Source organism: Devosia sp. GW821-FHT12F11 (assembly GCF_058806655.1).
Genome location: NZ_JBXAPX010000009.1, coordinates 1 through 50,436, shown reverse-complemented (window position 1 = coordinate 50,436; position 50,436 = coordinate 1). Strand labels below are relative to the sequence as shown.

Annotated in this window: 67 protein-coding genes and 2 tRNA genes (1 of these 69 only partly in view); 32 read left to right on the top strand and 37 right to left on the bottom strand. The window is 64.0% G+C overall.

Going from position 1 to position 50,436, the window contains the following annotated elements:
- Positions 1-362, bottom strand: the 5' portion of a protein-coding gene (locus AC1ROK_RS23485; RefSeq protein ID WP_492851460.1) for a DnaT-like ssDNA-binding protein. It extends 112 nt beyond the left edge of the window; 362 of the gene's 474 nt are visible here — the first part of the coding sequence; the start codon lies at positions 360-362; its stop codon lies off the left edge, out of view.
- A gap of 87 nt (positions 363-449) precedes the next feature.
- On the opposite strand from AC1ROK_RS23485, the gene AC1ROK_RS23480 reads away from it, so the two are divergent.
- The gene (locus AC1ROK_RS23480; protein ID WP_492851458.1) at positions 450-602 is read left to right on the top strand and encodes a hypothetical protein; all 153 of its coding nucleotides are present in this window, start codon (positions 450-452) and stop codon (positions 600-602) included.
- Here AC1ROK_RS23480 and AC1ROK_RS23475 read toward each other — a convergent pair whose 3' ends face one another.
- From AC1ROK_RS23475 to AC1ROK_RS23460, 4 genes are all read right to left on the bottom strand, one after another.
- The gene (locus AC1ROK_RS23475; RefSeq protein WP_492851456.1) at positions 603-1,073 is read right to left on the bottom strand and encodes a hypothetical protein; all 471 of its coding nucleotides are present in this window, start codon (positions 1,071-1,073) and stop codon (positions 603-605) included. It lies immediately after the preceding gene.
- A gap of 130 nt (positions 1,074-1,203) precedes the next feature.
- Positions 1,204-2,157: a DUF2184 domain-containing protein gene (locus tag AC1ROK_RS23470; protein ID WP_492851454.1), complete on the bottom strand. Its 954-nt coding sequence runs from the start codon at positions 2,155-2,157 to the stop codon at positions 1,204-1,206.
- A gap of 10 nt (positions 2,158-2,167) precedes the next feature.
- Positions 2,168-2,611 carry a DUF2190 family protein gene (locus tag AC1ROK_RS23465; RefSeq protein ID WP_492851452.1) on the bottom strand — a complete coding sequence of 148 codons (444 nt, stop codon included), beginning with the start codon at positions 2,609-2,611 and terminating at the stop codon, positions 2,168-2,170.
- Between the two features lies 1 nt (position 2,612).
- Positions 2,613-3,752, bottom strand: a complete 1,140-nt coding sequence (locus tag AC1ROK_RS23460; protein WP_492851450.1) for a DUF2213 domain-containing protein — start codon at positions 3,750-3,752, stop codon at positions 2,613-2,615.
- A 74-nt stretch (positions 3,753-3,826) separates the two neighbouring features.
- Here AC1ROK_RS23460 and AC1ROK_RS23455 point away from each other — a divergent pair, with 74 nt between their 5' ends.
- Positions 3,827-4,381 carry a hypothetical protein gene (locus AC1ROK_RS23455; protein ID WP_492851448.1) on the top strand — a complete coding sequence of 185 codons (555 nt, stop codon included), beginning with the start codon at positions 3,827-3,829 and terminating at the stop codon, positions 4,379-4,381.
- A gap of 643 nt (positions 4,382-5,024) precedes the next feature.
- Here the strand turns inward: AC1ROK_RS23455 and AC1ROK_RS23450 are convergent.
- Positions 5,025-6,422, bottom strand: a complete 1,398-nt coding sequence (locus tag AC1ROK_RS23450) for a DUF1073 domain-containing protein (protein WP_492851446.1) — start codon at positions 6,420-6,422, stop codon at positions 5,025-5,027.
- A 41-nt stretch (positions 6,423-6,463) separates the two neighbouring features.
- Between AC1ROK_RS23450 and AC1ROK_RS23445 the strand changes: the two genes are divergently transcribed.
- Positions 6,464-6,961, top strand: coding sequence for a hypothetical protein (locus tag AC1ROK_RS23445; RefSeq protein WP_492851444.1), 498 nt, complete (start codon positions 6,464-6,466; stop codon positions 6,959-6,961).
- Positions 6,962-6,971: 10 nt separating this feature from the next.
- On the opposite strand, the gene terL is transcribed toward AC1ROK_RS23445, so the two are convergent.
- Together terL and AC1ROK_RS23435 are read right to left on the bottom strand one after the other, a co-directional pair.
- Positions 6,972-8,510, bottom strand: a complete 1,539-nt coding sequence (terL, locus tag AC1ROK_RS23440; protein ID WP_492851442.1) for a phage terminase large subunit — start codon at positions 8,508-8,510, stop codon at positions 6,972-6,974.
- A complete protein-coding gene (locus tag AC1ROK_RS23435) occupies positions 8,410-8,658 on the bottom strand; it encodes a hypothetical protein (RefSeq protein ID WP_492851440.1) in 249 nt (82 codons plus the stop codon). Before AC1ROK_RS23435 ends, terL begins: the two co-directional genes overlap by 101 nt.
- Before the next feature lie 173 nt (positions 8,659-8,831).
- Between AC1ROK_RS23435 and AC1ROK_RS23430 the strand changes: the two genes are divergently transcribed.
- The 7 genes from AC1ROK_RS23430 to AC1ROK_RS23400 all read left to right on the top strand — a co-directional run bounded on the left by AC1ROK_RS23430 (position 8,832) and on the right by AC1ROK_RS23400 (position 12,821).
- On the top strand, positions 8,832-9,446 hold the full coding sequence (locus AC1ROK_RS23430; RefSeq protein WP_492851438.1) for a hypothetical protein: 615 nt from the start codon (positions 8,832-8,834) through the stop codon (positions 9,444-9,446).
- 85 nt (positions 9,447-9,531) lie between these two features.
- A complete protein-coding gene (locus AC1ROK_RS23425; protein WP_492851436.1) occupies positions 9,532-10,170 on the top strand; it encodes a DUF4145 domain-containing protein in 639 nt (212 codons plus the stop codon).
- A gap of 17 nt (positions 10,171-10,187) precedes the next feature.
- Positions 10,188-10,523 (top strand): hypothetical protein, encoded by a 336-nt coding sequence (locus tag AC1ROK_RS23420; protein WP_492851434.1) that lies wholly within the window; start codon positions 10,188-10,190, stop codon positions 10,521-10,523.
- Positions 10,524-10,538: 15 nt separating this feature from the next.
- A complete protein-coding gene (locus AC1ROK_RS23415; protein WP_492851432.1) occupies positions 10,539-10,760 on the top strand; it encodes a hypothetical protein in 222 nt (73 codons plus the stop codon).
- Between the two features lie 161 nt (positions 10,761-10,921).
- Positions 10,922-11,461, top strand: a complete 540-nt coding sequence (locus AC1ROK_RS23410) for a hypothetical protein (RefSeq protein WP_492851430.1) — start codon at positions 10,922-10,924, stop codon at positions 11,459-11,461.
- Between the two features lie 485 nt (positions 11,462-11,946).
- Positions 11,947-12,240, top strand: a complete 294-nt coding sequence (locus AC1ROK_RS23405; protein WP_492851428.1) for a DUF3892 domain-containing protein — start codon at positions 11,947-11,949, stop codon at positions 12,238-12,240.
- Between the two features lie 83 nt (positions 12,241-12,323).
- Entirely contained in the window at positions 12,324-12,821 is a 498-nt protein-coding gene (locus tag AC1ROK_RS23400) for a hypothetical protein (RefSeq protein ID WP_492851426.1), read from the top strand.
- Positions 12,822-12,825: 4 nt separating this feature from the next.
- On the opposite strand, the gene AC1ROK_RS23395 is transcribed toward AC1ROK_RS23400, so the two are convergent.
- The 4 genes from AC1ROK_RS23395 to AC1ROK_RS23380 are packed head-to-tail and all read right to left on the bottom strand — an operon-like array spanning position 12,826 to position 16,875.
- Complete coding sequence (locus AC1ROK_RS23395) at positions 12,826-13,350, bottom strand: hypothetical protein (protein WP_492851424.1); 525 nt, start codon at positions 13,348-13,350, stop codon at positions 12,826-12,828.
- A complete protein-coding gene (locus AC1ROK_RS23390; protein ID WP_492851422.1) occupies positions 13,347-13,691 on the bottom strand; it encodes a hypothetical protein in 345 nt (114 codons plus the stop codon). Before AC1ROK_RS23390 ends, AC1ROK_RS23395 begins: the two co-directional genes overlap by 4 nt.
- On the bottom strand, positions 13,688-15,988 hold the full coding sequence (locus AC1ROK_RS23385) for an AAA family ATPase (protein WP_492851420.1): 2,301 nt from the start codon (positions 15,986-15,988) through the stop codon (positions 13,688-13,690). Before AC1ROK_RS23385 ends, AC1ROK_RS23390 begins: the two co-directional genes overlap by 4 nt.
- Entirely contained in the window at positions 15,985-16,875 is an 891-nt protein-coding gene (locus AC1ROK_RS23380; RefSeq protein WP_492851418.1) for a DNA adenine methylase, read from the bottom strand. The genes AC1ROK_RS23385 and AC1ROK_RS23380 overlap by 4 nt, the downstream gene beginning before the upstream one ends.
- Before the next feature lie 104 nt (positions 16,876-16,979).
- On the opposite strand from AC1ROK_RS23380, the gene AC1ROK_RS23375 reads away from it, so the two are divergent.
- A complete protein-coding gene (locus AC1ROK_RS23375; protein ID WP_492851416.1) occupies positions 16,980-17,900 on the top strand; it encodes a pentapeptide repeat-containing protein in 921 nt (306 codons plus the stop codon).
- Here the strand turns inward: AC1ROK_RS23375 and AC1ROK_RS23370 are convergent.
- The 4 genes from AC1ROK_RS23370 to AC1ROK_RS23355 are packed head-to-tail and all read right to left on the bottom strand — an operon-like array spanning position 17,857 to position 19,470.
- Positions 17,857-18,240, bottom strand: coding sequence for a hypothetical protein (locus tag AC1ROK_RS23370; RefSeq protein WP_492851414.1), 384 nt, complete (start codon positions 18,238-18,240; stop codon positions 17,857-17,859). The two genes, AC1ROK_RS23375 and AC1ROK_RS23370, sit on opposite strands and share 44 nt — an antisense overlap.
- Before the next feature lie 9 nt (positions 18,241-18,249).
- Entirely contained in the window at positions 18,250-18,726 is a 477-nt protein-coding gene (locus AC1ROK_RS23365; RefSeq protein ID WP_492851412.1) for a GcrA family cell cycle regulator, read from the bottom strand.
- On the bottom strand, positions 18,723-18,905 hold the full coding sequence (locus tag AC1ROK_RS23360; RefSeq protein WP_492851410.1) for a hypothetical protein: 183 nt from the start codon (positions 18,903-18,905) through the stop codon (positions 18,723-18,725). The genes AC1ROK_RS23365 and AC1ROK_RS23360 overlap by 4 nt, the downstream gene beginning before the upstream one ends.
- Complete coding sequence (locus AC1ROK_RS23355) at positions 18,898-19,470, bottom strand: MT-A70 family methyltransferase (protein ID WP_492851408.1); 573 nt, start codon at positions 19,468-19,470, stop codon at positions 18,898-18,900. Before AC1ROK_RS23355 ends, AC1ROK_RS23360 begins: the two co-directional genes overlap by 8 nt.
- Positions 19,471-19,526: 56 nt before the next feature.
- On the opposite strand from AC1ROK_RS23355, the gene AC1ROK_RS23350 reads away from it, so the two are divergent.
- The gene (locus tag AC1ROK_RS23350; protein ID WP_492851406.1) at positions 19,527-20,366 is read left to right on the top strand and encodes an HNH endonuclease; all 840 of its coding nucleotides are present in this window, start codon (positions 19,527-19,529) and stop codon (positions 20,364-20,366) included.
- Between the two features lie 14 nt (positions 20,367-20,380).
- On the opposite strand, the gene AC1ROK_RS23345 is transcribed toward AC1ROK_RS23350, so the two are convergent.
- The 7 genes from AC1ROK_RS23345 to AC1ROK_RS23315 form a co-directional block, all read right to left on the bottom strand.
- Positions 20,381-21,166, bottom strand: coding sequence for a hypothetical protein (locus tag AC1ROK_RS23345; protein ID WP_492851404.1), 786 nt, complete (start codon positions 21,164-21,166; stop codon positions 20,381-20,383).
- Complete coding sequence (locus tag AC1ROK_RS23340; RefSeq protein WP_492851402.1) at positions 21,163-21,660, bottom strand: hypothetical protein; 498 nt, start codon at positions 21,658-21,660, stop codon at positions 21,163-21,165. The genes AC1ROK_RS23345 and AC1ROK_RS23340 overlap by 4 nt, the downstream gene beginning before the upstream one ends.
- A complete protein-coding gene (locus tag AC1ROK_RS23335; RefSeq protein ID WP_492851400.1) occupies positions 21,660-22,250 on the bottom strand; it encodes a hypothetical protein in 591 nt (196 codons plus the stop codon). The genes AC1ROK_RS23340 and AC1ROK_RS23335 overlap by 1 nt, the downstream gene beginning before the upstream one ends.
- Positions 22,250-22,693, bottom strand: coding sequence for a hypothetical protein (locus AC1ROK_RS23330; protein ID WP_492851398.1), 444 nt, complete (start codon positions 22,691-22,693; stop codon positions 22,250-22,252). Before AC1ROK_RS23330 ends, AC1ROK_RS23335 begins: the two co-directional genes overlap by 1 nt.
- Positions 22,694-22,739: 46 nt before the next feature.
- A complete protein-coding gene (locus AC1ROK_RS23325; RefSeq protein ID WP_492851396.1) occupies positions 22,740-22,979 on the bottom strand; it encodes a hypothetical protein in 240 nt (79 codons plus the stop codon).
- A complete protein-coding gene (locus AC1ROK_RS23320) occupies positions 22,979-23,419 on the bottom strand; it encodes a hypothetical protein (RefSeq protein WP_492851394.1) in 441 nt (146 codons plus the stop codon). The genes AC1ROK_RS23325 and AC1ROK_RS23320 overlap by 1 nt, the downstream gene beginning before the upstream one ends.
- A gap of 330 nt (positions 23,420-23,749) precedes the next feature.
- On the bottom strand, positions 23,750-23,944 hold the full coding sequence (locus AC1ROK_RS23315) for a helix-turn-helix domain-containing protein (protein WP_055881799.1): 195 nt from the start codon (positions 23,942-23,944) through the stop codon (positions 23,750-23,752).
- A 74-nt stretch (positions 23,945-24,018) separates the two neighbouring features.
- Between AC1ROK_RS23315 and AC1ROK_RS23310 the strand changes: the two genes are divergently transcribed.
- From AC1ROK_RS23310 to AC1ROK_RS23250, 13 genes are all read left to right on the top strand, one after another.
- Positions 24,019-24,648: an XRE family transcriptional regulator gene (locus AC1ROK_RS23310; RefSeq protein WP_492851392.1), complete on the top strand. Its 630-nt coding sequence runs from the start codon at positions 24,019-24,021 to the stop codon at positions 24,646-24,648.
- A gap of 283 nt (positions 24,649-24,931) precedes the next feature.
- Entirely contained in the window at positions 24,932-25,117 is a 186-nt protein-coding gene (locus tag AC1ROK_RS23305; RefSeq protein WP_492851390.1) for a hypothetical protein, read from the top strand.
- A 44-nt stretch (positions 25,118-25,161) separates the two neighbouring features.
- Positions 25,162-25,407, top strand: a complete 246-nt coding sequence (locus AC1ROK_RS23300) for a hypothetical protein (RefSeq protein ID WP_492851388.1) — start codon at positions 25,162-25,164, stop codon at positions 25,405-25,407.
- Positions 25,404-25,739, top strand: coding sequence for an XkdD/Y8K6 family phage-associated protein (locus AC1ROK_RS23295; protein WP_492851386.1), 336 nt, complete (start codon positions 25,404-25,406; stop codon positions 25,737-25,739). Before AC1ROK_RS23300 ends, AC1ROK_RS23295 begins: the two co-directional genes overlap by 4 nt.
- A 105-nt stretch (positions 25,740-25,844) precedes the next feature.
- The gene (locus AC1ROK_RS23290) at positions 25,845-26,198 is read left to right on the top strand and encodes a hypothetical protein (RefSeq protein ID WP_492851384.1); all 354 of its coding nucleotides are present in this window, start codon (positions 25,845-25,847) and stop codon (positions 26,196-26,198) included.
- Entirely contained in the window at positions 26,195-26,320 is a 126-nt protein-coding gene (locus AC1ROK_RS23285) for a hypothetical protein (protein ID WP_492851382.1), read from the top strand. Before AC1ROK_RS23290 ends, AC1ROK_RS23285 begins: the two co-directional genes overlap by 4 nt.
- Positions 26,317-28,110 (top strand): recombinase RecT, encoded by a 1,794-nt coding sequence (locus tag AC1ROK_RS23280; protein ID WP_492851380.1) that lies wholly within the window; start codon positions 26,317-26,319, stop codon positions 28,108-28,110. The genes AC1ROK_RS23285 and AC1ROK_RS23280 overlap by 4 nt, the downstream gene beginning before the upstream one ends.
- Entirely contained in the window at positions 28,110-28,301 is a 192-nt protein-coding gene (locus AC1ROK_RS23275; protein WP_492851378.1) for a hypothetical protein, read from the top strand. Before AC1ROK_RS23280 ends, AC1ROK_RS23275 begins: the two co-directional genes overlap by 1 nt.
- The gene (locus tag AC1ROK_RS23270) at positions 28,301-28,747 is read left to right on the top strand and encodes a hypothetical protein (RefSeq protein WP_492851376.1); all 447 of its coding nucleotides are present in this window, start codon (positions 28,301-28,303) and stop codon (positions 28,745-28,747) included. Before AC1ROK_RS23275 ends, AC1ROK_RS23270 begins: the two co-directional genes overlap by 1 nt.
- A complete protein-coding gene (locus AC1ROK_RS23265) occupies positions 28,747-29,109 on the top strand; it encodes a hypothetical protein (RefSeq protein ID WP_492851374.1) in 363 nt (120 codons plus the stop codon). Before AC1ROK_RS23270 ends, AC1ROK_RS23265 begins: the two co-directional genes overlap by 1 nt.
- Positions 29,106-29,693, top strand: a complete 588-nt coding sequence (locus AC1ROK_RS23260; RefSeq protein ID WP_492851372.1) for a J domain-containing protein — start codon at positions 29,106-29,108, stop codon at positions 29,691-29,693. Before AC1ROK_RS23265 ends, AC1ROK_RS23260 begins: the two co-directional genes overlap by 4 nt.
- A complete protein-coding gene (locus AC1ROK_RS23255) occupies positions 29,686-30,078 on the top strand; it encodes an ASCH domain-containing protein (protein ID WP_492851370.1) in 393 nt (130 codons plus the stop codon). The genes AC1ROK_RS23260 and AC1ROK_RS23255 overlap by 8 nt, the downstream gene beginning before the upstream one ends.
- A 32-nt stretch (positions 30,079-30,110) precedes the next feature.
- Complete coding sequence (locus tag AC1ROK_RS23250) at positions 30,111-30,374, top strand: hypothetical protein (RefSeq protein WP_492851368.1); 264 nt, start codon at positions 30,111-30,113, stop codon at positions 30,372-30,374.
- A gap of 5 nt (positions 30,375-30,379) precedes the next feature.
- On the opposite strand, the gene AC1ROK_RS23245 is transcribed toward AC1ROK_RS23250, so the two are convergent.
- Complete coding sequence (locus tag AC1ROK_RS23245) at positions 30,380-30,598, bottom strand: hypothetical protein (protein ID WP_492851366.1); 219 nt, start codon at positions 30,596-30,598, stop codon at positions 30,380-30,382.
- 48 nt (positions 30,599-30,646) lie between these two features.
- On the opposite strand from AC1ROK_RS23245, the gene AC1ROK_RS23240 reads away from it, so the two are divergent.
- From AC1ROK_RS23240 to AC1ROK_RS23230, 3 genes are read left to right on the top strand one after another with little or no spacing between them, the layout of a single operon-like run.
- Positions 30,647-30,865 (top strand): hypothetical protein, encoded by a 219-nt coding sequence (locus AC1ROK_RS23240; protein ID WP_492851364.1) that lies wholly within the window; start codon positions 30,647-30,649, stop codon positions 30,863-30,865.
- A 2-nt stretch (positions 30,866-30,867) separates the two neighbouring features.
- Positions 30,868-31,146, top strand: coding sequence for a hypothetical protein (locus AC1ROK_RS23235; protein WP_055881839.1), 279 nt, complete (start codon positions 30,868-30,870; stop codon positions 31,144-31,146).
- Positions 31,139-32,296: a site-specific integrase gene (locus AC1ROK_RS23230; protein WP_492851363.1), complete on the top strand. Its 1,158-nt coding sequence runs from the start codon at positions 31,139-31,141 to the stop codon at positions 32,294-32,296. The genes AC1ROK_RS23235 and AC1ROK_RS23230 overlap by 8 nt, the downstream gene beginning before the upstream one ends.
- 108 nt (positions 32,297-32,404) lie before the next feature.
- Here AC1ROK_RS23230 and AC1ROK_RS23225 read toward each other — a convergent pair.
- Positions 32,405-32,481: transfer RNA gene (locus AC1ROK_RS23225), tRNA-Asp, on the bottom strand.
- A 157-nt stretch (positions 32,482-32,638) separates the two neighbouring features.
- The gene (locus AC1ROK_RS23220) at positions 32,639-34,027 is read right to left on the bottom strand and encodes an FAD-binding oxidoreductase (protein WP_492851361.1); all 1,389 of its coding nucleotides are present in this window, start codon (positions 34,025-34,027) and stop codon (positions 32,639-32,641) included.
- Positions 34,028-34,209: 182 nt separating this feature from the next.
- Between AC1ROK_RS23220 and AC1ROK_RS23215 the strand changes: the two genes are divergently transcribed.
- Positions 34,210-34,285 (top strand) — tRNA-Val (locus AC1ROK_RS23215).
- A gap of 131 nt (positions 34,286-34,416) precedes the next feature.
- On the opposite strand, the gene AC1ROK_RS23210 is transcribed toward AC1ROK_RS23215, so the two are convergent.
- From AC1ROK_RS23210 to AC1ROK_RS23195, 4 genes are all read right to left on the bottom strand, one after another.
- Positions 34,417-34,692 (bottom strand): HU family DNA-binding protein, encoded by a 276-nt coding sequence (locus AC1ROK_RS23210; RefSeq protein WP_055881846.1) that lies wholly within the window; start codon positions 34,690-34,692, stop codon positions 34,417-34,419.
- Positions 34,693-34,847: 155 nt separating this feature from the next.
- A complete protein-coding gene (gene tet / locus AC1ROK_RS23205; RefSeq protein ID WP_492851359.1) occupies positions 34,848-36,047 on the bottom strand; it encodes a Tet(A)/Tet(B)/Tet(C) family tetracycline efflux MFS transporter in 1,200 nt (399 codons plus the stop codon).
- A gap of 315 nt (positions 36,048-36,362) precedes the next feature.
- On the bottom strand, positions 36,363-38,804 hold the full coding sequence (gene lon, locus AC1ROK_RS23200) for an endopeptidase La (RefSeq protein ID WP_492851357.1): 2,442 nt from the start codon (positions 38,802-38,804) through the stop codon (positions 36,363-36,365).
- A 200-nt stretch (positions 38,805-39,004) separates the two neighbouring features.
- Positions 39,005-40,144, bottom strand: coding sequence for a citrate synthase (locus AC1ROK_RS23195; RefSeq protein ID WP_492851355.1), 1,140 nt, complete (start codon positions 40,142-40,144; stop codon positions 39,005-39,007).
- A gap of 88 nt (positions 40,145-40,232) precedes the next feature.
- Between AC1ROK_RS23195 and AC1ROK_RS23190 the strand changes: the two genes are divergently transcribed.
- On the top strand, positions 40,233-41,318 hold the full coding sequence (locus AC1ROK_RS23190) for a citrate synthase (protein WP_492851353.1): 1,086 nt from the start codon (positions 40,233-40,235) through the stop codon (positions 41,316-41,318).
- A gap of 170 nt (positions 41,319-41,488) precedes the next feature.
- Here the strand turns inward: AC1ROK_RS23190 and cysK are convergent, their stop codons facing one another.
- The 6 genes from cysK to AC1ROK_RS23160 form a co-directional block, all read right to left on the bottom strand.
- Positions 41,489-42,544 (bottom strand): cysteine synthase A, encoded by a 1,056-nt coding sequence (gene cysK, locus AC1ROK_RS23185; RefSeq protein ID WP_492851351.1) that lies wholly within the window; start codon positions 42,542-42,544, stop codon positions 41,489-41,491.
- Between the two features lie 97 nt (positions 42,545-42,641).
- Positions 42,642-43,598 carry a small ribosomal subunit Rsm22 family protein gene (locus AC1ROK_RS23180; protein ID WP_492851349.1) on the bottom strand — a complete coding sequence of 319 codons (957 nt, stop codon included), beginning with the start codon at positions 43,596-43,598 and terminating at the stop codon, positions 42,642-42,644.
- Positions 43,595-44,440, bottom strand: a complete 846-nt coding sequence (locus AC1ROK_RS23175) for a patatin-like phospholipase family protein (RefSeq protein WP_492851347.1) — start codon at positions 44,438-44,440, stop codon at positions 43,595-43,597. Before AC1ROK_RS23175 ends, AC1ROK_RS23180 begins: the two co-directional genes overlap by 4 nt.
- Before the next feature lie 95 nt (positions 44,441-44,535).
- A complete protein-coding gene (clpX, locus tag AC1ROK_RS23170) occupies positions 44,536-45,816 on the bottom strand; it encodes an ATP-dependent Clp protease ATP-binding subunit ClpX (protein ID WP_492851345.1) in 1,281 nt (426 codons plus the stop codon).
- Positions 45,817-45,987: 171 nt separating this feature from the next.
- Positions 45,988-46,614 carry an ATP-dependent Clp protease proteolytic subunit gene (locus AC1ROK_RS23165; RefSeq protein WP_055881872.1) on the bottom strand — a complete coding sequence of 209 codons (627 nt, stop codon included), beginning with the start codon at positions 46,612-46,614 and terminating at the stop codon, positions 45,988-45,990.
- 178 nt (positions 46,615-46,792) lie between these two features.
- Positions 46,793-47,023 (bottom strand): hypothetical protein, encoded by a 231-nt coding sequence (locus tag AC1ROK_RS23160; protein WP_492851343.1) that lies wholly within the window; start codon positions 47,021-47,023, stop codon positions 46,793-46,795.
- Positions 47,024-47,168: 145 nt separating this feature from the next.
- Here AC1ROK_RS23160 and AC1ROK_RS23155 point away from each other — a divergent pair, with 145 nt between their 5' ends.
- Positions 47,169-48,410, top strand: coding sequence for a cytochrome P450 (locus AC1ROK_RS23155; protein ID WP_492851341.1), 1,242 nt, complete (start codon positions 47,169-47,171; stop codon positions 48,408-48,410).
- A 229-nt stretch (positions 48,411-48,639) separates the two neighbouring features.
- Positions 48,640-48,774 carry a hypothetical protein gene (locus AC1ROK_RS23150; RefSeq protein ID WP_492851339.1) on the top strand — a complete coding sequence of 45 codons (135 nt, stop codon included), beginning with the start codon at positions 48,640-48,642 and terminating at the stop codon, positions 48,772-48,774.
- Here the strand turns inward: AC1ROK_RS23150 and AC1ROK_RS23145 are convergent.
- A complete protein-coding gene (locus AC1ROK_RS23145; protein WP_492851337.1) occupies positions 48,771-50,246 on the bottom strand; it encodes an NAD(P)H-hydrate dehydratase in 1,476 nt (491 codons plus the stop codon). The genes AC1ROK_RS23150 and AC1ROK_RS23145 overlap by 4 nt on opposite strands.
- Positions 50,247-50,436 lie beyond the last annotated feature (190 nt).

The following is a 50,436-nucleotide window of genomic DNA, read 5'->3' as shown; positions in this document are numbered from 1 at the left end:
TCCCACTTGATGCCCTTGACCTCGGTCAGGACCTTGGCGGTGCCTGGCGTGTAGGTGGCGGACAAGCTGCCGGGGCTCATTGCCTCGGCGTAGGCGGCGAAGTAGCTGGCTTGCTCCACCATGGATGGGATCACGGCCGGGCCAATCTCCACGCCATAGGCGCAGCCGCCCGTCCGCGGCCAAGCTCGCTCCTGCGCAATACCTCCCGTGGGCACCCCGCTGAAGCGCGGGCCGTAGAGCCCGTCGATATAGGTCGAGCCGTGCTGGCGGAGCACGGCAGCCGTCGGCGCACCGGCGGGCAGTGCGTAACCATTGGCCGTCAGCCAGGCCGCGAAGGCGCTATCGTCGCCATAGCCAGCCATATCCCTCTCCGCTTTTCGGGAGCAATCCGCAGCATCCCAGCCGACGGAACGCTATAATGGAAGCGTCAACTAAATAGGGAGACCCGAGTGGTCAGTCAGAAGGAATACGACGCCTTTATTCGCGGCCAGGATGCCGCCCGTGAAGGGAAGCCTCGCCAGAACCCCTATCACCATCGGTCGAGGTACTATGACCTTTGGGAACAGGGGTATCAGGCGGAACTCGACATCGTCTGGAAGTGACTAGGCCGCCGCCTTCAGTGCTTCGTCCACGGCAGTCTGTTTGCCGGCATCGTCGAGGGCATTGAAGGCGGTCGCCTCGACCTCACGGAACGACTTGCCCACCGGGTTGCCGGCGGCATCGAAGATCGAGAACCAGCCCGGCGACTTCTCCTTGGCCACGAACGGGCCCTTCGGGGCGGCCGGAACCAGCTTCTCGAGCTCGGCAATGCGCCTGTCCTTCGCGGCAAGCTGCTTCTTCAGGTCTGCGATCTCAGCCTTGCTGGAACCGTCGTCATTCATCGGCCGACGTTCGGTGCCAGTCTCAGGGTCAGCCTCATAGCTGCCCTCGACCGTGAACCAGCCAGCCGCCTCGATGTGGGCCTGCTCGCGTGCGTAGACCTTCACATCTACGGTCTGCTTCGGATCGACGAGGACCGGGCCGTTCACGGTGTTGATGCCGCGCGGGCCCGCCTGGGTGTTGGTGATCTTCATTGGGTCAGCTCCACTGACAATCAAATGTGAATTTCAAGCAGGCTCGACCGGTGCACAGTCCGTGCTTCGCCGGTCGCCGCCGGTGACTGTTGAGCCGGGAGCTTCGGGAGGAACGCTACCGGCTCATTTTTTAGATGCCGTCGAGGTACCGCACGGCCTTCGGGCGCTTGATGTCGACCCCGCCGAGGCGGAAGACGCCCGGCACATCGAAGCGCATCGGGCCGGTCTGCCAGGCCGGGAAGAACCGGAACGGCATCGGCACGTGCATCTTCAGCACGTCCGGCGAGCGGCGGTACGCCACCATGCGCTTGGTCGAGGAGGCGCCGGCGGTGTCGAGGTACCCGAAGAGACCGCGAATGGTCAGCGATTGCCCGGTGGTGCGGGTGTAGATGTTGTTCCGCTCGATCCACTCGAGGATCGTGGTCTGGTTGACCGCGTCGATCCGGCGAGTGGAAAGGTCGAGCAGCACCGAGTACGGCAGCAGCAGAGTATCCGCGATCTCGGCGCCCAGGGTGCCGGTGAAAATGCCGGTGAGCTGGCCGTTGATGTCGCGGAGGATCTGATCCGGCGTCTTCGATGCGAAGGTCGTCGCCGAACCAGTGCCGTCAGCCGGCGCCGTGGTCGCCGTGGGCGTAGTGGCGTTCACCAGCCCGGTGAAGCCCTTGGTGGTGTCACCACCGAAGGCCACCTGGTCGATCTTCTCCTCGGACACACGGCGGGCCAGCGAGGCCTTATCGCTGGTCAGGTTCATCCCGAGCAGCTGGGCCTTGCCGAGCTCCTCGAGGTCGTAGCCATAGCCGATGCCGGCCATGTGCACGCCGGTCTCGAACTTCTCGCGGCTCAGATCGACATTGGGCATGTCGTGGGCCTTGCCCGAGAACCACTGGGCCTGGCCGACGCCATCCATCGAGAAGTAGGTGACGGAGTTGATCCATTCGGGCGCAGTGGTGTCGACCGGGATCAGGTTGGGGTACTGAATCTCCTGGTAGCGCATCTGGTAGACAGTCGGCTCGATGATCGACTGCTGCGAGATGAGGAAATTCATCGAACGCTGCTGAGCGTCCTGGGTCATCATGAAGTTCATGGGACGCTCCTTACGGGGTGTTCAGGCGGAGCGCCGCGAGGCCGGCACCGGAAGTGCTGGTCTCCCAGATCGCGCCAGCGATGAGGGTGTTGGAGGTCGGCGTCTTGCTCAGGACGCCGGTGGCCGGGGTGAAATAGACGGGATCACCGACAGCCACGGCTTCGGAGGCCGAGACCACGATGACGCCCTTCTTCATCACGGCGACATTGGCATACTGGGCATAGATGTCGGCCGGCTGGCCCGGATCCGCGACGGCGATGCCGACGAACTTCGCCGTGGCTTCGGAGTCGACGACCTGGTTGTCGAGCGTGCCCTGCACGCAGACCTTGCCGAAGCCGACACCCTCCGCATCTTCGGCAATGCGGGTGACGATATCGGCCGGTTCCTGGGTGAGGACCATGCCCTCGAACCAGCGGGCGTGAGTGGCGCTATAGGTGCTCTGGATCGTGGGCATGTTACGCCGCCTTTCCGTTGGGGTTCTGCCACGCACTGGTCAGCCCGTCGGCCATGGCCTGGTAGGCCTTGCCGCTGGCGTCCGTGGTGGGGGTGAGGCCGCTCTGCACCGCCGCGCGGAACGGATCGGCGGTGATGCCCTTCTTGGCGTCCTCGGCCAGGATGTCGAAGCGGGCATCGATATAGGCCTGCGTCTTGTCCTTGACCGCTTCGTCACCGAGCTTGGCGGTGACCACGGCCTTGCGGATGTCGGCGTCCGAGAGGCCGGCCGTCTTCACATCCTTGGCGATGGCGCCGGCGATGCCGACGAGGTTCGCACGATCGGCGACCAGCTTGTCGAGAGCGGCAGCGTCGAGCACCTGGCCATTCAGCTTTTCGATCTCGGCGTCCTTGGCGGCGATGGCCTTGTCCTTATCGGCCAGCGCGGCGGCATGGTCGGTCAGAACCTTGGTGGAGGCTGCGGTCGCGTCGTCGAGGCGCTTTTGCAGGGTGGCGATGACGATGGCGCCCTGATCGGTCACTTCGACCGGGATGCCATCGACAGTTACCGTCTTCAGGGTCATTGGAGGGTCCTTTTCAGGGGTTGCGTCGTCAATGGGCATGGCGCCCCACGCACCGTCACCGATGCGAGCCTTGGAACCGGCCCGGGCCCGATCAACGAGCGCCAGGTGGTTGATCTTGATGTCGGTCTGGATGGCGTCGTAGGCCTCGCCAGCGGGCGTAGTGCCGGGCGTCCAGTCGAGGGTGCACACGTAGCCAGCGGAGAGTTCCCGCTTGCCGCCCTCGACCGACTGAATCGCCGCCGCATCCTTGAGGATGAGCGGGAGCATGACCCACTCGCCGTCCCGTTTGGCGGCCGTGCTGACCTCGCCAACGGCAAGGTCTTTCCAGTTGTCGGCCGTCACCATGTCCTTGGGGTGATCGACCGTCACCGGGGCGTGCGTGAAGCTCTGAAGCGCCGCATCGGCGAAGACCTCGGACTCCGGCCGGTACACCCGAACGGTCGGGGCGCTCGGCTTGCCTACTTCGTCCCCGGCGTACAGTTGGATGCCAGTGCGGACACAGCGAGCTTCAGCTACAAGGTAGCCGTCAGCGGTCCGGCGCGGCTTACCCTCGACGGCGACAGTGTCGGTGAATTGCATTGGTGTTTGCTTCTCTTACAATTGACTTCGACACACCACACGAAGGACAGTGCGTCCATCATCCGGGGGTGCAAATGATCCGTACATTTTCAGTAATGAGCTTCGCAGTTGCCTTCGCACTTGGCTCAGGCGCGACGGCGCAGGACAGTGCCTCGTCGAGTGCTCTAATTGCCCCTGCAAGTGAGGGTGCATGGGCCAAGATGATCAGTGAACTTCCTGATCACGGATTCGTCCTTTACAACCAAGACGGCGTGCCCGTTAAGGCATTCGGGCCGAATACTCCTGTCTTTACAGAGAACGGGCTCGTCAAGATCCCAGGCATTGTCGTGCCGCAGGGCGGAGAGCTTAAGACCGAGGACGGACCCACCTACTTCCAAGCCCTTGAAACCGTAACGGCAGCCAAATATCCCCCGCCGGACTCCGACTACAGCCGGGGCATCAGACAGGTTGTAGACGCCATAGACAGTGGAGCGGCATATGTGCAGGCCAACCTTTGCAAGCACCCCGCGCGTCCGTCCAAAATTCAGGTGGAGCTGCTGGGCGGCTTTAGCTTCGGTGTCTACGGAAGCATAAAGAGCACGGTTGACTGGGACCTGGAGAAAGTGTGCGCCGACACTACGCCTCAGTAACGCCCTGCCTCCAGTCTTCCCTGACTTCGGCGAACAGCTCCGGCCCCAGCACGATCGGGCCTTGGTAGGGCTCGACCTTGCGACGCAGGCCAAAAGTGCTTATCTTCGGGGCTGGTTCGCGAGCGTTTAGGACGTAAGCTGAAGGACGCGAAAGCGGGCACGAAGCAGCGAACCGTTACCTCACAATCGGTATAGCGTGATCGCGTCCAACCTGCGTTGGCGTCGCCTCACCTCTGCCACGTACTCGTAGCGCACTCCGTCCACTGTGCCTCGATAGACGAGCCTGGGCACCCCATTGATCCCTCTGGTCTGACCGAGCCGCGGCAAGCCCGTCCTGACGATGTCAGGAAGGCGGCCGAAATCTGCCGGCGTTAGATTGGGGTGCTCCCTGCGCATGTGCGCAATGGCCTGGTTGCTGACTGCGTGACGGAAACCACGGACATCAACACCTGCGATCCCCGAGACTGCCGCCGCTCTGCGCACTGCCCCGAAAACCACATGCACGGCGACATTCTCGCCCGCGAGGCTGGCGACTTCCTTGATGCGGTGGCCGGTAGGGATCCATCGACCGTCACCGCCGCGCGGCTGGTTTGGGTCGAAACCCTTGCGAGGGGCACCGCCACCATGTCGGCGGCGTCGAGCATCAGCGAAAGGTGCCTTCCTCGCGGGAAGCACCTGCCTTTCCGCCCTGCCCTGTGGCGGCGTCTAGGTCGTCCTGGTCCTCTTCCTGCTCGGAGAGCTTTCCATATTCGTCGATCGCCGCCTCGAGGCCGGATAGAGAGCCGTCCTCGATGAACTCATTCACCAGGGCATCCGACAACGCCTCGATCGGCATCAGCGGCGGGCTGGTACCCGTTCCGGCAATCGCTCGGGCGCCATCCGCCTTGGTCTTGAAGACGTCGGCCTTTTCCTTCTCGGACATGCCCCACAGAGGCGCCCAGTTGTAGTGGATGTCCTTGTCGCGGCTGCCCAGCGCCGAGCGGATCAGGCACTCGTCGAGCACCTGCATCGCCGGCGTCATCTCCAGCTCCTGCATGGCGCTGAGACGGTCGTAGTAGTTCCTGAGGTCGCTCTCGCCCGTGGCGTTCATGCCCGCAGGTGACTGCCCGAGAAGTCGGGTAGCCGGAATGTCGGCGGCGCCGGCGACGATCTGCAGGAAGCGATCGAGCACGTCGGGCAACGTGGCGAAGCTCGCCGACTTGCTCTCGTATTCCTCCTCCTTATCGAGGAGCAGCGTGCCGTTGATGCCCTTGGCCAACGCAGCGAGCGTGGCGCGCTCAACGATCTTGTCCCGGTACCTCGCGTCGCCCAGGTTGGCCATGAAGTTCGGCACCCGGATGATATCGACCTTGGCCTCGAACACCAGGCTGGCGATGTTCGCCGCGGTGCCGTCGGACTGCTTGATCGCATCGAGGGTCGACTGCAGCACGCTGTCGCCCCACCCGCGGTGCACGTTCGGCAGATCCTCCTCGTCCTCGAGGTGGCCCTCGCCGGTGAAGAGCACCAGGCGGGACGGGTGGATCTGCGTCTGAACCCCGTTGCGCGACTTCAGCATGTAGGTCTTGGGCAGACCGTACCAGGGCGACTCCGTGTCGAGCTCGGTCTCGTCGCCGGCAGACAACTGGCGCCGGCTGAGCACGGTGAGGTACCGCAGACCCTGCTTGCCGACCTTCTCGGCGTTCAGCGGCTGGTCGACCGCAGCGTCGCCGGTGCCGATCATCACGGCGGCGCCGCCCCACAGCCGGGCCTTGATGCGGGCGCGGTAGATCTTCGCCTGCAGCCCGAGGCGTTTCTCCTCAGCTTCGATGGTCTCGATCTGGGTGGCCTCTGCCTGCCAGTCACGCCATGCCCGCACGCTGTCGAAGGCCGGGATGTTGACGATCTTCCGCGGCAGCCAGGCGGTCTTGTAGGCGGCGTAGATCTGGTCGTCCGCCAGCAGCGAGAGGACGTAAGTGGTGGAAGCTGATTTGTCCCGGTCGGTGCCCAGTCGGCTGACGAGATTGGTCAGGCTATCGCGAGCCCAGGTAACAATGTTGCCCATCTGCTCGCCCTGCAATAGCCTCCTCAAAGGGAGATAAATTCATGAAATCAGTCGTTGCCGCCGCGGCATTTTCGGTTGTTGCCGTGGGACACGCCTGCGCCGCGCCTTCGTTCATCCTCTGTCAGGCACCTGAGAAGAGCGACATCATCCTCGAGCTCGATTCGATGACGTTCGAGGACAAGATCCTCAGCTGCCTGTCAGGCGGGGGCTTTGTCGCCGACATGACGCCGTGCGCGCCGGACGGCGGCTATGGGTTGTCAGCCCCCACGGGTTCAGCCGCCTTGGTCAGAACGGTCGATCGCTGGCAGGACTACGGTGATCACCTTGGCGGCGTCGTCAGCTTCTCGAGTTCCCCGACAAACTATTGGTTCGAAGGAGGCTTCATGGGACCGGAGTCCTACGACTCCATGTGGACGTTCGACGTAAGTAGGCTCACCGGCAAGGGCGAGCTCTCGATCGTTCAGGAGGTCGAGGAAGGTGGCGAGGTCGGCACGTCTTTGGACATTTACGACTGCGCGCCCGTTACGCGAAAGTTCTGACCAACTCCCGTCAGACGTGCTCCAACGTATAGGTCGAGCCGAGAGCCAGCTCGTTCAGAGCATCAGCGAAGGCATCGACCTGGTCATCGAATTGCGCATTCGGGAACGAGCACACCTCATCGAGGAAGGTCTCGTTCCATGGTCCCCTCACCAGCTTGACGTTTCCGGCTTCAGCCTGAGCTGATGCCGGCTTCGCACGGGTAGCCTTGTCACCCGTCGGCCGTTCGGTCTTCACGTCGTACCCAGCGAGCAGTTTGACCTTGGTCGCAGCGTCGGACTTACCGGCGGCGCCCGGGTCTTCTGGCACGCGGATGCGGACCTCGAGGCCGTCCTGCGTCGCCGTATTCTTGAGGTTCTTCTCGACATCGCCGGGCGACCAGCGATCGCGCCTCACGTCGCGGACATAGAAGATCCCGTCGACGTACTTCATCCTCAGACCAACGGTCCAATCTGGCTGCCTGCCCGGCTCCGGCACCGAGGCCGCGAAGTCCCAGGCCCGGCACTCCTGCCCACCCGCTGGGACAGCGTCGACGATCTCGAAGTCGCCGCGTTGGAACATGCCACCGGAACGAGGCGCCGGCCGCTGCTGGTATTGCCCCGAGTAGGCGTAGGAGCCCTTGGCCTTCTTCAGGCGCTCGATCTCGGTTTCGGGGAACCGCTCCGGGAAGAGCAGCTCACCCTCGATCGTGCGCGGATCCTCGAAGAACAGTTCGCCGTCGACAAAGGTCTGGCACTTCCGATCCGGCTCGAACTCCATCGGCAGGTTCAGGTGCACGAACCCGATATCGAGCTGCATCGCCACCGCAGCGATGTCCTGCTCGTGCAGGCGCTGCATGATGATGACGATCGCCGACGTCGTGACGTCGTTAAGTCGGTCGGAGATACCCTCCCGGAAGATGCGGACCGCGGTATCGCGCTCGGTGTCGCTCTCTGCCGTCTCGGTCGAATGCGGATCGTCGATCTTCACCCGGTCGCCGCGGCCGCCGGTCATCGAGCTGAACGGGCGAGCCTCGCTGAACCCGTTGCCGGTGTTCTCAAACTTCCCCTTCGCGTTCTGATCGTCGCGCAGCTTCAGCGGCCAGAGCGCCTGGAACTTCTCGCTCTCGATCAGGCGCCGGAGCTTGACGTTGTCCCTGAGGACGTTGGGTTGGCTGTACGAGGTGGCCAGCACCTGAATGTCGGGGCGGCCTTGCGGCCCCCACTCCCACGCAGTCCAGAAGACAAGCAGCAGGGACTTCATCATGCCCGGGGGCACGGTGATCAGCAGGAACTGGATCAACCCCTCGGTGACTGCCGTCAGGTGCCGGCACATCGCCAGCAGGGCCCACCCGAACCTGAGTTCTCGCTTCGGCTCAAGGATGGGCCAGAACTCTTCGATGAAGCCCTCGAGCGTCTGACACCTAGCCCGGATACGCTCGGCATCATTTGCTATACGCTGACGTTCGGCCTCAGTCGCCCGCCTCGCCTTCTCCTGCCGGATCATCCTCAGCATTGTCGCCGGCGGCACCGGCAAGCGGACCGAAGAGAGCTTCGAGGCGGTCGAGGTCATCGGGACTCATGTTCGTCAGGTCGACTGTCTGGATGGGGCCGCCGTTCTTGCCCTGGTGGGTGGTGGTGGCGAGACGTGGATGAACATAAGGCGCCGCCGCTTTTGCCATGTCGTCTCGTCGAGACGCATCGGCCTGCTTGTCGCGCATGACCTCGAGCATGTAGTCGAGCGGTGTAATGCCAGAGATTTCGACTCGCTTTTGTCGAGCGATTGACGCTTTATTTGGAACACCGGGCTTTCGACCGGCCCCAACTCTACTTCCTCCGCGTCCCATGTCTTTGTACCAGCCTTATCAATTCTCGCCGACCTGGAGATGGCATAATGAAAACTCTCAGAGTGACCCTTGCGTGTTTCCTGACGACGTTCTTCGTCGGGTTGTTCTCAACTGGAGTGTCTGCACAAACCGATGCTGACGCTGTTGCGAAGGTGAAAGACAGCCTTGCTTCAGTATGCAGTGGTAACGAGGAAGCTTGCCGAGACGCATTCGGTGAGATGTTCGGCACCGAGCGCGGCAATGTAGGTGGTTTCACAAGCCTCGCCGGCTGCTATCCGAATCCATGTGCTCCCGGCTGCCCAATTGGCCCGCTGGCAAAGTGCATCCCGATCGATTCAATCCCGCCAGACATCATTCCTTGCCTCACCGACGGGACGAACTGTTTCCTGACAGCCGGCGATGAGGTGCTCCCGTGGCCATGGTTGTCGACCAGACAGGTACTTGCGGATCGACCGCGCATTCGGCCGTGGACGTCGACAAACGCCGAGTATCTCCTCGGATCGATATGCGACTCGGTCGCTCGAAACATCCCGGGGCCGGATATTCCGTGGCCATTCATTGGGGTGTTGGCGAATGCCCCGGGCGGATCAGAGGTTCCGTGGCCAAAGAACAACGTCTTTCTTTTGGATTACGGCACCATCTGCCAAGGTCCAACCCGATGATTCAGAGCCCGGCAGAACACGGCCGGGCTCTTTGATTGTTTTTCAGTGGGCGAAGGCTTCGTGACGGGGATTGGGGAGGACGGGCATGAGTGTCCACGCAGAGATCGAGCAAACGAACGGCGGTTTCTTACCAGCCGCGAAACTGCTTGGTCTTTCGCGCTGCCCTCACTGCGGCATCGCGAGCCCGAACATGAATCGTGTCTGGCAGGATGTGTGGAGAGAATATGCCCAAACCGGTTGGGCGGCCTATCGGTGCAACACCTGCGTTGGCGTCGTCGCTTGCCTGATCATCTGGAACGAGAATGGGTTCGAAGTTAAGTCGCTCTGGCCGTCGGAGAAAGTGGCCCACGTCGACATCCCCGATCCTGCCCGGACATTCTTAAGACAGGCGTTTGAAACCCTCCACGCACCGGACGCTGCCGCGGTAATGGCCGGCAGTGCTGTTGACGCCATGCTCAAGGCAAAGGGCTTGGAGAATGGATCGCTTTATGAGCGCATCGATCTTGCGCTTAAGCAGAACATCCTCACTGACGGGATGGCGAACTGGGCTCACTCTGTAAGACTAGGCTCCAATCGACCACGTCATGCCGACAAGGATAAGCCGCATGTCGCGCCGGATGAAGCCAAGCAATCTGTCGAGTTCGCTGAAGCCCTGGGGCAGTTCCTATTCGTGCTCACAGCTCGCATCGAGCGCGGGATCGCGGCCGCAGAGGCGGCAACCTGACACTCCGGAGGACGGGCATGGCCGACAGTGACCTCGATGAGTGGATGACTTACGGCGATCACCGGATCGCCTTTCACAAGCGCACGAAGCAGATGTACGTCAACGGCGAGCCCGTCGTGACAGAGAAGCGCTTCACTGCCTTCGAACGCGGCCTTGCGGTCGCGGGCTTGATCATCGCGGGCATCGGAGTGGCTGCGACCGTAGTACAAGCATGGGCGGCGATCAGCCCGCCACAGACCACAACCAATTTTCAGCGCTGCATGGACCAGCACCAGTTCATTCTTGGTGACGCGTTCAATGACAGGGCAAACCGGGCGAAGGCCCTTGATACCTGCCTACAGCACTCGGCTTGACCTGAGAGGACCGGCATGTCGGCATCTAAGGACGACTTCGTCGCCATAACTGGAGGCTTCAGCGCGTTCGAGACTGTGCCTCAGCGAGCCCAGCGCCTGACACGCATTGCCGAAATCCAACGACAGCTGAAGGCTGGTGAGATCAAGGGGATGGCGAACCTCGATCATGCGATGGCCGAACTCGCTGGGCTCCAGGATCGCCCGCCGTCCGAGTGGGATTACGATCCCCCCGACTGATGCAATTTAGTGCGGGCCGGCGTCCGCCCCATCGGCCGGCCCTCTCTCAGGGTGTAACTGGTAGCGGCGACCGGACTTGAACACCTTTGGCGGAAAGTTCGATTGTCTTTCCCAAAGACCTGACCTACGCTTCGCTTCATCGATACTTGGGGGGCGTAACTATGAAGCGATACGGAACTGTCAACGCGACGGGACCCTTCTTTTCGCTCACATCGTTAGTGGGTGGCGTAGCAGACTTTCATATAACGCGATTGATCGTTGTGGCGATCGATCAGGTGACTGACCTGAATAATCCAAGGAGCGGACGGATTGAGCTCCACAACATCAAATTACAGTTTCGGAAGGTCGACGACATCCATACGACGCTACTGGTGCATGGCGGTACCGTGGTTTGCGAGAGCAGCAACTGGGCTTGGTCCGGCGCCGACACGGTAACCTTCACGACGCGCGGCCCGCCACACAGCTCTCCAGTTCTCGGTCCCCCAATCGTGGTGCCGTGGGAGGCATGGGGCAAGGGCGGAAATGGCCGCCCTGTTCCGTCTGGAGCTGTGAAGGTTGGAGGTTTCGCAGCGGACGGCAAGACGCCCATACCTCACTTGTTCGGCGTTTCCGCTCGCATAGAAGATTTCTTCCAGCTTGGTGTGGAGAGGACTCGGTGCGGCTGGATCACCCTCGACGAGGGTAACGACCACTTCCCCTAAGCCCGTCGACATACAGCTTCCCACGGTATCGATTTGCCTCATCAAAATCGGGGGAAATGGCTCACGGTGTCAAAGGCGCGCAGGAGTCAGGTGGGATAAGCGCTCATCTGATTCGCAGCATGCGCCCGCAAAACCGAGAACAGGACTGCAACTTCTGCAAAAACATTCTCAATGGCTGTGGATATCCACCGTGAGACCCACAGCTTTTGGTCACACATCAACCTTTTGAAATCGCTGAGCTTCCGGCGTCCGAACGCACAGATTTCTATGCATGACCGGGACTTGCCGCTGCTTGTCTCTGGAAAATCGACCCGAGACGCGGCTACATTTTGATTCTCGGCTACGGCCGGGGCGTCGGAGAGCAGGGATTTCCTTGGCCGGAACCTGCTCCCCGTCGCTGTCTCCACCGCCAGAAGGCGGCAGCGAGTTAGGCTAAGGATGCCGACTCGCTGCGTCAAGCCGCTGGCTCTTCATAGGAGCCCATTGTGGCAAACACAGCGCAGATTTCCTGCATCAACAAGAACCCTCGCCTCGACCCGTACCACGCGATCACCCACGTCGGCGGCGTTGGCGGGGGCCAGCGATGGAAGCTGACCCTCGATGACGCGATCGGCAAGATCAAGCGTGGCGAGTGGCAGTTCTATGTGAAGCCGCCGAACGCCGACGCCGTTTGGGTCGAAGTTGCGGTGAGCAGGTATGGCAACGAGTACCTGAAGACCAAGACGGATGGCGAGGAGCCGAATAACCTGCTCTCCCTTCCTGAGTGTCCGCCCATCTGAGACGGACACCCACGTAACCGCCGGCACGTGCTCCTATGGGCGACGTGCCGGCGCCACGCCTTGCGCACCTCAGTGAGGGATTCATGGTCGATATTTCCGTTATTGCAGGCGCCGTGTCGTCACTCCGACTGGCGTCAGACATCGCGAGGGGTCTGATCGACATTCGCGACCACGCGATGATGCAGTCGAAGGTCATTGAACTGCAGCGGGTCATCGTCGATGCTTTGGGAAGCGCAGCCGGCGCTCAATCAGAGCAGCTCGCCCTGATCGATGAACTGCGTGTCCTGCAGAAGAAGCTGAGCGACTTGGAGCAGTGGGCAGCCGAGCGAGCGCGGTATCAGCTCGAAATGGTGCCCCCTGGTGTGGCTATGTACGGACTTCGGCAGGGTCAAGAGAACGGCGAGCCGGACCACAAGCTGTGCTCGAAGTGCTTCAACGACGGGCGCAAAACCATCCTGCACTCGCATCCTGCCTCAAATGCTGGTCAGACAATTTGGCACTGCCCGCGTTGCGGGACCGACCACTACACCGGACAACGAGCGTCGGTTTCAATCAACCGCTACCGGCCTTCCAACTGGTGATACGTCACCAGACCTCGACGCCGGCTCGACTCATCGATTGCGCGATGAGTCCCGCCGCCCTATCCCGGTGCCGCTTGAACGTCGCCAGCGCCCATCCCTTCCGGATACACAGATCGGTCGTCGCATCCCCACGCAGCTCGGCGAACACCCAGGCTTCCAGCTTTTCCCGCAGGTCTGCATCCGGGATCCCCACCAGCCAAGCGGGGTGCTCTGTCCCGTCCTCATCCCTCCATCCGCAGAGGACCATCTCCATCCGGGTGACGTTCATCCGGGTGCGGTAGGTCGGGCCCGTCGATGAGCGATCCCTGAGTGTGCCAGCGATCGTCTGCTCGACGAAGTCGGCCTGATCCATCTGGTAGGCCGGCCAAGCGGCGCGAACGGCAGCAGGCCCAACCCTGCCCCCGGTGCGCCGGAGCATGCGGAAGGCATCCACGAGGGCATCCTTGACCAGCTTGGGCGTCCAGAGCTCCTGGTCGCCCTTCGCATACTCGGGAATGTCCATCAGGATTACTCGGGCCTTGGCCTTCATGGGTCCACCACTGCGTCATAGATATCGTTGGGAATGCCGGCGTTCACGCACACGTCGCGGAGCCATTGCTCGAGCGGGATGCCGCGGGCCTGGGCGAGGCGGCCGAGCACCTTGCGCTCGTAGGCCGTGAGCCTCACCGGGACGTAAACGATGTTGCGGTCCTTGCCGATCTTCTCGAGTTCGGCCCGCTGCAGCTGGGTGCGGATGGTTTCCGCGGTCGTGCCGTCGGCGAGGAACCGGGCGATATCGGTGGACTGGTTCCCGCGGCCGGCGAGCCATCCGACCTTGATGGCCTTCAGGTTCGGCCAGCGGGGTTCGAAGACTGGGGCGCCCTTCTTCAAAACGGTACCCCCTCGACGAGCGCCTGGCGGACATCCGCCGGCAGTGGTGGTGGTGGAGCCTCGACCTTCTTCTCGCGCTTCGGGCGGTCTTCCTTCCCGGTGTGCCAGACGATCTTCAGGTCGTTGTCCCGACCGATGTACTCACCGGCCAGCAGCACCTTGCCGGCGTGGGTCATGACTCGCTCCAGCTCCTTGTTGCGTTTCTCGGGCTCGTTCTCGGGTGCCTGGAACACCCAGACCTTCCGAACCCGATCGACCCAGTGCTGGTACTTCACCACCACCTTCAGTGCGGACCCTGCCCTGATGCCTGCCGGCGCCGGCTCGCCATGGTCCTCAAGCGCATCCTTCAGCGCCTTGAGGATCAGGAACTGGTTCAGGCTGAGCTTGCCCTGCCGCGCCGCCTCCTCCTCGTCGCCATCCGGCCGATCGACCACGCATGTCGTGACGATCTTCCCGTCGGGTTCTGGATCGAGGACAACCTGGCGGAGCACGAAGCGCATGGGCCGGCCCTTCTCGCCGTCCTTGTTCTTGTCGAGGGTCACGGTCCGGATGATCCGCTGGTTGCGGTCCTTCATCTCGAGCTCGGTGACGTTGATGACGTTCGAGACGTCGCCCGTGAGCGAGGTGTGGCCGCGCATCTTGCCCTCGGCGGACTTGTGGATAGGGACGACGACCGCGCAATCGAGCGTCACCGAGATCCGCTCGAGGCGGGAGAGAACCTTGGTCATGTCCTGGCCGGCATTCTCGTTGGCGCCGGTGATCGCCTTGTTGAAGGTGTCGATCACCACCATCCGAACCGGTACGCCGTAGTATTCCGACCACGCCCTGCCCTCAGCGATGATGTCGTCGGTATCCTTGTCGTCGTTGAAGAGGTTGATCCGGCGGGTCAGCATCTGGAAGGGGATCTCGTCGGATGGAGAGATGCCTCGATCGAGCATCCAGCCATCGAGGCGCTTGGTGACGCCCTGCTTGCCCTCGCCGGCTTGGTAAAGCACCAGCCCGGGCTTCACCTTCATCCCCCAGAAGTCGAGATTGAGCGCGGTGCACATCGACATTTCGAGGATAAGGAAGGTCTTTCCCGATCCTGATGCCCCCGGCATCATCGCGACGCCCTGCCGATCGAGGAAACCGTCGATCAGGAAGTCGTGCTTCAGCGATGGGTGGTGGAGCTGGTGAAGACCTACCGCGCCCATCGCTGAGGTGGGTGGTCGTGGTCGCCAGTCTGGTAAGCGTCTAAGAATCTCGACCAGCTTTGAGGCGTCGCCGCCGAACTTCTCCACCCAATCGGTGATGTCGCCCTTGTGGTCGAACCCGGGCACGTGGTCGGCGAAGTTGAGCACCCGGACCCGCCGCGCAAGACCCTTCATCGACTTCGCCAGCTTGTCCGCCCGATCGCCGGCTTCGTCATTGTCCAGGGCGATGATGATGTCGGCATCCTTGAACCGAGACGAGTGAACCTTGGTCCAGTGCTTCGACCCGCTACTATTCGTGGTGCCGCACCATCCCAGCTTCTCGGCGGTCTTGGCGTCCTTCTCCCCCTCGGTGAGGATGATCTCCCTGCCCTCGGCTATCGCGATCTCGACCTGAGGATGATTGAAAATCGTGTGCTCGACCCCGGTGTCGAAGGTGCGCACCTCGGCACCAGGCCATTCGGCCTTCTTGTCGTGGTCGTAGGTGGTCCAGTCTTTCCCTGGGCCCGGGCGCATGAAGTCGCCGGCGGAGAGCGACCAGATCCAGGAGCCATCGCTAAGTCCTGATGGCCGCCGATGCAGAAATGACTTCCACGTCCCCTTCCCGTCCTTGGTCTTAGCGAAGGTCCCGTCGGGCATCTCAATCTGGAACCGGCAGACCTGGTAGAGGAGATTTCCATCGGCATCGGGATAGTCGTACGTCGCAACCATCTTGCGCCAGCCTTCGGCGGCGATGGGCTGCGGCTTCGCTTTTTCCTGCCGTGGCTGCTCCGGCGTGGTCGCTGGGCGGCTTTTGCCTCGGTCTGGCAGCGGAACCCCGCCAAGCTCGGCGACGACCTCCACGGCCTCCGGAAACGACGCGCCGGTCTGCTCCATCACAAACTTGAAGTGGTCGCCACTCACCCCGCAACCGAAGCAATGGTAGATGCCCTTTTCGTCGTCGGCATGGAATGACGGCGTGCTCTCTCCATGGAATGGGCAGCATGCCCACTGATCACCAGGTCGCGACTTCGCGCGGTCCCATACGACGTACTGGCCGACCACCTCGGTGATCCGCACGCGGGAGCGGATCTCGTCGATGAGAGCCTCGGAGAAGCGCTCAGTCATGCGGCACCGTCCAGTAGGCTCAACTGCTCCGGCCGACGCCCCTCGGCGAGAAGAGCCGCGGCGCAGGCAGGGTTGATCCACACCACCTCGGTGCGCGGTCGGGCGCCATCGGCCAGCGCCTCGCGCTCGAACCTGCTCCAGCCAACCAGGGCTTCATCGTACATCGCGTGCGGATAGCCCGAGAGCACTACCATGCCTTTGAGATCGAGAACCTGAGCCAACAGCTCGGTATGGTCGGCGTCAGTGAGCTCGTGGCTGTAGTGCTTGATGTCGTACCGATTGCCTCGAGATCTCGTGTCCCAAAGATAGGGAGGGTCCAGATAGAACAGGGTCTGCTTGTCGTCGTGCCGGCGAAGTAGCCGCGCCGCCTCCTGGCATTCGATGATCACACCCGAAATTCGCTCGGTAATGGCCGGCAAGGCACCGGGGAAGTTCGCCCAATCGTTGGCATGAGACCGGTTTGCGACGTCGGCTCGTACTCGAGCGCTGCCCCCATTGAACCCTGCGTTCACGCGATCGAGTTGGAGAATGCCCCGACTGCCGCCAGCCATATAGCTGCGCACCACAAGCCGCCTGGCGCGCTCTATCGGGTCGTCGATGCGTTGAAAGGCCAGTTCGAACTCCGACCGTGCGAAGGGCGTGAGTTCCAGGAGGCGCTGCAGCTCTCGAGCCGATGCTCGGTCCCGCAGCACGCGGAAGAGGTTGACCACCTCGCCGTCGAGATCGTTGTAGATTTCCGCATAGGCACGCGGCTTCCGCAGCATCACGCTCGCGGCGCCGCCGAAGGGCTCGACATAGATACGGTGGTTCGGAAAGAATCCGATGATCCACGGCGCCAGCAGCCACTTGCCGCCGTGCCAGCGAAGCACTGGTCGGGAGGGCGTCATGGCAGCCACTTGGTGCGACAATTGTCGAGCTGCCGGCGCCTTTGTTGACAGCGCACTTCGCCGCTGAGAACAATCCTACTCGCGTGAGTCATCTTGGGGGCGCAATGAAGGCGATCGCATGGACGGCGATAGCTGTTGTTTTTTGGTGTGCTGCGGCATTTCTCGTTATCGTTTTGCAGCAAGTTCGGTGGCCTGCAACTTGGAGCGACTACGCCGGCACGAAGCCATTCGTAGAAGTCCTTGCACTGACCCTGACCCCTTTCGGAGCGATCGGTGCCCTGATTGGCGTCGGTGCCACATGGCTCGCCAGTTCCAAGACCTTGCGACAGGCGATGAAGGGCGAACGGGCGACACGGTTTCAGAAGGGGACGGAGATGCTCTCCGCCGACATGGAACCCACGGTACTCGGCGGTGTAACTCTGATCGAGCAAGTCGCCATGGAAGATCTGGAGACGTACTCGATCCCCGCGCTCAAGGCGTTCAGCGCAGCCGTCTACGCAGCGGACAGGAAACTGAAGGGCGAGATGGCGTTCTTTTTCGAACCTGCTCGCCAACCGCCCTTTGCTGGGTCCTGGACACCGAGCGCAGTTGGCTCGGCGGAGGCGATCAGTGCCGCGTTGCGGGTGGCCCACGCGAGGTGGCCGGTGAACAGCGACCTCCTCGACGACCTTCGCCTCTATCTCGCGCATGCATATTTGGCCGACAAGACCTTTCCACACGAGCGCTTCGATCACGTGAAGCTTCAGCGGGCGATCATGAATGGGGTTAGGTTCACTGATTGCACGTTTGTCGGAGCCGATATTCATGCAGTTCTTGGACTGGACGTGACCTTCGAGCGCTGCAACTTTGCCGACGCCAGCCTCAAGCTGCTCGACTCGGCTTTGCAACCGGTGCAACCCACACAACGGGGCCGCCTTAGCATCATCGATCCCACAAGCATTGAGGGGGCGACTATCAACGGGATCTCGGCCGAGGAATGGCTTAAAGAGCACGACCCACTCCCGCAACCCGCACGAAGTCATTGATATCTCGCGCTTCCCCCACCGGCGGCACGTAGCTCACCTGTGGCGCTAGCGAGTCCCGCCCTTCGGCCCTCGCCGCATCAGCTTTCCGCCGCTCGAACTCCGCCATCACGGCCTTGTAGCCCTCGCGCACGAGCGGCCCGAGGCGGGTCCAGTCGCCCTGCAGCCCGACCAGGAGATTGCCGACCTGGTCGAACTCGTCGGCATCTAGTCGGACCCGCGCCGCGTAGGCGCGAACCTCCGGCGCTGCCGACGTGTCGAAGCTGGTCGCGGCTGTCCTGAGGGACTCGGCGTGGAGCCGGACCCTGATCTCGAGGCGGTAGATATCGTCTTGGGTAAGCACTGGAGCCGCCTAGATCTGGTGATACGCGCGCCGGTGGTGGATGGGGCAGTACGGGCTGCCCTCCTTGCTGTGCTCCCCGCAGAAGCCGAAGTCTGCCGTCAGCGGATCGCCGATCGGCCATTTGCAGGTGTGTTCGCTGAGCTGCAGGATCCCGAGCAGGTGAGTGACGTCGACTCCGTCCTCGACGAGGAGAGGCGTCGGCGGGAGCTCGTGGCGGACCGCGATGCGATGCATGATAGCGGCGGCCTGTGGCTGGCCGGCGTTGCCGTGGCGTTTCGGTGGCTTTGGCTTCGGCGCGCCGGACGGGTTCTGCCGCTTCGGCAGCTTCAGGCGATGGACCTTGGCGACAACCGCGTTGCGGGTAACGCCCTGCCCGATTTCCTTCGCGATTTCGGAGCCTGACGCGCCATCGTTCCACCGTCGCTTCAGCAGCTCGACGGCATCGTCCGGCCAGTCGAATGCGACACCCATGCCATGAGCGCTCATTTGCCGAACTCCCTCGATTTCTGGACCAGGTCGGCCATGCAGGCATCGCCCGGGCGACCGCGGAGGAACTCCCCGACGACCCGTACGGCCGTCTCGGCGATGGCCTCGTTCGTCTTGTGCTTGTTCGCTGCGCGCTGGCGAAGGCGGTCGTGATCGGCTCGGGACTGGAGGTCAGGCATTGGCTACCTCGTCGAACTTGGTCGCCTCGTTGCCCCACGAGTCCCAGCCCGGTCGGGACTGGCGGGAGAAGAGATCTGCTCGCCGCGCGTGCGGCATCATCCTCTCGGCCTCGAAGTAAGCTGCGTCGGGCTTGCGAGAATGCTCGCGCACCGGTCCCTCGACGACCGAACGGATGTTCTTCGCCGTCTCCGGGTTGCCGTTGGTGGCGAGGATGAAGGGCTCTGACGCGCTGCGCAGGCGATACCCGGTACCGAACGCGAGTTTGCCTGTGGAGGTGCGCTTTACCCACACGCCCGAGGTAACGAAGCGGAAGCCCCACTGCCGCGCGACCTCGATCTGCTGATCGATCATCGGGTGCGTGCCCCAGAGCCAGAGCGTGCAGTCGATGCCGGCGAGGTGACCGACCGGGAGCGCGATGATCTCGTCGATCGACATCGTCCCGTAGTGACGTTCCGGGCTCTTGTGGTTCTTGCCCGCGCCGGACCATGTCTCGAACCGCCACGGCGGGTCGGCCATAATGAAGTCGTAGGCGAAGAGCTGCAGGGGTCCGAAGGGCCAGGTCACGCCTTCACCTCCTGGGCTTCTTCGAATACCGTCCCCGAATATACGGGGGGCAGAATATGGACTGGGGATTTGAGGTCGGCCGCGTCTACAACAGGCGGCAGGACGTACACAGTCGCTTCAACGGCCAGCAGCAGGGCGGCATGATCACGCCCAAGGACCACGCGCTGATCATCTTGATCACCGGCGAGGAAGGCCAACAGCACGGGTACAACGACTATCAGGGCGCCGACGGCGCGTTTTACTACTTCGGCCATGGACAGGTGGGCGACATGCAGCTCACCAATCAGAACCGTCGATTGGCCGAGAGCCGTGTCGATGGAAAGGACGTGCTTCTGTTCAGGAAGACCCGCGAGGGCCTGCTGTTCCTCGGCGAGATGGTCTACGACAGTCACGACACCGTACGAGAGCGCGACCGCATAGGTGGCGAGCGGGACGCCATCGTCTTCAAGCTCTGGCCAGCAACCAGGGTGCTGCAAACGACGGTGGACGTGGAGGAAGTGGCCGCGCCTGCCCCTCCGATCGCCAGTCTGCTTCGTCTTCGGGAGCTCGCGTACCTGGCGGCAGGTCCCGTGGTCACCTCGAGGGCCACTCGGAACTTCTACGAGCGCAGCGCGGACGTACGCCGCTATGTCCTCGCTCGAGCGCACGGTACCTGCGAGGGCTGCAGTTCCCCTGCCCCGTTCACCAGGATCGACGGCTCGCCATACCTGGAACCGCACCATGTCCATCGGGTCAGCGATGGAGGGCCGGACTCGCCGGGCTTCGTGATCGCGCTTTGCCCGAACTGCCATCGCCGGGTTCACGCCGGTGCTGACGGCGCTCGCTATAATGCCGACCTCACGGCGAGCGTGGCGGCCATTGAAGCGCGCGCCGGCCGAGTGAGGATGCCTGCGTAGCAAAGGGGATGGCATCATTTCGCCTTCCCCAGCCGGGCTGCGACATCACCGTAGTGCTGCAGCATCTCCTGCTCGCTGCTGAACTCCCGCTTGGGCTCCGCCTGCTCCCGTGCAGTCTTCCGGACCGTGGCGAGTAGCGTGCTGACCGTGCCTTCCTTCTCGCCCATCTCCAGCGCGATCATTCGCGCCGTCCACGTCGGGTGCTGCTCGTGCATCAGCCGGACACGGTCGAGCTTCGTGATCGACGAGGCGGCCGGGCTGACCGCAGCGCTGGCCGAGAACTTAATGCCGAGCGACGATGCGTGCCCGCTGACCGAGCCCTTCGTCAGGCCGAGGTGCTCGGCAATCTGGGCAGCGGACCAATCGGGGTGATCCTCGTGGGTGATCCGCACTTGCTGCCGCTTGCTGAGGACCGGCGGTTCTTCCTCTGACGGGATGGTCTCCGGAGCGGCCGAAGCTGCGTCCTCACGGGTAGCAGCCTCCGACGTCAGCGCATCGGCAGGGTCACCATCAACCGCTCCGGTGTCCACCGATAAGGTTGGAATGGCTGGGGGGATGGACTCGCATCGGTCCTGCATCCCCCCGGAGCCTTCCGACGAAGGCTCCTGTTCCGCGTGCTTGGCCGGCTCGGTCCCGCTGCCATCAGGGAGCGTGGTCGGTGCCGCGGAGTCTCGTGGCTCCAGAAAGCTGGAGAGCACCCGCAACGCGGTGCTGATCTCGTCCCGCTCGTATTCGAGGAGCCGGATCGTCTCGTCGATCTCGGACAGGCGGGTGATGGCGCGATCCGCGAGGCCCGTCATAGCGCCCACCCGTTCGCGATGATCTTCTGCATCCGCCAGGCGCAGGTGCCCGAGATCTTGAAGCGATAGTCGTTCCGCCCCTCGAACCGCTGGCTGTCTACCTTCACGCTGAACGGCTTCAGGTCCGACCGGAGCTGGTCGATGGCCTTCGCCGAGCTGTAGTGGCTGCCCTCGGAGAAATAGTCCTCGAGCTCGTCGGTAGTGACGCCATCAGGCCGGAGCAGCATGGCCACTACCTCGCGCTTCCACCGGATCGGGATGAGCCCGTCAGGGAAGTCCAGAACCTCTCTGCTCTGCTCGGTTCCCTGGAAGGCCGGTACGCGGCCAACAGCGCCTTCTCGAGCGCGCTCGATGAGGCTGGTGACGCTCCTGGTCCCCATCAGGCGGGCCAGGCGCTTCTCGGCGCCGCCGGCCTCGAGAAAGATCAGGCTGCCGAGCAGGCTGTCGGGATCCTTGGCGCCGGCGCGGGCTTCGATTGCGTGAGCGAGCGACATCAGAAGGCCCTTTCCGATTCCGGGACGAGCTGAATGACGTTGGATTTCCGTGCGCCGAGCGGCGTCATGCCGGCGGCGAACTCGGGGCAGAGATCGGCGACAGCCTTCGCCCAGACGCACATCGCGTCGGCGCGGTCGGGCTGCATCGCGTCCTCGTCGAGCCAGCCAAGATCCAGGCAGCGGCGCTGGACCTTCTTCTTGGCCTCCTTGCCCGGCAGGTTGCCGTGTCCGATGAAGAACTTCCGGGCGCTCTGGACGTGGATCAGCTTGGCGGTGACGGGCAGCTTGATCTCGACGACCGTGCGCAGCACCGCCTGCAGCCCGATCAGCCGGCCCAAGGTATGGGCGTTCGACCCGCCTTCGGGGCTGGCGCTGTTGATAGGCGCCTCGATGGCCACCACGGTCGGCTGAAGCACGTTCAGCTGCTCGGTGAGCCAGATGAGCGCCCTCTTCCAGACCTCGGCGTCATCGACGCCCTCCCGGCCGAAGCGGATGTGTCCGGAGGTCGACGGGCGAGCGCCGGCCTCAACGGGACCACAGGCCCATCCCGTTGTGGTGGCGACATCGAGGGCAAGGAGGGTTCTGGGCATCAGTGCACCAGCTCTTCGAGGACGCGGGCGCCCTCTTCCTGCTCCGCCTTCTGGTGCTCGGCGGCCTTGGTGGCAGCCTCGCCGGCGGCTGCTTGCGCAGCGGTCTGGCCCTTCTCGGGCTTCAGGAACGAGAACTGGCCGATAGCGTCGAGGAAGAGCTCGACCTGGTCCTCGGGGACGGCGTCGGCGAGTGCCTTGATCTGCCGCTCGAGTGCGCGGGTCTTCAGCGTGGTGCTGAGGATCTTCGTCGGGATGCCGAGGTTCTTGCCGGTCTTCTTGGCGTCCTCGATCTTCTTGGCGAGCGCCGAGCATCTGCCCGCCGCCTCGGCGCGGATGGTGACCTTCTGCGCCTCCAGGTCCTCGATCTCGTCGAGGATTTGCTGGAAGTCGGAATCCTCGTAGGTGTTCTTCTTCTGTTCGGGTGGTCGCTGCTTCTTGGCCATGTCGGGCTCCTATGAAGCCCCGCGCACCACGCGCGGGGTGCGGTCGTTAGAATGGGAGGTCGTCGACGATCATCGTCAGGACGAGCGGCTTCTTCGGCTCGACGCCGCGGCGCCCGGCCATTGCCTTGAGGACGAAGAAGTCCTGATCCGGGTGAAGGGAAGCCAGGCGTTCCGCCTCGGTGTCAGCTGATAGCCTCGTCCAGTGCTTTACCGTCGGGGTGCGACCCTCAGGGTTCCAGACAACCCAGAACTTGCTCCGGGTTCGCACGGTCTCGTCAGTGCTCATCACCGCCCCCACCCGTTCCGCTGGTCGAAGTCGGCGTTGAACTCGGAGGTGCCGTCACTGCCCACGGCGCGACCCGATGTGCCAGCCCGTGCAAGCGCACGCTCCAGACCAGCAAGGTTGAAGCCGTCCAGTTCCTCGCCCGCCTCTTGAAGATGCTCGACGGTGGAGCGGAGCCAGGTGACATGACGATCGGCCTGGGCACGGAGGTCTGCCTCTCGCTGCTGTTCGAGGATCCGCCGCGCATGGTCTTTCTCCCAGCCATCTACGCGGCGGGCCTTACCGCGCAGGAATTCATTGATCCGGTTCCACCCGAACAGCTGGCGGCCGAAGAGGCGCTGCAGCTCGTTCGTGCGGTCCTTGAGGTTCGGAGGCAGACGCAGGAGATCGGCGATCTCCGTGCAAAAGCCCTGCATTTGGATGACGTCCTCAGCGGGGGACATAGAGCCCTCCACTCTCACGGGGAAGCTCTCCCCTTCCGTTTGGGACACGTCCCTCTCCTTCCGATGCATGGTGGGGCATCGAAAGGAGCAGCCCATGAAGAGGCCCACGCAGCGAACGACCGACGGATGCCTGGACGCTTTGGCGGTCGTTCGCGCGAACTCTGGTTGGGGTGACTTTCATCAGGTTTCACTCGGCAAAGACGATCCCGTCCTGCCGAACGGCAGGCTCGGAGATTGACGATGGGGAACTCGAAACGACGGGCCGCTAGGGTCCGACGCGTGAAGATGGGAGACGGCGCCCGGCCACCACCACGATTGACGACGACGGCGTCATGCGGCGCTCGCCTGTTCAGAAGTGGTCTCGGCCATCAACTGCGCGAGAAGACGCGCTACCGGTCCGGCCATGTTGGCGCCACGCTCGATGCGCGACACGGTGGCCTGATCAACCCCAAGGCGTTCAGCCAGATCGGTCTGGCTCCAGCCGCGGGCTTTCCGAAAGCTCTTGATCTCGTCGGTGCTGCTCATACCGACAATCTATGCTCTCTGCATAATTCTCTGTCAATGCCTCACGCATAGAATTTTTATGCAGACTGCATTCCATGGCGACGAACAAAGATATCGGCGGACGGATCAAGGCTGCGAGGATCGCGGCGGGCTATCGTCGAGCCGCAGAGGCGGCCGAAGCTCTTGGGGTGGCCTATCCCACCTATGCCGGCCACGAGAATGGCAGCCGAGACCCGAAGGGGAACATCGAGCTCTATGCTCGTCGCTATGGCGTCTCCACCGATTGGCTGCTTACCGCACGCGGCGCGGGCCCCAAGGCTGCCGACGGCAGTCGTCCGCTGTCTCCTCCAGGAAAAGTTCGGCTCGCGGGCCGCGTCGGAGCGGGCCAGGTCATTACGCCGTTCGACGACGAACCCTTCGAATGGGTTGAAGAGCCGGCCGACGCAGCTCCGGGTACTGTGGCGGTCGAAGTCGTCGGAGATTCGGGGTTCCCCGCCTTCGATGAAGGCAGCCTGCTGTATTACTCGAAGCTGCTGCCTCCCTCCGAAATGGTGAACAAGAAGGCCGTGCTGAGGACCGCAGTCGGGGACATGTACGTCAAGATCCTTCGGAAGGGATCTTCGGACGATCTGTGGACGCTTCAGAGCATCAACAGCCTGTACCCTGATCTCGTCGACCAGGTCGTCGAGTGGGCGGCGCCGATCGACTGGATCAAGCCGCGCTGAGCGTCGCGCGCGCACACCGAGACCTCAAAATCCATCTAGTCAGAAGCTGGGGGGTGGGGCGACAGCCCCACACTTCGGCGCACCCTGCCGGTGAGCCCGGCGCTCGCCGCTGACGCGTCGACGCCTCTCTCTCGATCACCCCATTATCCGCATGCATACGCGCGAGGCTGATTGCCCGTCAACAAAAATATGCGTTCGGCATAATTTCTCTTGACCGTGAATTATGCGTAACGCATAGATATGTCCAAGACGAAGCGATTGACGCTTTCGAAAGGGCATCCAGATGGCGAGCATCGAGTTCACCGTTACCCGCGAGACCGACGACGAGAGCCGCGACCTGACGGTCTCCGTCGAATACACCCGCTCCGGCTACGGCATCGACTTCGAGGTTGCCGGCGGCGTCCAGCTCTCCCCGTCCGAGGCTGACTGCCTCCTCGCCGCAATCATCGAGAACGAGGGGGACGAGTGATGCGCTCCCCTATCCCCCAGCTCGTCCGCGCTTGCGACGAGGCCTTGGCCTCGCTCGATGCGTCCCTCGCCAAGTGCGCCGAGCCCCTGCCCGGTCTTGAGCCTGATGTCGAAGCGATGATCACGCGGCCCGCCGCGACCGTCGCCGCTTCCGTGAACCTGCTCGATGCGGTGAACGAGAAGCGCGGCATAGGCAAGTCCGCCGCCATGGTCATCGCGCTTGCCAACCTCAACCTCGACGAAGTGGCCCGTGTGGCCGTCGAGGGCGAGCAAATCGCCGAGGTGGCATGATGGGCGAGAGCACGCATACCCCGGGGCCGTGGCACCTCAAACTGGACTATGAGCGGGAGGGGGCAATCGGGATCGGATTTCAGATCAACGATGCGAACGGTGGAGCAATTCTGAGCGGAGTGGCGGCCGCCCGGGATGAGAGCGGGTCGGGTCAGTTTCGCGACGACGTTGCTCAAGCCAACCTTCGAATCGCGTCGGAAGCGGCGGTGCTGCTCTCAACGCTCAAGCTCGTGCGACGCGCGTACGGCCATCCGAGGCATGCGAGAACAGTTAACCAGGGCAAGGCCATGGAGGCGGTTGAAGTCGCCATCGCCAAGGCAGAGGGCCGCTGATGCTCGCCCTCATCCGCCACGGTGACCTTACCGACTTCGGCATTTTCATCGCGGGCATGTTTGCCGTCGCGATGTTCCTCATCGCCATTGGCGCAGGTGCGTGACATGCCCCCCGTCACCCCTGCCCCAACGCCGGTCCTTGGCCTGATCGCCCTCTGGTCGGACCGGCATCCCAGCGAGTTCCCGAGCGCCGCCCCTCCCTGCGATGCGCTCGGGGACCCGTCTGCGGATCGCGTTCTCGCGGCTGTCTTCAAGGCGACCGCGCTGGATCCTGATCCGGTACACCAGCTCGTGCACCTCAGCGACATGGTCAAGCTCCACACCAACCGGGTGAACGGCGCGCTCGTAGCGAAGCCGGAGCGCTACGCCGAGTTGCGCACCTGGCTGCGCATGATCCTCGTCCTGTCGTCGTGGTTCATGGCGCTGCACCCCGCCTACGTCAGCGGAGGCCCGGCATGAACGTGCTCCGCTTCGGCGCCTACACGGCCGCCCTGATCCTCGCGGTGACGCTCTGCGTCGTCGTCACCTTCCCCGACTTCGTCATGCCGGCAGTGCTCGGCTTCATCGAGGTGTCCAAATGAACGCAATCCATCCGATCGCGGCGGAAGTCCGCACCCTCGCCGACGGGCAGAAGATCACCGAGCCGGGGGTCTACGATCTTCCGATCGATCTCTACCACTCGCAGATCTGCGATGGGCCATCGCTCAGCTCGACGGGCATCCGCAGGATCCTGCAGAGCCCGGCCAACTACTGGAAGCACTCCGAGCTCAACCCGAACCGGGTCGAGGAGGATGACAAGGAAGCCTTCATCCTCGGCCGCGCAGCGCACCACCTGCTGCTCGGCGAACGCGAGTTCGGCAAGCGCTTCATTATCCGTCCCGATGAAGCGCCCGATGGGCGCGCCTGGAGCGGCAACAACAACAGCTGCAAGGCGTGGCTCGCCGACCAGGCGAAGGCCGGCAAGACCGTCCTTACGCCGGCCCAAATCGAGAAGATCCGCGGCATGGCCGGCCTGCTGCCGTGGCAGGAAGGCATGACGAACTGTGGGCTCGCCAACACCCCGCTGGTAATGGCCGGTGCCCTCTCGGGCGAGATCGAGCGCTCACTGTTCTGGAAGCTGGGCAACGTGTGGCTGAAAGCGCGCCCGGACAGCATTCCGGGCAGCTCCAACGATTTCTCCGATCTGAAGTCGATCAGCTCCAGGTCGACCGAAGGCATCGGCGATCGCGACCTCGAGCGCGCCGTACGCGAGAACCGACTTTTCGTGCAGGGCGCCATGGTCGGCATGGGCTGTGATGCAGTCCTCGGCCGGACGATGGCCGGCTTCCATCTGATTTTCGTCGACACTGGCGAAGTGCACGCGGTCTCGCCAGTAACCATCGAGGACGAGGACCTGATCCGCGGCGAGCGCGCGGTTTTCGCTGCCGTCGCGATCTTCGAGCGCTGTCTGAAGACTGGCATCTGGCCCGGGCCCACAGCGCGGCAGGCCGACGCTCGCAAGCTGCCTATCCACCAATGGGGGCGGGACGCATTCGACCGCCACCTGGACATTCTGGAAGTTGAAGCTGTGAACCAGCCCCTGACCAAGCTGCAGGCCATCGAAAGCCGCGTCGACCCACAGCGAACCGCCGGCACGTCCCTTTCCGCCTCTGGCGGCGGCATCGTGTTCCAGTCAGTCGCCGAAGCGATGGAGGTGGCCAAGCTGATGGCCCTTTCCGACATCGGCGTCCGCAAGCACCTGCGCGGCAACCCCGGCGCCTGCCTCGGCGTCGTCATCCAGGCGGTCGAATGGGGCATGTCGCCCTATGCCGTCGCCAACAAGAGCTATCTGGTCAACGATCAGTTGGCCTATGAGAGCCAGCTGGTCCAGGCAGTGATCCTCCGCCGCGCGCCCATCAAGGGCCGGATCAAGTTCCGGTTCGAGGGCGAAGGCGACCAACGCACCTGCTTCGCGTCGGCGACCACGCTCGATGGCGACGTCGTCGAGTACGAGTCTCCGAAGTTCGGTCGCATCAGCCCTAAAAACTCCCCTCTGTGGAAGAACGACCCCGACCAGCAGCAGGCCTACTACTCGGGCCGCTCGCTGTGCCGGCGCCATTTCCCTGACGTGCTGCTCGGGATCTACGACCGCGATGAGCTTGAAGGCGAAGGCATCAAGGACGTCACTCCGCAGGCCTCGGGCCTCGCCGCACGCCTTGCCGGCGACCACACTGGCGGCTTCAATCCGGAGACGATCGACGTGTCGATTGGCGAGGCCGTCGGGGCTGACAAGACTCCGGAGGCTGAAGCAGAGGGGACGGACACCGAAACGCCGCTCACTGAGACCGCATCGCAGGCTGACGAGTCGGCCCGGCTGGACGGTACCGCGTAATGCTCGAGTACCTGGGCTACAGCCGGTTCTCCCGCAGGAACCTGGAGGGCAAGAAGGTCTACTACCGCACCCGCTGGGCGCCGCATGAGGAGCGCATCGGCACAATCGCGCGGGTCAAGGATTTCGTCCTCTGGATCGGCTGCGCTTGCCTGCATCACGACGACATCGTGTCAATGCGCGAGGTCGACTGATGCCGATCTCTCCCAGCAAGCTTTCGCTCTACCCCGGCGGCTCGATCCATTCGCCCGAATGGATGGCGCTTCGCCGCCAGGTCGAGGCCCGCGCCGGCGGGCGCTGCGAGAACTGTGGGGTAGAGAACCACGCATTGGGAGGTCGCACGGCAGCGGGCGAGTTCGTGAAGGCCCTGCCCCTCGGCGATAATGGGCTACGCATTCTGTGGCCTCGCCAAGGCGACGAAGCATGGTGCCGGAACTCCCCGACCGACGAACCTGTGATCCTGAAGATCATCATGATCGTCTGTACGACGGCGCACCTCGACGGGAAGCTCGTCGACCATAGCCTGAACAACCTCCGGTTCTGGTGCCAGCAGTGCCATTTGCGGCATGACGCTCACCTGCGGAAGCTGGCCGACCTCGAGCGTGCCGGGCAACTGCCGTTGTTCGCGGAGGCGCCCTGATGCTCCGGCAGCGCCGCGCCCTCGTCCGTTCCGAGAAGCACCTCGCTTTCATCCGCGAGCTGCCGTCCCTCGTTCGCGGCACCGGACCGGTCGAGGCCGCCCATGTCCGCTACGGCGAGCTTCGCTATGGCAAGGACATCTCCGGCATGGCTCAGAAGCCCGGCGACAACTGGACCGTCCCGCTCGCCCACGACGTCCACATGTCGCAGCACGCCCGGGGCGAGCGCGACTGGTGGGAAGCCCAAGGCATCGATCCGATCCTCGTGGCGGCCCTCCTCTGGACCCATAGCGGCGACCACCAGGCCGCCGAGAGAGTGATCTCAATGGCCAGGTACTGGCCGATCAGGAGCATTGTTGCATGAGCACGCCCTACCCCTTGGCATGGCCCGAGAACATGCCCCGCTGGAAATACGCGCGGCAGACCGGCGCGTTCAAGACGTCGCTGGCCGGCGCGATGAGCAATGTCAGCGACAGCCTCCGAAAGTTCGGCGGCGATAGCGGCAAGGCGGTGTCCGATGTGGTGATCAGCAGCAACGTCACCCTGGGCCGGAACAACCCTGAGGATCCTGGTGTCGCGATCTGGTTTAAGTGGGACGGGCTCTCGGTCTGCATCCCCGTCGACCGGTACTCGAAGGTCGAGGCGAACCTCCAGGCGATCCACCACATCATCGAGGCGCGGCGCACCGAGTTGCGGCACGGAACGCTCGCCCTGGTGCGGGCGACGTTCACCGGTTTCGCGGCACTGCCGGCGCCGGGCGACAAGAAGTCGTGGCGCGAGGTGCTTGGCTTCAACGCCGGCGGCAAACCCGTCACGGCAGATATGATCGATGTCGCATTTCGCGGACTGGCCAAGGAGCGGCATCCCGACCGAGGCGGCAGCGATGCGCTGATGGCCGAACTCAACGCCGCCCGAACGGCCGCGCTGAAGGAGGTGGCCAATGGATGACCTCCCGAAGCTCGCGCTGTCGATCATGCAGCCGTGGGCATGGCTGATCGTCAACGGCCACAAGGACATTGAGAATCGCGATTGGTCGACCAAGTTCCGAGGCCCGGTCGCGATCCACGCAGGAAAGAAGCTGGACTACGACTGTGCCGCTGACCTTGCCTCTGGGTGGCACCCTGTCACGGGCGAGACCGTCATCTACCACAAGCAGACCTGGGATCGCGGCGGGATCGTCGGCATCGCCGACATCGTCGATTGCGTTAGCGCCAGCCCCAGCAGTTGGTTCGTCGGTCGCTACGGGTTCATGATCGAGAACGCCCGTCCGGTCCCGTTCGTGCCGGTCAAGGGCGCTCTCGGGTTCTTCGACTGGCGGAGGAACCTCCGCTGATGCCAACTCCACCAGTCCAGCCAAGCCCAATCGTGCTGATCCAGATCACCGAGCGGAGCGAGCTCGTGCTTCTCCAGACCACCGGTGTCCGGATTGGCTTCATCGATTACCGCGTCGAGAAGGATCACCTCACCATCATGCCCGAGGTCGACCAGGCCGAAGAACTTCTGACCGCCATCGGCGGGCTGACCCTAATCACCCCGAAGAATGATCACGACGACCTCATGAGAACGGCGACCGCCACGATCACGCGGATCGGCGAGAAGCGGGTGATCGTCGCGAAAGGTCCGAAATGACCCGCTCAGACGAGTTTGAGCCGCAGGACGTCCCAATCGTGGATGAGCCCATCGATCGTGACGCGCTCCTCCTCGGTGTCGTCGCGGAGGCCCTTCAGGGCGGTGATCTCGGTCTCGCAGATCCCGCGCGTCATGTCGCGGTTCGCCCAAGGCAAGCCGGCCTCGTGTGTCCAGACGCCAAGCATCTGCCGCGACCGCGCAAGCCTCGTCGAAAGGTCGTTCATGCCGGCATCGAGCCCGGCTCCCCCTCGTCTGTCAACAAGGAGGCCACCATGGCCGACGTCATCACCCTGCAACCCCGCGACCAATGGCAGTTCACCTGCGACATCATCAAGAAGCCCGACGGCAAGCTCACCGCTGTGCTCGTCGATGCACGTGGTTCCATCATCGAGGGAGAGGGCTCTCCATCGGAGAAGCTGAACAGCATCGCCAAGATGCTCGAGGACAGCGTCACCGGCCTCCGCGCAACCGCTCAGGCCATCAAAGCGTAGCGATGCGGTTCCACGTCCAGCCTCGATGCGTACCGGCCCAGGTGGCAGCCCGCCGCCTCGGGCTGACGCTCGCCCAGTTCGAGGGCTCGCTGGACGCTCTACGGGGGCTGGGTTTCCCTCTGCCCGACCAGGTGACAGGCAACTACGACCTCGAGGCGATTGACCGCTATGTCGAGCGGCGCAATCCTGAGCTCTTCGGCGCGGTCACTTCAAGCGAGGCAGTGACCGACCACAACGTCATCCGTGGGCGCCTCGCCGCGCTGAGGTCTGGACGTGGGTAAATTCACGCCGCGGCACTACAAGAAGAAGCGCAACGGCAGGGCATTCTGGGAACCGACGGCAAAGATGAAGGCGGCGGGCTTTCAGTCCGTCCCTCTCGGGCCGGACGGTCCTGAAGCGTTTGCCCTGGCCGAGAAATGGAACCGACGCTGGGACGACACTCGCAAGGGTGTGGCCCCGTCGCCGGCGCTCACGTCGGCACACAACCTGTCGCCTGAGCGTGCCGAGGAGCTGACCGTCTACCCGCCGAAGTCGATCGGCGCGGGCTTCAAGGCGTTCAGGAACACCAACGAGTGGAAGCGGAAGAGCTCGAGCACCCGTGAGGACTGGTACCGCGGATGGAAGCGGATCAAGCCGATCTTCGGCGACGTGGATCCCCGCACCGTCACCCTCGATGAAATCAGCGAGCTGCGCCAGCACGTCGAGGAGACCGTTTCTCTTCGGGAGGCACATCGGACCATCAAGATCTGGCGCGCCCTCTGGAAGGTGCTCGCTGCGCTCGGATACTGCATCCGAGACGCCGACCCTTCCCTCGCGGTTCGCAACAGTGCCGCCAAGGGGAGAGACCAGCGCTGGAACGAAGGGGAAGTGGCGCGCCTGGCCAAGGGCGCATGGCGGATGGGCTTCCGGGGGCTCGCGGTCGTGATCGCCGTCGTATGGGACACGCAGATGAACCCCGGCGACGTGCGCCCGCTGTCGGCGCAACAGCTCGCCACCAACGGTATCGGGGGATTGTTCTTCACCGAGCGCGGCAAGACCGGCGTACCGGTCGGCGGGCAGTTGAGCCGCCGCACCACACGACTGCTTCTCGCCTACATCGAGTTCTTAGGGGTGGAGCTGCTGGGTGACGCTCCCATCTTCCGAAACCGCTCAGGGGCTCCCTACAGCAAGGATACCCTCGGGGATGACTTCCGGACGGTCAGGGCGGCCGTTTTCGGTTTGGATGAGAGGCGGATGCTCGGACACGACTTCCGCCGTTCTGGAGCCGTCGAAGCGATTGCCGGCGATGCCACCCCCGCGCAGCTCTCGCACGCGATGGGCAACACCCTGTCGGCGTCCAATGCGCTCTTCGCTACCTACGTGCCAGTCAACGCCAGCTCGATCCGCGCGGTCGCGGAGGCTCGCCGTCTAGGGCGCAAGCGTCTTCGGTGAGAACGAAGACCGCACGAAAAGTGGGAACACGCCGGCGGGGAAAGTGGGAACACCGCCCGAAGGCGATCAGCGCCACCCGAAATTCATCAATGATTTGAAGAAGAAGGGTGGCGCGAGAGACGGGGCTCGAACCCGCGACCTCCGGCGTGACAGGCCGGCGCTCTAACCAACTGAGCTACTCCCGCAGCGCTTGCGAACCAGTCGTCCGCGCAACGTGGCGTCCGTTTAGAGGGCGGGTCGGAGAGTGTCAAGCGTCCAAACGGCGCTCAGCGCATACTTTCTTCCAGCTTTTCCACGTCTGCCTGCAAATGCCTTTGCGGACTGGTGTTTTTCGTGGCGCTTTCAGCCCGCTGGCGCCGCCGGGCGGATGTTGTGGTTATGGCGGAAGACGTTCTCCGGGTCCCACTTGGCCTTGAGCGCACGCAGCCGCGCGAGCTTCTTCTCGCCGAAAGCCGCATCGACGCGCTCCTGGCCTTCGTTGCCGATGTAGTTGAGGTAGACCCGCCCGGTCGACCAGGGCTTCAGCACCGAGGCGATCTGTTTGACCCGCGCCGTATTGGCGGCGTTGTCGGCGGGATCGGTCCAGCCGCAGATGTAATGCACGTTCCACGGCGCCGTGCGCATGCCGAACGCGGTTGCTTCTTCATCGACGCGCGACGGGGCGCCGCCACCGGGAACGAGGATGATCGCAGACTGCGGAGAAACCGGCGTCAGGGCCAGCTTCGCGTAGGCATCGATCGCTTCGTCAGGCAACTCGTTGAGGAAATCGGCGGTCCAGTAGTTCTGCGAACCGGGGAAATTGCCGCCCATCTTCTGGAACTCGGTATAGGGCATCGGCTGCACCAGGTCGGCAGCCGGCGGCCCGAAGGCGCGGAACGGCGCCAGCACCCTGATTCCCTCATCGATGTCCCCAGCATAGATCAGTTGCACGACGACGATCGGCTTGCCGCGTGCCGGCTCCGGAACGAAGGGCGCGTCCGGCGCGGTGGTGAAGGCCATGCCGGTGCCCACCTCGTCGGGCGCCGTCCGCATGAAGTCCCGCATGTGGCGGAGGACCGCCCCTGCCATCGGCGCCGGGTACAGCAGCACCCCGCCAAGGACGATCGGCCCCAGCAGGTGCAGCCGGAAATGAAAGGCGGTGACGATGCCGAAATTGCCGCCGCCACCACGCAAGCCCCAGAACAGGTCGGGGTTTTCAGTTTCCGATGCGATGACCTTGCGGCCATCGGCAGTGACCACCTCGGCCGAAATCAGGTTGTCGCAGACATAACCGAACTTCCGCTCCAGCCAGCCGCTGCCGCTGCCCAGTGAGAGGCCGGCGATTCCCGTCGTCGGGTTGCGGCCGCCGGTCAGGGCCAGCCCATGCCTGGCGGTTGCCGCGTCGAATTCGCCCCAGTTGAGACCGGCCTCGGCGCGGCAGGTCTGGGCGGCGGGATCGATGCGGATGTCCTTCATGCCGCGCAGGTCGATGCAGACGCCATCGTCGCAGACCGCCGAGCCGGTGACCGCATGGCCGCCGCCGAACACCGACACCGGCAACCCCTCGCGGCGCGCAAGAGCCAGCGCCAGCACCACGTCGTCGGCGCTGTTGCAGCGCGCGATGACGGCCGGCCGGCGGTCGATCATGCCGTTGTAGACGCGGCGAGCATCGTCGTAACCGGCGTCGTGTGGGTGGATGAGGGCGCCCGTGAAACCGGACAGATCAAAGCGGCTTACCTCGGCAATCGACATCGAGCCCTCCCTGGCCTCAGTCCGACGAACCGTCAGCGTAGCAGCGCTACCTTACAGGGGGATGCCGCTTGGGCACAGCGAGATTCAGCGGCACGGGTTGACGACCTGCGGCCGAGACCCTAGTTAGTGCGCCTTCGTCGCGGCTCCGCGTCGCCAATAGCGCGACCCCAGAGATCGCTGACGGGCGGTTAGCTCAGTTGGTAGAGCATCTCGTTTACACCGAGAGGGTCGGCGGTTCGAGACCGTCACCGCCCACCATTTCCTCCCTTGCAGCACGACGCACCGGCTGGCCTTCGGCGAAAGCCGATGGCAATGCCCTGCCCCGAAAAGCAAATGGCCCCGGCGACGAGCGCACGGGGCCAATGTGGTCTGTCGACCGGAACGCGTTCTTAGTTGATCGCGTCCTTGAGGCCCTTGCCGGGCTTGAACTTGGCCTGGTTGGAGGCCGGGATCTTGATCTCCGCGCCCGTTGCCGGGTTGCGGCCGATCGAGGCTTTGCGCTTGGAAACGGCGAACGTACCAAAGCCGACGAGACGGACTTCTTCGCCCTTCTTCAGCGACGCGGTGACGGCGTCGAACACGGCATCGACAGCCAGTGCAGCGTCGGCCTTGGTCAGGCCCGCCTTGTCGGCGACGACGCCGATCAGATCGTTCTTGTTAGACATAGCGTTTCCTCACTGTGGGATGCCCGCCCTTTGGAGGCGAACCAAAACGCCGTGACCCTTCTTCGATTCTGCTCGGAACGCAAGGAAATCCGGGCCTTTCCGCAGGTGGGGCACAGCAATTCTGTTAATGAAGGGTCAATTCTGGCTCAACTTTGTCAGCCGTCGGGCGTGACTGTGGCAACACGTGTCCGACGGATACCCAAAAGCAGCGGCAACGCCAGCAAATACACGGCTCCCCCGACGATCCAGATCAGCCCCGGCCAGGTCGGTTTGAGGGCAAAATACAATGTCGAGAAGAACAGCGGGCCGAACACCGCCGACAGGCTGACAAGGCTCGCCAGCACACCCTGAAGCTTGCCCTGGTTGTCGGCATCCACCTGCTGCGTGGTGAGTGACTGCAGCGCCGGCATGCCGATGCCGCCGAGCGCGAACAAAGGCGCCAGCGCGAACAGGATCCAGCCCTGCGTGGCAAAGCCGAGAATCAGCAGCGCCGTCAGCTCGCACGCCATGCCGAGGACCATGGCCCAGCGCTCGCCCAGCCGCGCCGCAGCGGGTCCGGTCAGCAGCGCCTGCGCGCCGGCATGGAACAGCCCGAACGCGCCGAGCGACAGCCCGATCATCAGCCCGTTCCACTGGAACATGTCCTGGCCGAACAACGCCCAGATGGTGCCGTACATGGTGCCGACGAAGTTCATGATGACGAAGATCGCCATCAGCGGCAGCAGCGAAGTGAAGCTGAAAGCCCAGCCCAGCGGCCGGAAAGGGTTGAGCGTCGCGAAATCGAACTTGGTGTTCGCGTCGCCCGGCCGCGATTCCGGCAACACGAACAGCGCCAGCGCGAAGTTCACCGCGTTGAGCCCGGCTGCCACGAGGAACGGCGCCCGCACCCAGATGTCGCCAAGGATGCCGCCGATCACCGGCCCGATGATGAAGCCGATACCGAACATGGCGTGGAAATAGCCGAAGCGCTTGGCGCGCTCGTCTTCGGCCGAGATGTCGGTGATATAGGCGGTGGCGACCGCCATGTTGGCGCTGGTGACGCCGGCGATAGCTCGCCCGAGCACCAGCATCCAGAGCTCAGGGGCGAACGCCATCACCAGGTAGTCGATCGCCGCGCCCGCCAGCGACACCAGCAGCACCGGGCGACGTCCATAGCGGTCGCTGAGCACGCCCAGAACCGGCGAAAACAGGAACTGCATGGCCGAATAGAGCGCCAGCATGATGCCGATGATGACAGTCACTTCGCCGGTATGGGTGACGTCCTCGAGCAGCCGCGGCAGAATCGGAAAGATCAACCCGATGCCGACCGCGTCGAGCGTCACCGCGGCCAGGATGATGATCAGTGCCTTGTTCAACTCGGGGCCCTCCAGCCGGCTGACACGCGGGGCGTGTTCTATATTCGTTCTCGTTTAGCGTTGCAAACGAAATGCCTACGTGGTGATCACGCGGCCGTTACACCAGAGGGCTGCCGCTGACTTCATCTCGTTCGTGCCGGCCGCACGTCCGACCGTAGGCGGGAGGGCGTCACCGATCGAATGCTGCTCGCGCCGCGCTTGAACTTCACGACCTCGGTCCGCGTAAGATGCTGTAACCCTACGAGCAACTCCCCGCAGCAGAAGCGAAAACGGCGCCCGGAGGCGCCGTTTCCAGTCTTGTTGATCAAGGCCCGTTCAGTGCGGCAGACTTGCGCCGCTCTCGTCGCCGTCGACGGACGACTCGACCACCGGCACCACGGCCGGCTTGTCGTCGTCATACTTCCATTCGATCGGCTCGGGCTGGCGGATCAGGGCGCGGCTCAGCACCTCGTCCATCCGGCTCACCGGGATGATCTCCATGCCCTCGGTCACGTTCTTCGGAATCTCCTTGAGATCCCGCGTGTTCTCCTCGGGAATGAGGACGGTCTTGATGCCCGAGCGGAGCGCCGCAAGGAGCTTCTCCTTGAGCCCGCCGATCGGCAGCACCCGGCCACGCAGCGTCACTTCGCCGGTCATGGCGATGTCGTGCCGCACCGGAATACCGGTCATCAGCGAGACGATTGCCGTGGCCATGCCGATGCCGGCGGACGGTCCGTCCTTCGGCGTCGCGCCTTCCGGCACGTGCAGGTGGATGTCGCGCGTGTCGAACAGCGGCGGCTTGATGCCGAGCTCGACAGCCCGCGAGCGCACGTAACCGGACGCGGCAGTGATGGATTCCTTCATCACTTCCTTGAGGTTGCCGGTCACCGTCATGCGGCCCTTGCCGTGCGTCATCACGCCTTCGATCGTCAGGATCTCGCCGCCGACCGAAGTCCAGGCGAGACCAGTCACCGCGCCGACCTGCGGCTCGGCGTCGATCTTGTCGTTCCGGAAGAATGCCGGCCCCAGATATTCCTCGAGCAGCTCCGGAGTGACGACGACCTTGGTCGACTTCTTGACCAGGATATCGCGCACGGCCTTGCGCATCAGCTTACTCAGCTCACGCTTCAGGTTACGCACGCCGGCTTCCCGGGTGTAGTTGCGGACCACAGCCATCAGCTGGTCATCGTCGATGACGAATTCCTTGGGCTGCAGGCCGTTCTCCTTCAGCGTCTCCGGGATCAGGTGGCGCCGGGCGATCTCGAACTTCTCCTCTTCGGTGTAACCCGAGAGGCGAATGATCTCCATGCGGTCCATCAGCGGGCCGGGGATGTTGAGCGTGTTCGAGGTGGTGACGAACATCACGTCCGAGAGGTCGAAGTCGACCTCGAGGTAGTGGTCGGCGAACGTGTTGTTCTGCTCCGGATCGAGCACTTCGAGCAGCGCCGACGACGGATCGCCACGGAAGTCCTGGCCCATCTTATCGATCTCGTCGAGCAGGAATAGCGGATTGCTCTTGCCTGCCTTCTTGAGCGACTGGATCACCTTGCCCGGCATGGAGCCGATATAGGTCCGGCGATGGCCGCGGATCTCGGCCTCGTCGCGAACGCCACCGAGTGCCATGCGCACGAACTCACGGCCGGTCGCCTTGGCGATCGACTTGCCCAGCGAGGTCTTGCCGACGCCCGGAGGACCGACGAGGCAGAGGATCGGCCCCTTGAGCTTGCCGGTGCGCGACTGCACCGCCAGGTACTCGAGGATGCGTTCCTTGACCTTCTCGAGGCCATAGTGATCCTCGTCCAGCACCTGCTCGGCGTAGACCAGGTCGCGCTTGACCTTGCTCTTCTTGCCCCAGGGGAGCGTCAGCAGCCAGTCGAGATAGTTGCGGACCACCGTCGCTTCGGCCGACATCGGGCTCATGGTCTTGAGCTTCTTCAGCTCGCCGTCGGCCTTGATGCGGGCTTCCTTCGAAAGCTTGGTCTTCTTGATCTTCTCTTCGAGCTCGGTCAGCTCGTTCGAGCCTTCCTCGCCGTCGCCCAGCTCGCGCTGGATCGCCTTCATCTGCTCGTTGAGATAGTACTCGCGCTGCGTCTTCTCCATCTGCCGCTTGACGCGGGAACGGATGCGCTTTTCGACCTGCAGGACGCCGATCTCACCTTCCATCAGGCCGAGAATCTTCTGCAACCGCTCGGCCACCGAAACGGTGCCCAGCAGCTCTTCCTTCTGCTCGATCTTGATCACCAGGTGGCTGGCGATGGTGTCGGCAAGCTTGGAATGATTGGTGATCTGGCTGACGGCGTTGACCACCTCGGCCGAGATCTTCTTGTTGAGCTTGACGTAGTTCTCGAACTCGGACTGGGCGGAACGCGCCAGCGCTTCGAGCTCGGTCTCGTCTTCCTCCGGTTCCGGCAGGGTCGTCGCTTCGGCTTCGAAGTAGTCGACGGTCTGCAGGTACTGGTCGATCTTTGCCCGGCGCAGCCCCTCGACCAGCACCTTGACGGTGCCGTCGGGCAGCTTCAGCAGCTGAAGCACCGAGGCGATGGTGCCGGTGGCATAAATCTCATCAGGCGACGGATCGTCGTCCTGGGCATTCTTCTGGGTGACGACGAGAATATGCTTATCGTCGCGCATCACTTCTTCGAGCGCCTTCACCGACTTTTCGCGGCCGACGAAGAGCGGCACGATCATGCCCGGAAAGACAACGATATCGCGTAGCGGCAGCACCGGGTAAACCCGATCGCGATCGAATCCGGCGCCGCCTTGGGTAACGTCCGACATATTTGGTCCTTTCCAGGGCGCGAGGCTCGTTTCGGGAGGATGGGCGAGCCCGCGCCCGTCTAGCAATCGGGCCGGTCCCCACGATGGGCGGCGAGCCTGATTCTGCTGATTAAATAGGGCGCCCGCGGCAAAGGGCAAGTCAACCTACCCGTAATGACGGGTATGCCCGCAATGCGGCACTACTGTGTGCTACGGCTGCATCAGCCCGAGGCGCCGACGGGCGGCCCCACATAGCGGGCGCGGGGGCGGATCAACTGGCCGCTCGCCACCTGTTCGAGCATGTGCGCCAGCCACCCCACAGTGCGGGCCAGCGCAAAGATGGTGGCCGGCGCATGGAGCGGCAAGTCGTAGGCCGCAGTCAGCGCCGCCAGCGCGAAATCCACATTGGGCCGGTCGCCCAGCAGGTCATCGGCAACCCGTGCGAGCCTGCGGAACGACGAGGGCACCTCGATGGCCGCCAGCAGCGCCTCGGCGCGGATGTCCCCCCGCGGATAAAGCCGATGCGCGAACCCGGGGATCACCCGCCCCTCCCCCAGCCACTCGCGCAAACCGTCGCCCGGCCGGTCGGCATGGGGGCCGACGTCGAGCGCCAGCGCCAGGACCGCCGCCGCGGCAGTGCCGTGCCGCGGACCGGTGAAGGTGGCGAGCCCGGCCAGCGCGCCGGCCCACAGCGAGGCCCCTGTAGAAACCGCGACCCGCGCGGCGAAGGTCGAAGCATTGAGCTCGTGATCAGCGAGCAGCACCAGCGCCCGCCGCAGCACTTCCGCCGCGATAGGACGGCCAAGCCTGCCAGCTAGGCGAACGTGCAACGGACCGGCGCCAGCCCCCAGCATTGCGTCCGCGACGCATCCGAGCACGCCCGCAGCCTCACTGCGCAACTGCCACGGCCCAAGGCCCGAGCTCGGAGCCCCCCCAGCAGCACGCTCCGCCAGCGCCGCGAAAGCTGCGGCCATCGGCGGCGTGACCACGGGTCCCGGCCCGCTTGCCGGCAAGCTCCACGTCCCGTCCCACAAGAGCGTAGCCACTTCCTCGAGTGTCGCCGTGGTCGCCAGTTCGATCGCGTCCACGCCACGATAGTAGAGCCGCCCGCTGCTGACCGTGGAGATGGCCGACGGCAGCACCGGATCGCCCCAGCTGATCGCCTCCGAGGCCACGGCGGCGGAACTCCGTCGGCCGCGTGCCCGCGCGGCCAGCCGGTCCACGTCCTCCTCGCGATAGAGGCTCCGCCGCGTATCCGCCGGATCAGGCTTGGCCCGGATGCGGCCGCGGCTGACGCTGGCATAGAGCGACTGCGGCTTGGAGCCGAGCCGTGTCAGAGCTTCCGTTGCGCTAAGCCACATGTTGACCTCGAACATTGATCAATATGATCAAGATTGACGTCAATGTTAGCGCGCCTACCTTCCGTTGCAAACAGCCAAGGAGGCTCAGATGAGCAATGGACTCGAAGACGTCGTCGCAGCGGAAACCATCCTCTCGGATGTGGATGGGCTGGCGGGTCGGCTGATCATCCGTGGCCAGCCGCTCGACGCGCTGACCGGACACGTGAGCTATGAGCAGGTGCTCGCCCTGCTCTGGGACGGCTTCTTTCCTGACCTGCCTCGCGACCTGACCGCACCGCTGGCGGACGCCAGGGCGGCCGTGTACCGCACCGTCGAACGCGAACAGTCGCTGCTGGCCGAGCTGCCGGTCTACGACGGCGTTCGGGCGGTCATGGCCCGGCTACCCGATGGCACGGATCTTCACACCGCCTTGCTGCTGACCGCCGCTCCGGCAGTCGCCTTGCCGGCAGCGATCCGGTTGCAGTCCGGCGGGAGCCCGCGCGCGCCGCAGCCCGGCCTTGCTCACGCCGCCGATATGCTGAGCATGCTGGGCGACGCACCGGCGGATCCGGCGGCCGCGGCGGCGCTCGACAGCTATCTCGTCACCGTGGTCGACCACGGGCTCAACGCCTCGACCTTCGCGGCACGGGTGGTGGCCTCTACCTTGGCCGGTCTCAACTCGTCGGCGCTGGCAGCTTTGGGCGCCTTGAAAGGCCCGCGGCACGGCGGTGCGCTCGGGCCCGTTCTCGATATGCTCGACGCCATCGGCACCGCCGACAAGGCAGCGGCATGGATCGAGAACGAGCTGGTGAGCGGCCGGCGCCTGATGGGCTTCGGCCACCGCATCTACCGGGTGCGCGACCCCCGCGCCGATGTGCTGAAGGCCGCGCTCGAACGGCTGACCCGTTCCGGCGCGGTCGACACGACCCGCGTCGAACTGGCCCAGCATGTCGAGGCAGTGGCGCTGGCGGCACTCAAACGGCACAAGCCCGACCGGGTGCTCGCCACCAATGTGGAGTTCTACCCTGCGCTGCTGCTCGAGACGCTCGGCTTTCCGCGCTCTGCCTTCACTGCCATCTTTGCGGCCAGCCGCATCGGCGGCTGGATCGCCCATGCCAGGGAAGAAGCAGAGAACGGCCGGCTGATCAGGCCGAAATCGCACTATGTGGGGCCGGTGCCGAGGGTGGCGGCCTAGTCCAGTCGCTTCTCGACGCCGGTGGGAGCTGCCCCCCACCCCTGCCCCTCCCCCTAAACAAGGGGAGGGAGACCAAAACACAGGCTTCTCGGCAAACGTCTCCCTCCCCTTGTTTACGGGGGAGGGATCAAGGGTGGGGTCAGCCCACGCCAGGGTCGGCGGTGCTTGTGCTAGGCCGCCACCTTGGGCGGCAACTGCTGGCCGGGGGTCGAGACCGAAATGGCTTCTTCCTCCGGCGACATGTCGGCCGGAACGTCAGCGAACAACGGCGTCGAGAGATAGCGCTCGCCGGTGTCGGGCAGCATGGCGAGGATGGTCGAGCCGTCCGGCGCCGTCTCGGCAACCTTCAGCGCGGCGGCAAAGGTTGCACCGGCAGTGATGCCGACGAAGATGCCTTCCTTCTGCGCCAGTTGCATCGACTGCTTCATCGCATCGGGGCCGGCAACGGTCAGCACCTGGTCGAACAGCTTCTCGGTGACCGCCTCATTGGTGATCCACGGGATGAAGTCCGGGCTCCAGCCCTGGAACGGGTGCGGCTTCCATGCCGAGTGGCTGCCGGTCGCGGCATGGTCGGCCCGCCGCTCCTGCCCCTCACCGCTGGTCAGCATCGGTGCCCCCTCGGGCTCGGCGACGATAATCTTGGTGTTCGGCATCTTGTCGCGCAGCACCCGGCCGACGCCAGTAAGCGTACCGCCGGTGCCGAAACCGGTGACCCAGTAGTCAAGCTTCTCGTCGGCGAAATCGCGCACGATCTCCTGCGCGGTGGTCCGCGAGTGCATTTCGGGGTTGGCTTCGTTCTCGAACTGGCGGGTCTGGAACCAGCCATTCGCCTCGGCCAGGGCCTCCGCCTTGCGGATCATGCCGTTGGCACGCTCAGCCGCCGGGGTCAGCACAACCTTGGCGCCGAGGAACCGCATCAGCTTCCGCCGCTCGACCGAGAAGCTCTCGGCCATGGTGACGACCAGCGGATAGCCCTTGGCCGCGCAGACCATCGCCAACCCGATGCCGGTATTGCCTGAGGTCGCCTCGATCACGGTCTGGCCGGGCTTCAGTGCGCCGGACTTCTCAGCCGCCTCGATGACCCCGAGCGCCAGGCGATCCTTCACCGACCCAAGTGGATTGAACGCCTCGACCTTGACGTACAGCTTGACGTTTTTCGGGCCCAGCTTGTTGATCCGGACGACCGGCGTGTTGCCGATGGTCCCCAGAATATCCTTGAATTTCATGGTTCTTCCTCTTGGTGCCCCACTCAACCAGGAGAATACGCTTCGGCTCCGAGAGCGACAAGTGAACCTATGGTGCGGAAATCAGCAAACGTCCGGCTCACCTGGCCGTCGCATCGCCCCAGTCGAGCTTCTTCGCCGCCTTGAAGGCCGGCTTGTCGCGGCTCGGCACGACGCGCGCCTCGAGCGCATCTGCGCCGCATACCGCCAGCGTCACCGAGAACTTGTTCTCCTCCGGCCGCCGCAGCACGCGGCCTGGCGCCGGGGCGCCGATGCCCGGCCGCGCCACGACCAGGTAGCTGTACTTCTCATCCTCGTAGCCCAGCGTTCCGCCCTTCATCCGCATGTGGTCGCGGCTGCGGCTGAGCCGCACTGAGAAGTGGCACCAATCCGGCTCGGCCAGCGGGCAATCGTGCTCATGCGGACAGGGCGCCAGCACCCTGCCCCCGAGCTCGATCAGCCGCCGGCGCACCGCCATCAGCCGCTGGTAGTCGCGCGGCCGGCCCGGCTCGATGAGCGCCAGCACCCCATCGCTGTGCCGCCACAGCCGTTCCGCCGCCGCCAGCATCTCGACATCGGGCAACTCGGTCAGCGCATAGGCACAGGTAACCAGATCGTATCGCGTCGGCAGCTCGAACCGCCCGAGATCGGCCTCCAGCAGTTCCGCTCCGGCCAATGCCGTTCCCTCGGCCAGCGTCCCCGCGAGGGTGAGGAACGCCCGGTTGTGATCCATCAAAGTCGGCGCAATTCCCTCGAACGCCTCGGCCACCGCCCAACCGGCGGTTCCCGGCCCTGCCCCGGCATCGAGCAGCGTCTTTGGCGCGAACTCCGGCGCCCGTGCCTGCAACTCCTCGAGCACTGCCGAAACCGCCGCGTACGTCGCCGGCATCCGGCTCAGCGCATAGGCAACCGCATCGTCAGCGCCGCCGATCACCTGCCGCGACGCACCGCGCTGCCGATAGTGCTCGGAGATGCGCGCGGAACTGTCTCCCAGCCCCTTGCGGCCCTCGGCAAGGCGCCGTACCGCGGCAGCGAGATCGGCCGGCAGGTCGCTCAAGGACGGTTCGCCTTGCGGATGCTGTGCGCCAGCAGGGCGTCGCTGATCGCTCGTTTGAAACGGTCCTTGTCACCGGCGGCATTGTCGACGATCTCGCGCACCCGCCAGAACTCGCTGCCGCCGAACGGCCCGACCTCGGCCCGTACGTAGACATCCGGAGGGTATTGCAGGACTGTGGCATCGACCAGCTTCTGCGACATGATCTCGGTCGCCACCACAGCGGAATCGGTGATGCTCGGCTCACGCGAGGCATCGAGCAGCTCGGGCGTTCGATGCACGTCGATGCCGATGAGCACGTCGCACCTGCCGGCAATCAGCCCCAGCGGCAGCGGGTTGGTGACGCCGCCATCGATGAAGTAGCGGCCCTCGACATTCACCGGCCGGAACAGGCTGGGGATCGCCAACGAGGCGGCGATCGCCGGGCGTAGCGGGCCGGAGTCGAAGACCACTTCCTTCCAAGCGTAGAAATCCGTCGCAACGACCGAGAACGGAATCGCGAGCTCGGCAAAGTCGTCGGGAAACCCTTCCGGCAGGAACGCCTTGGTGATCCCCTTCGAGTTCACCTGCACCGACAGGCCGTCTTCGACGATCTGCTTGAAGCTGAAGCGGTTGCGGTTCCACAGCGTCGAAGCGATCTGCTGCAGGCTGCCCAGCACGCTATAGGCATGCTCGCGCAGTTCCGCGCCTGTCATGCCGTTGGCCCAGCCCGCGCCGATCAGCGCCCCGATCGACGAGCCTGCGATCACCGAGGGTTTCAGCCCCAGTTCGTCCATCGCCTCGATGTAGGGAATATGTGCCAGGCCGCGCGCCGCGCCGCTGCCGAGTGCCACGCCGATCCGCATGGTGCCGCCTCCAGTCCGTCTCCATATGCGACGGCCGCTTCCCAAAAGAAAAGGCCCCGCCGGGGACGGGGCCTTCGAACTTATGCGGCGAGGGATCAGGCGCTGGTGGACAGCGCCTCTTCCTTCTTGCGCTCGGCATAGATGTAGAGCGGACGCGCGTCCTTGCCGTTCACCACTTCCTCGCTGATCACCACTTCTTCCACGCCATCGAGCGACGGCAGGTCGTACATGGTGTCGAGCAGGATGCCTTCGAGGATCGAGCGCAGGCCACGGGCGCCGGTCTTGCGCTCGATCGCATGCTTGGCGATCGCCTTCAACGCATCCTCGTGGAAGGTCAACTCGACATCCTCCATCGAGAACAGCCGCTGGTACTGGCGCACCAGTGCGTTCTTCGGCGCGGTGAGAATCTCGATCAGCGCTGGCTCGTCGAGATCTTCGAGCGTCGCAAGGATCGGCAGACGGCCAATGAACTCGGGGATCAACCCGAACCGCACCAGGTCTTCCGGCTGCACATCCTTCAACAGGTCACCGACGCGACGGTCCTTGGGATCCTTGACCACGGCCGAAAAGCCGATGCCCGAACCTTCGCCGCGCGCCGAGATGATCTTCTCGAGCCCGGCAAACGCGCCGCCGCAGATGAACAGGATGTTGGTCGTATCCACCTGCAGGAATTCCTGCTGCGGGTGCTTCCTGCCGCCCTGCGGAGGCACGGAGGCAACGGTGCCTTCCATGATCTTCAGCAGGGCCTGCTGCACGCCTTCGCCCGACACGTCGCGGGTGATCGACGGGTTGTCCGACTTGCGGCTGATCTTGTCGACTTCGTCGATGTAGACGATGCCGCGCTGGGCCTTCTCGACATTGTAGTCGGCGGCCTGCAGCAGCTTGAGAATGATGTTCTCGACGTCCTCGCCGACATAACCAGCCTCGGTCAGCGTCGTCGCGTCGGCCATGGTGAACGGCACATCGAGGATACGGGCCAGCGTCTGCGCGAGCAGCGTCTTGCCGGTACCGGTCGGACCGATCAGCAGGATGTTCGACTTCGAGAGCTCGATGTCCTGATTCTTGGTGGCATGGTGCAGACGCTTATAGTGGTTGTGCACCGCAACGCTCAGCACGCGTTTGGCGCGCGACTGGCCGATGACGTAGTCATCCAGCACCTTGCAGATTTCGGCCGGCGTCGGCACACCGTCCGAGGACTTCACCATCGAGGTCTTGTTTTCCTCGCGGATGATGTCCATGCACAGCTCGACGCATTCATCGCAGATGAACACCGTCGGTCCGGCGATCAGCTTCCTGACCTCATGCTGCGATTTTCCGCAGAACGAGCAGTAGAGCGTGTTCTTGCTGGATTCGCCGCTGGTCGTGTCCTTGGACATCCTGTCACTCCTGGGAGTTGGGGCTCCCATCCCGGCTAGAATAGAACGCTAGCCCCGGATACCTAAACAAAATGTAAGCCCGACCGACCTTAACGGCCAGCCGGGACCCACACAATCACACAAGTGTCACACTCGCGTAGGGCATTGAGATTCACCTTAACGGGCGAATCTTCACACCGCGTCCGGCGCCGCCCGCTTCTCGAAGATCGAGTCGATGATGCCAAAATCCTTGGCCTCTTCGGGGTTGAGGAAACGGTCGCGCTCGAGAGCGTTGTGGATCGCCTCGTAGTCCTGGCCGGTATGCTTGACGTAGATCTCGTTGAGCCGGCGCTTCAGCTTTTCGGTGAACTGGGCGTGGATCAGGATGTCGGTCGCCTGGCCCTGATAGCCACCGGACGGCTGGTGCACCATGATCGAGGCATTCGGCAGCGCGGCGCGCAGGCCTTTCTCGCCGCCGGCGAGCAGGAGCGAACCCATCGAAGCCGCCTGTCCGATGCACAGCGTCGCCACCGGCGGGCGAATGAACTGCATGGTGTCGTAGATGCCCAGACCCGAGGTCACGACGCCGCCGGGCGAGTTGATATAGAGGCTGATTTCCTTCTTCGGGTTTTCCGACTCGAGGAACAGCAGCTGCGCCGCGATCAGGGACGCCATCTGGTCTTCGACCTGACCGGTCACGAAGATGATGCGCTCCTTGAGCAGGCGCGAATAGATGTCGAAGGCGCGCTCGCCGCGCGTCGTCTGCTCGACCACGGTGGGCACGAGGTAGTTGTAGAAGGTATCGACCGGATCTCTCATTTCGAGATTTGCCCCTTATGGAAGGTAGAATCAGCGCTCGCGGCCGACTGAAGGCGATGCCCTGTTAAGGGCGGGTAAAGCGACAGATAGGCGCCAATGTGGCGGGCCGCAATACTCACATATTCGCGCAAAGCCACGGATCAGCGGAACCTGCCCGTATGGGGAGGGGCCACTCGGGCTACGCCTTGAACCCCACCGCCACGCCGCGCTTCTTGAAGTAGGACTGCATCATCTTGCGGCCCTGGCGGTTGTTCTGGGCGAGCTTGGCGGGATCGAACACCGCCTCCTTGGCGCCTTCCTTGGCCATCGCCGCCTTCAGCGCCGCGATGTGGACGTCGATGTCCGCATTGTTCTCGCGTAGCGAGGTGTAGATGTTGTCGATCGCTTCGGTCAGGGTGAGGTCGCTCAAGGGCTCGAACTCCAATCAATGTCTGGCGAGGCTACTAGCCACTTTTCTGGCTGCGGCAAGCTGTTTCAGCAGGTCGTGACGGCTTCCCGACCGGCCAACCCGCCGTATAGCATGGCCGGCAGTATCAGTTTCAACGGGTCCCCTCTTGTCCGCAGTCGCTCCCTTTACCCTCGCCGACCGTCACGCCAGCGCCCAGCCGCGCGAGCTCGCCTTCTACCGCGACCCCTACGCCTTCTACGACGCGGTGCACGCGGCCTCGCCCGCCTTCTTCTGGAACAACTACGACCACTGGTGCTTCGCCGGCTTCAAGGATGTGAGCGCCCTACTCCGCGACAAGCGCTTCGGCCGGCAGATCCTCCACCTGATGAGCCGTGAGCAGCTCGGCATGGCGCCGCCCAAGGCTCACACCGCCGCCTTCGACCAGACCGAGAAATACACCCTGCTCAACCTCGAGCCGCCGGCGCATACCCGGCTGCGGGCCCTGGTCAACCGCGCGTTTGTCTCTCGCAACGTCGAGCAACTACGGCCGCGCATCGAGCGCCTCGCCAACGAGTTGATCGACGGTTTCGCCGCCGACGGCCAGGTCGAGCTGCTGCGCGCCTTTGCGGCGCCGATCCCGGCCATCGTCATCGCCGAGATGATCGGCATGCCGGCCGACATGGCGATGCAACTGGTCGATTGGTCCAACCGCATGGTCGCCATGTACATGTATGGCGTGACCTACGAGACCGAGCTCGACGCCAACCAGGCCTCGATCGAGTTCATGGACTATGTGCGCGAGATGATCGCCGAGCGCCGCCGGCAGCCGCGCGAGGATCTGCTGACCCACATGCTGACCACCGAGGTCGATGGCGAGAAGCTGACCGAAGACGAGGTGATCTCGACCACGATCCTCTTGCTCAACGCCGGCCACGAGGCAACGGTGCACACCACCGGCAACGGCGTGAAGGCGATCCTCGAAAGCGGGCTCGATCCCAAGGGATTGTTCGCCGATGCCGGGCAGACCGAGGCGACGGTCGAGGAGTGCATCCGCTTCGACGCGCCGCTCCACATGTTCACCCGCTACGCCCTGCAGGACGTGACGCTCGACAATGGCCTGAGCTTCAAGCAGGGCGAGACTATCGGTCTGATGCTGGGCGCCGCCAACCGCGACCCCTCGCGCTTCGCTGAGGCCAACCAGTTCGACCCGTTCCGCAAGGATGGCGCCAATGTCAGCTTCGGCGCCGGCATCCATTTCTGCATCGGCGCTCCGCTGGCCCGCATCGAACTGCAGGTGGCCATGAAGACCCTGTTCGACCGGCTTCCGGGGCTCAAGCTAGCGGCGGAGCCGCAGTACAAGAACATCTACCACTTCCACGGCCTGGAGCGGCTCGAGGTAGCGTGGTGAGCGAGAAGACGCTGGACGATGTGGTCAATGAGTTTCCCACCGCGCCCTCTACTTCGGTGGTGAAGATGGGAGCAAACCGCCGCGGTATCGCCGGATAGAGGTTACCGACCCTGCCCTCGGCGAGCCGTTCATTCTGGCGGAGATTGACTTCGACACCGAGGGCTCAGGCGAACCAAGGGGGCTGACCTGGTGGCCTGCCGGCATGGTGTCGGAGGAGATCCAGCGCGGCGTGCAACTGGAGCTTCCATTGATCTTCAAGGAAGTCCGGATGCTCATGGCCATCAACAAGATCGACCGAGTGCTGATCACGATCGACACCACGATCCCTTGGGACCCGAGCTGGGCTCAATTGGTCGAGAATTAACCGGCCAGTTCCGACAGCACATCCGGGATCAACCCTGGCAGATCCTCGGCAATCAGTCCCGGTCCGCCCCACAGGTTCCCCGCCTCGCCGTGGATCCATACGCCGGCCGAGGCGGCATCGAACCCCTTCATACCCTGCGCCAAGAGCCCGGCGATGATGCCGGCCAGCACGTCGCCCGAGCCGGCCGTCCCCAATATCGCCGGAGCATTGTCGTTGATCACGGCATGTCCGTCCGGCGCCGCCACTACGGTGTCACTGCCCTTCAGCACCACGATGCCACCGGAGCGCAAAGCCGCCGAGCGCGCTCGCTCGACCTTCGAACCATCCACCTTGCCGAACAGCCGCTCGAACTCGCCTTCATGCGGCGTCATCACTACCGGCCGTTCCGGCTTGTTTCTGATGGCCGAGAACAGCGCCTCCGGGCTGTCCTTGAAGCTGGTGAGCGCATCGGCATCGAGCACTGTCGCCACCTGGCTCGCCAGCACCGCCAGCACATTGGCCTTTGTCGCCTCGCCCAATCCCGCCGCCGGACCGATCACCACGGTGTTGATCCGCTGATCGTGCAGCAGCAATTGCAGGCTGGCTGCGCCATCGACAGGCTTCAGCATGATGGCGGTCACGTGGTTGGCCTGGATCAGCAGCGACGAGTGCGCGCCGGCCAGCGTCACCAGCCCTGCCCCGGTCCGTAATGCAGCGGTCGCCGTCATCCGGCTGGCGCCGGTCTGCAGCGGCCCGCCCGACATCACCACGCAGTGGCCGCGGGTGAACTTGTGCCCATCCGCTTCGAGCTTGGGCAGGTGCCAGAGGTCTGGGCCGTTGCGGTTGAGGTGCGGCCGGATCTCGCCCAAGACGCTTTCCGGAATACCGATCTCCGCCAGTACCACCTCGCCGCAGCGCGCCCGCCCCGGTAACAGCAGGTGTCCCGGCTTCAGCCGGAAGAACGTCACCGACACGTCGGCCTTGATCGCCACCCCGCGGACCTGGCCGCTGGCCCCGTCGATCCCCGAGGGCACGTCGACCGCGACGATCGGCACCCGCAGCCCGTTCACCGCTTCGATCAGTTCCGCGAGACCGCCCTCGATGTCGCGATCGAGCCCGGCGCCGAGCAGCGCATCGACCACCACCTTGGCGCCGCGCAACCCGTCCGGCCGCGCCGCCTGGATCGGCCCGTTCCAGAGGTCGGCAAAGAACGCTGCATCGCCGGTCAGCCGGTCGCGCTCGCCGAACAGCGCCACCCGCACCTCACGGCCGAGTTCCTTGAGCTTCTTGGCCGCAACGAAGCCGTCGCCGCCATTATTGCCGGGGCCACACAGGATCAGCACCTGCCCGTCCGGATAGCGCTCCGCCACCAGCTCGGCGACGGCGTTGCCGGCCGCCTCCATCAACTTGAACGACTGAATGCCCGACGCCACCGCCAGCGCATCGGCGCGGCCCATTTCGGCAGGCGTGAGGAGGACGTGCTCGCTGGTCATGTCGCCGACCCTAACCGCGAGTCCGCCCAACCGGAAGACGGAGGCTCTCACTGATTACGCCACAGCGCATATCCCCTTCGGCGGGGGAGAAAGCGAAAACTTGGGCTTAGCGAAGCTAAGTCCTTAGTTTTCGCAAGAGAGCATCTGTGTTTGCCGTCAAGCTGTTTTGGGTTGGTCAGGCTCCCAAGGG

What these genes read in the sequence shown, in the direction of transcription:
- AC1ROK_RS23335 (WP_492851400.1), bottom strand. Translation starts at nt 22,250, where the DNA reads ATGCCCAGAACCCTCCTTGCCCTCGATGTCGCCACCACAACGGGATGG.
- AC1ROK_RS23340 (WP_492851402.1), bottom strand. Translation starts at nt 21,660, where the DNA reads ATGTCGCTCGCTCACGCAATCGAAGCCCGCGCCGGCGCCAAGGATCCC.
- AC1ROK_RS23255 (WP_492851370.1), top strand. Translation starts at nt 29,686, where the DNA reads ATGGATGACCTCCCGAAGCTCGCGCTGTCGATCATGCAGCCGTGGGCA.
- AC1ROK_RS23430 (WP_492851438.1), top strand. Translation starts at nt 8,832, where the DNA reads ATGAAAACTCTCAGAGTGACCCTTGCGTGTTTCCTGACGACGTTCTTC.
- AC1ROK_RS23425 (WP_492851436.1), top strand. Translation starts at nt 9,532, where the DNA reads ATGAGTGTCCACGCAGAGATCGAGCAAACGAACGGCGGTTTCTTACCA.
- AC1ROK_RS23315 (WP_055881799.1), bottom strand. Translation starts at nt 23,944, where the DNA reads ATGAGCAGCACCGACGAGATCAAGAGCTTTCGGAAAGCCCGCGGCTGG.
- AC1ROK_RS23450 (WP_492851446.1), bottom strand. Translation starts at nt 6,422, where the DNA reads ATGGGCAACATTGTTACCTGGGCTCGCGATAGCCTGACCAATCTCGTC.
- AC1ROK_RS23275 (WP_492851378.1), top strand. Translation starts at nt 28,110, where the DNA reads ATGCTCGAGTACCTGGGCTACAGCCGGTTCTCCCGCAGGAACCTGGAG.
- AC1ROK_RS23455 (WP_492851448.1), top strand. Translation starts at nt 3,827, where the DNA reads ATGATCCGTACATTTTCAGTAATGAGCTTCGCAGTTGCCTTCGCACTT.
- AC1ROK_RS23260 (WP_492851372.1), top strand. Translation starts at nt 29,106, where the DNA reads ATGAGCACGCCCTACCCCTTGGCATGGCCCGAGAACATGCCCCGCTGG.
- AC1ROK_RS23195 (WP_492851355.1), bottom strand. Translation starts at nt 40,144, where the DNA reads ATGTGGCTTAGCGCAACGGAAGCTCTGACACGGCTCGGCTCCAAGCCG.
- AC1ROK_RS23375 (WP_492851416.1), top strand. Translation starts at nt 16,980, where the DNA reads ATGAAGGCGATCGCATGGACGGCGATAGCTGTTGTTTTTTGGTGTGCT.
- AC1ROK_RS23445 (WP_492851444.1), top strand. Translation starts at nt 6,464, where the DNA reads ATGAAATCAGTCGTTGCCGCCGCGGCATTTTCGGTTGTTGCCGTGGGA.
- AC1ROK_RS23220 (WP_492851361.1), bottom strand. Translation starts at nt 34,027, where the DNA reads ATGTCGATTGCCGAGGTAAGCCGCTTTGATCTGTCCGGTTTCACGGGC.
- AC1ROK_RS23435 (WP_492851440.1), bottom strand. Translation starts at nt 8,658, where the DNA reads ATGCGCGACAAGCAGGCCGATGCGTCTCGACGAGACGACATGGCAAAA.
- AC1ROK_RS23325 (WP_492851396.1), bottom strand. Translation starts at nt 22,979, where the DNA reads ATGAGCACTGACGAGACCGTGCGAACCCGGAGCAAGTTCTGGGTTGTC.
- AC1ROK_RS23310 (WP_492851392.1), top strand. Translation starts at nt 24,019, where the DNA reads ATGGCGACGAACAAAGATATCGGCGGACGGATCAAGGCTGCGAGGATC.
- AC1ROK_RS23385 (WP_492851420.1), bottom strand. Translation starts at nt 15,988, where the DNA reads ATGACTGAGCGCTTCTCCGAGGCTCTCATCGACGAGATCCGCTCCCGC.
- AC1ROK_RS23165 (WP_055881872.1), bottom strand. Translation starts at nt 46,614, where the DNA reads ATGAGAGATCCGGTCGATACCTTCTACAACTACCTCGTGCCCACCGTG.
- AC1ROK_RS23475 (WP_492851456.1), bottom strand. Translation starts at nt 1,073, where the DNA reads ATGAAGATCACCAACACCCAGGCGGGCCCGCGCGGCATCAACACCGTG.
- lon (WP_492851357.1), bottom strand. Translation starts at nt 38,804, where the DNA reads ATGTCGGACGTTACCCAAGGCGGCGCCGGATTCGATCGCGATCGGGTT.
- AC1ROK_RS23280 (WP_492851380.1), top strand. Translation starts at nt 26,317, where the DNA reads ATGAACGCAATCCATCCGATCGCGGCGGAAGTCCGCACCCTCGCCGAC.
- AC1ROK_RS23245 (WP_492851366.1), bottom strand. Translation starts at nt 30,598, where the DNA reads ATGAACGACCTTTCGACGAGGCTTGCGCGGTCGCGGCAGATGCTTGGC.
- AC1ROK_RS23420 (WP_492851434.1), top strand. Translation starts at nt 10,188, where the DNA reads ATGGCCGACAGTGACCTCGATGAGTGGATGACTTACGGCGATCACCGG.
- AC1ROK_RS23175 (WP_492851347.1), bottom strand. Translation starts at nt 44,440, where the DNA reads ATGCGGATCGGCGTGGCACTCGGCAGCGGCGCGGCGCGCGGCCTGGCA.
- cysK (WP_492851351.1), bottom strand. Translation starts at nt 42,544, where the DNA reads ATGAAATTCAAGGATATTCTGGGGACCATCGGCAACACGCCGGTCGTC.
- AC1ROK_RS23360 (WP_492851410.1), bottom strand. Translation starts at nt 18,905, where the DNA reads ATGCCTGACCTCCAGTCCCGAGCCGATCACGACCGCCTTCGCCAGCGC.
- AC1ROK_RS23410 (WP_492851430.1), top strand. Translation starts at nt 10,922, where the DNA reads ATGAAGCGATACGGAACTGTCAACGCGACGGGACCCTTCTTTTCGCTC.
- AC1ROK_RS23240 (WP_492851364.1), top strand. Translation starts at nt 30,647, where the DNA reads ATGGCCGACGTCATCACCCTGCAACCCCGCGACCAATGGCAGTTCACC.
- AC1ROK_RS23365 (WP_492851412.1), bottom strand. Translation starts at nt 18,726, where the DNA reads ATGAGCGCTCATGGCATGGGTGTCGCATTCGACTGGCCGGACGATGCC.
- clpX (WP_492851345.1), bottom strand. Translation starts at nt 45,816, where the DNA reads ATGTCCAAGGACACGACCAGCGGCGAATCCAGCAAGAACACGCTCTAC.
- AC1ROK_RS23285 (WP_492851382.1), top strand. Translation starts at nt 26,195, where the DNA reads ATGAACGTGCTCCGCTTCGGCGCCTACACGGCCGCCCTGATCCTCGCG.
- AC1ROK_RS23465 (WP_492851452.1), bottom strand. Translation starts at nt 2,611, where the DNA reads ATGCCCACGATCCAGAGCACCTATAGCGCCACTCACGCCCGCTGGTTC.
- AC1ROK_RS23270 (WP_492851376.1), top strand. Translation starts at nt 28,301, where the DNA reads ATGCCGATCTCTCCCAGCAAGCTTTCGCTCTACCCCGGCGGCTCGATC.
- AC1ROK_RS23345 (WP_492851404.1), bottom strand. Translation starts at nt 21,166, where the DNA reads ATGACGGGCCTCGCGGATCGCGCCATCACCCGCCTGTCCGAGATCGAC.
- AC1ROK_RS23470 (WP_492851454.1), bottom strand. Translation starts at nt 2,157, where the DNA reads ATGAACTTCATGATGACCCAGGACGCTCAGCAGCGTTCGATGAATTTC.
- terL (WP_492851442.1), bottom strand. Translation starts at nt 8,510, where the DNA reads ATGACCTCGACCGCCTCGAAGCTCTCTTCGGTCCGCTTGCCGGTGCCG.
- AC1ROK_RS23290 (WP_492851384.1), top strand. Translation starts at nt 25,845, where the DNA reads ATGCCCCCCGTCACCCCTGCCCCAACGCCGGTCCTTGGCCTGATCGCC.
- AC1ROK_RS23330 (WP_492851398.1), bottom strand. Translation starts at nt 22,693, where the DNA reads ATGGCCAAGAAGCAGCGACCACCCGAACAGAAGAAGAACACCTACGAG.
- AC1ROK_RS23295 (WP_492851386.1), top strand. Translation starts at nt 25,404, where the DNA reads ATGATGGGCGAGAGCACGCATACCCCGGGGCCGTGGCACCTCAAACTG.
- AC1ROK_RS23265 (WP_492851374.1), top strand. Translation starts at nt 28,747, where the DNA reads ATGCTCCGGCAGCGCCGCGCCCTCGTCCGTTCCGAGAAGCACCTCGCT.
- AC1ROK_RS23305 (WP_492851390.1), top strand. Translation starts at nt 24,932, where the DNA reads ATGGCGAGCATCGAGTTCACCGTTACCCGCGAGACCGACGACGAGAGC.
- AC1ROK_RS23190 (WP_492851353.1), top strand. Translation starts at nt 40,233, where the DNA reads ATGAGCAATGGACTCGAAGACGTCGTCGCAGCGGAAACCATCCTCTCG.
- AC1ROK_RS23320 (WP_492851394.1), bottom strand. Translation starts at nt 23,419, where the DNA reads ATGTCCCCCGCTGAGGACGTCATCCAAATGCAGGGCTTTTGCACGGAG.
- AC1ROK_RS23415 (WP_492851432.1), top strand. Translation starts at nt 10,539, where the DNA reads ATGTCGGCATCTAAGGACGACTTCGTCGCCATAACTGGAGGCTTCAGC.
- AC1ROK_RS23350 (WP_492851406.1), top strand. Translation starts at nt 19,527, where the DNA reads ATGGACTGGGGATTTGAGGTCGGCCGCGTCTACAACAGGCGGCAGGAC.
- AC1ROK_RS23210 (WP_055881846.1), bottom strand. Translation starts at nt 34,692, where the DNA reads ATGTCTAACAAGAACGATCTGATCGGCGTCGTCGCCGACAAGGCGGGC.
- AC1ROK_RS23460 (WP_492851450.1), bottom strand. Translation starts at nt 3,752, where the DNA reads ATGCAATTCACCGACACTGTCGCCGTCGAGGGTAAGCCGCGCCGGACC.
- AC1ROK_RS23145 (WP_492851337.1), bottom strand. Translation starts at nt 50,246, where the DNA reads ATGACCAGCGAGCACGTCCTCCTCACGCCTGCCGAAATGGGCCGCGCC.
- AC1ROK_RS23235 (WP_055881839.1), top strand. Translation starts at nt 30,868, where the DNA reads ATGCGGTTCCACGTCCAGCCTCGATGCGTACCGGCCCAGGTGGCAGCC.
- AC1ROK_RS23400 (WP_492851426.1), top strand. Translation starts at nt 12,324, where the DNA reads ATGGTCGATATTTCCGTTATTGCAGGCGCCGTGTCGTCACTCCGACTG.
- AC1ROK_RS23380 (WP_492851418.1), bottom strand. Translation starts at nt 16,875, where the DNA reads ATGACGCCCTCCCGACCAGTGCTTCGCTGGCACGGCGGCAAGTGGCTG.
- AC1ROK_RS23395 (WP_492851424.1), bottom strand. Translation starts at nt 13,350, where the DNA reads ATGAAGGCCAAGGCCCGAGTAATCCTGATGGACATTCCCGAGTATGCG.